Here is a 57,671-nt window from a genome sequence, read left to right as displayed (position 1 = left end):
CTTGGTCACCGAGTAACTGACGGGATCGATCGTCAATTCCCCGATCCGCAGACGGGAATCTTCCTCATCCGGGTTCTGGTTGGCCTTGTTTTGCTGAAACCTGCGCAAATTGGCCTTGATCCGGGCCAACAGTTCCCGGTTGCTGAACGGTTTGGTCACGTAGTCGTCCGCGCCGATTTCCAACCCCAACACTTTGTCCACTTCAGAATCCTTGGCAGTCAGCATAATGATCGGAAACTGATATTTTTGCCGCACCTGACGGCACACTTCGATCCCGTCTGTTCCGGGCAGCATCAAATCCAGCAACATCAGGTCCGGAGGGGAGGCGAACACCCGCTTCAGTGCGCTGTCCCCGTCGTACACGCATTCAACTTCATATCCTTCTTTGCTCAGATTAAACTGCAGAATGTCGGCGATGGGACGTTCATCTTCCACGACTAAGATCTTCGCACACAAACGCAAACCCTCCCGATCGTCCTTATCCGCTTCATGATTGTTTCAACCACTGATCAAATGATTGCTCAACAGGCCGGCCGAAACATTGCCGCCATGCATCATCAAAAGGGATGCCCTCGGCCAGCATGCGGTGAAAACGGTCGATCTGCTCATGTCCTGCCGTTTGTACCATGTATCGGAAAAACAAAAAGCTTTCCCGGTAAGCCAATGCCTGATTGGGCAGACGGTCAAACGAACGATCCAGATCACGGTAAGAATACGGCCGATGGAAACGCAAATCGTTGTCTTTCGTCCTCCATTCGTAACCGAGTGTCCGGTATTCCACCCATTGGGCGAACGCTTCGGTGTACCATCTGGGGAAATTTCCCTTCGTTAACCGATCCAGGTACAAATGAGCGAACTCATGGTGCAACGGACCCTGGGAGTGGAAAATCCGCCTCCACTGCCACGGGTCTTCCTTGAGAGAAACCGTTTGGTTCATCCAGCAATCGGGATTGAGCAGATAGATGGAACCCGCGTAGTAGACGCCGGATGCGGAGGTCCCCGGTTCCCATCCGAACCGTTTGCGTAACGATGATCTGTCCGGAAACAAATAGATGTGAACCGGCCGTTTGATTTGCCATCCCCAGTTGGTTTGAAATTCACGTGCCGTCTTTTCCGCTTCGTCGGCAATAATGGTCGCCTGATCTGCCAACCGGGGCGGATAGGTCAATATAACAGACGGTTTGCGGATGGTGGCCCACTGGTGAAAACGAAGGTCATCCAACAATTGGTTCCCCTCATACATGACGGGTTGCGCCCATGAGATACCCTGTCTGCTGAAAAATAAGAAAACCGCCACCCATAGAAGGAAACGAATCCATCGTGCGGTTGTTTTCATTTTCGCACATTCCTTTCCTTGAAACAATGGGGGATACGGCAGAGTAACACCCGTTTGATTTCTACCATTTTAACACATTTTTGTTGATAGAAGGTTGGTGGGGAGATGGAAAATTTGGGCGAATTGACGATGTGCCTGGCAAATAGGGGTGAATATATTGGGTGGCAGAGGAGGGCTTGAGATGAGACGAAAAAGACTGATTCGCCATTATCAACAAATTGCGAGCAAACTCCTAAAAACGCGCGTGTTGGAGAAGACGGAATCACTTCGCCCGTTTTTGCCGGAAACACGGTGGTATTCGTCGGATACATTGAAGCTGATGTTAAAACGGTACCCGATCGTCTACATCAAGCCGGACAAGGGTGGGGGCGGCGGCGGAATCCTGCGTGTGCGGAAACTGGAGGATGACAAGTATGAAGTCCGCTTTCGCACACGTGCCAAAATCACTACCTGGAGTCAATTGGATGGATGGTTGCGCTCCTGTTTCATCACCGGAAAACGGTATTTGATCCAACAGGGAATCAATTTGGCGACGATAAATGGTCGGCCGTTCGACTTCCGTCTGCTGTTGCAGCGACCCAACAAGGATTGGAAACTCACCGGGATTGTCGCCAAAGCCGCCGCTCCCGGTCGCATTGTCACCAACCACTGCAAAGGCGGGAAGCCTGTTGTTGCGGCCGAGGCGCTGTTGGTGGCGGCCGATGGTGACCCGAATACCGTAGAGCGGTGGGTGAAAATGTTGGTTTGGCTTGGACTGGGGACGGCTGACGCTCTGCATGCCAAATTTACCGGATTGCGGGAGCTGGGAATCGATGTGGGGTTGGATAAAAACGGCCGGTTTTGGATCTTTGAGGTGAATACGCGACCGCAATTCCAGATGTTCAAAAAAATTGGCAATCGGAGCATGTACCGCAAAATCATGCAGTTTCACCGCAAGATTGTGTGAAGGAAATCGGTGGCGACCAAAAGAATACTCTATACCGCAAAATAGGGGCGATCATGCCTTTTTTTCTTTGCGCGGGAATATTTTATCCCTAAACCAAAAATAAAAGAATGGTCTTTTTTTTCTCTTTTCCCCTTTTTTCGACAAATCCTTCTGTTGCCATATATCAATACGACTGATAAACTCAATGGTAATAGAAGGTTTAATCAGGATGAAAAAAGCGACCGTCGGAAAAACAGTCAGCATGCGTTTATAATTTTCAAGCGGAGGTGCCGGAACCATGGCGATTACGGTAGGAGTTTATATCGGTAAGAAGGATCGGCTCATTCGATATTGGTATGAAATTCTCCCGCGCGGCCAGTTCCCGATCTTGGTGAAGTATTGCATTCAAACTTTCTTGCGTGGTACGTACTTCCCACTGGCGACGGTGTGTGATCGTGAAATGTTGAAGGAGCAAATTTTGGGACGCAAGGATTTGCCGCCGACACAGCGCAATGTCACGTTTACAGAGGAAGACGGGCCGGTCTACGAATGGGTGGATCAGTTGATGAGCGGTTATCGCAGCGAAGAAATTAAGAACATTTTGAAACAAACCATCCTACATACCTTGGTTGAATCAGACGCGTTTCATCCGGCAGCCCATCCTTCTGTACCGTCGACCATGCAGGGAAATCACAGGGAACAAGGGATATATCCAACGGTACGCGGCCATGGCGATATGATTTCAAAAGCGAAAGCGGTATCTACCACTCCCGGACACGTTTCTCCGTATCCGCGTACGTATCCTGCTGTTTCCTCGACGACCGGCGGATATATCCAATCCCTGAAAAAAGATCGGCCGGAAATAGAAGATCCCTACGATTCCTGGGATGAAATTTATCATACGCTGTCCTCGCGCAATCGAAGAGATAGCGAGAAAACCCAGTTGGATCGGGATCGAGCCGAGCAGGAATTTCATCGTTTGGCAAATCGATTGGGCTAGTCATGTGACGACCATCCTTACCCAGCTCCATCGGGATCTGGGTTTTTTGCTTGAAAAATGCGGAAGCAAAGTAAGGCCGCTTTGAGCCTTCAAGCAGGACGCGGTCCGCAGACCAGCCGCTGATTGGTCAGTCTATTTCGAATGGTGCGATGAATGTGGTTGTATATAGCGTGGATGCCCGGCCGGTCAAGTGCGGCCACCTGTTTTTTCATGCCGGGGCGATACCGGGAAAGAGCCAAGCGGAAATCCGGTAACAGATCGATTTGCCGCCCTCTGTTGACATGATGCCCGGTGCCCCGGCCGGTACAGGTTCGCAATGATCCGGATTTGTCCCGGCCGGAACGAGACGGTGCCCCTCCGGACAGTCTCCGTACCACACGGGGATGCCCTTTTTTCCGACCATACAGTGACAGCAGCGGGCTTAAGTTTTGGCTCGCGTACGGCCAGTCGTCGGCAGCCCTGCGATATGCTCCGCAGTGTCGGGGGCAACGGAACAGCATATCCGCATCGTGCGTACGGGTGGTCATGATGACGCTGCGACTTTCTAGCCGTTTTCCCGTCGCTATATTGAAAAACATTGTCTAGAAAGTAATTGCCGGATATACCCTGAACGACAATGATCATCGGGATGTTTGATTCGCCAGCTGCAAAGCCTTTCGTACGCGTCCTTCCGCTTGGCGCAACAGTTGCCGCGCGCGCTCCGGTGTTTGGCCAGTCATCAGCGAGATGATCGCCGTCTTCACTTCCTTGTCACATCGGAGCCATGCATCCTCCGCTTCCTCGGGTGTAACTCCCGTTATATGCCGGATGATCCGACGTGCCCGATCCTCCAGCTTTTGATTGGAAGGCTGAAGGTCCACCATCAGGTTTTGATACACTTTCCCCATTCGCACCATCGTCGCCGTGCTCAACATGTTGAGAATCATTTTTTGTGCCGTGCCGGATTTCAGACGAGTGGAACCGACCAATACTTCCGGACCCACATTGACCTCGATCGGAATGTCCGACAGCTTCCCCAACACGGATCCCGGGTTGCAAGTGACAGCCACCGTACGCGCGCCCACCTGCTTGGCGTACTTCACCGCACCGATCACATACGGAGTCCTGCCGCTTGTGGCCAATCCGACAAGCAAATCCCGCGAGCAAAACCCGCGCTCTTGCAAATCCGTCACCGCCTTCATGGGGTCATCTTCAGCGCCCTCCACCGCATGGCGCAAAGCGCTGTCCCCACCCGCGATGATCCCTTGAAACCACGAAGGGTCCGCACTGAAGGTGGGCGGGCATTCGGATGCGTCCAACACACCCAGCCGGCCGCTGGTGCCCGCACCGATGTAAAAAATGTGTCCTCCTTGTTTCAATGTTTCCACCATCGCTTCCACCGCTTGCGCCACGTGCGGGAGAACCTCCTCCACAGCGAGCGGAACGCGTCGGTCTTCTTCATTCATCACACGTACGATTTCGAGGGCAGACATTTGATCCAAATCCCGAGTGCGTTCGTTGATCTGTTCGGTAATCAGACGGGACAAATCCGATTCCATCATGATTCCTCCCTGTGTGAGAACCCCTTTTCGACGTTCAGCACAGCGATCGTCACGGCGCAAAGAGGGAAACCATTTCCCCGCGAGCAGTCTTTGAGCTTGTGAAACAGGGGCATCGCTGACAGCCGTCAGGTCGTCAATGTCGTTTGGCCTGATGCGGTGGCGGCAGACTGATAATGTTGGTCCATCTCTTCTTTGTAACCGAAGAAATAGGTGATGGCAAACCCCGCTGCGTAGGAGATGATGATCCCGATCAGATAAGTGCCGATTTGACCGTGCTGGATCAACAAGGCTAAAGGCAACCCCGACACTCCGATCGCGACAGAGGCCACGTTCATCACTGCTTGAAACGCCCCGCCGACGGCCGCACCGAGGCAAGCGGTTACAAACGGGCGTCCCAATGGCAGGGTGACCCCAAAAATGAGCGGTTCCCCGATCCCGAGGATCCCCACGGGCAATCCGCCTTTGATGACGTTTTTCAGCGTACGATTTTTGGTTTTCAGATAGATCGCGAAAGCGGCACCCACTTGTCCCGCTCCGGCCATGGCCAGGATCGGCAACAGAGGGTCCAGCCCCGTTTTGGCCAGCAATTCCATATGAATCGGTGTCAACCCTTGATGCAATCCGGTCATCACCAGCGGCAGAAACGTACCAGCCAACACGGCTCCGGCCACGATCCCGCCGTGATGGAGCAAGGAGGTTAATCCCGTTGTGATGCCATCGGAGATCCAGCCTCCCAGCGGTTGCAGGAACCAATACGTGGCTACCCCCGTTATCAGCAGGGCCAGTGTCGGCGTGACGATGATATCGACAGAGGATGGTATCCAACGCCGGATACGCTGTTCCAACACGCTGATGAACCAGGCGGCGAGCAAAGCGCCGATCAACCCGCCGCGACCGGGAACGAGAGGCTCGCCGAACAAGGGGGTGATCTTCTCGATATCCTGCAGAATGATGAGACCGCCCGCGACACCGCCCAAGGCCGGGGTGCCCCCAAATTCACGTGCGGTGTTGATCCCGACGAAGACGGCCAGATACGCGAATATCACTTTGCTGACTGCGTTCAGCATCGTAACCAGCGCACTTTTCTCGTCCAAGTGAAGACTGTGGATCATCACATTGTTCAGTCCCATGATCATCCCGCCGGCGACGATGGCCGGGATCAAAGGGACGAAGATGTTGGCCAGTCGGCGGAGAAAAAGTTTGAATGGCGTACGGTTCCGATCTTGGATGGCAGCTCGGATATCGCGCACCTCCCCCGACGGGATGCCGGTCATTTCGGACAGATGTGCAGCCACTTTGGTCACGGTTCCGGGTCCCAGAATGATCTGCAGTTGGTCAGTCGATGTGACGACCCCCAGCACGCCCTCCAGTGAGCGAATCTCCTCCAGACGTACCGATTCCGATTTTTTTGGCGTGACACGCAAACGGGTCATACAATGGCTGAGCGACGAAACATTGTCGGTACCGCCCAAGTGATCCAAAATGGCCTGGGCCAACGTCCGTTCTCTGGATACCATTTCGTCGATCCCCTTTCGTTGTTTTGCTACATTGTACGGGCCGAGCTACAAAAACATGCACTCAGAAAAATACACCCTCTTTCATTAGATTCATTCAATTATCAATATTTCCTTCATGATCGAAGGCGATATTCGTTCTGACAAAAAGAAGTGTCGATTGTTGATAACTTTTGTCGAATGAGAGAAATCGGGAAGGAAATAAAGGAAATGAAGTGAAACATAAATGTCTAAAAAGAGAAGCTTCTATCTGATCCTGTCAATCTGAATGAAAAAGGACCGGACATGCACCAACCTCGAGGTGGTAGTATGGAATTGCTGCACGTGGCGGCGCAAAGACTGTTCTTTTGGATCGGGGAGCCGACTGCGGAGCCTTTTCAACCGTTTGTTTATGTTACGGGGATTTTGTTGGTCGCAATCGTTCTGATCTCCTTGTTGCTCATCAAGCAGCAGTGGATCGAGCGAATCCCGACCCCTGCTTATATCATGGCGGTGACTGCCTGTTTGGTGGCGCTGGATGCGTTGACGGAAGATTGGAACAACATCTGGTTGTATGTGTTGTGCCAGGGGATTGTTTCCGTACGACTGTCCGGCGAGAAGACGGGATGGACGACCTTATCGTTTCTCCTTTCTTATTTGATCGTCTCAGGTTTGAACGGATGGCGGGCGCAACCGTGGTGGTTGTTGATCTGTCAGGCTCTGACATTCGGTGTGATCGGATGGATGAGTTCGGTGCTGCAAAAAGCCCGTTGGGAAGCCTCGCAGGTCAAACACGAGAACCGGCGATTGCTGGTCAAAGTGGAGGAAGCGAACCGACGTCTGCATGAATACATAGTGGAGCTGGAAGAGACGTCGCGTCGTGATTATTTGACCGGTTTGTACAACTTCAGCGGGTTTCAGGAACAGGTGACCCGCAGTTTGGCCCGGTGTGGAGCGGGGCAGTCTTATCATGTCATCTGTTTGGATTTGGTGGATTTTCAACAGGTGAACATGAAACAGGGCATCGATGCAGGCGATCAGATGCTGGTCATGTTGGCTCGCCAACTGAAGCGAAACCTCCCTCCCTACGCACAGGTGGCCCGCTACGACGGGGATCAGTTCGCGGTTGGGTTGATGGGGGATGAACGAGTGTTGCGTCAAAGCCTGGAGACGATCGAAGAGGTGATCAGTGGATTGCAGGCGGAGCGCACATTGCTCAACTTTTGTCTGGGAACGGCCTCATATCCGCAGGAAGCAACCAATGCCTCGGAGTTGATCCGGATCGCCGAGTATCGTCTTTCCATTGAGCAGCGGCGACTGCGGCATCAGGCGGAGGAGCGCCACCGGCATCTGGAGAAACTGTCTGCACTGGGTCAACTGGCTGCGGGACTGGCGCACGAGATTCGCAACCCGCTGACATCCATCCGTGGGTTTATCCAAATTTCCGCCAGGGAATCCGAGCAGGTAAAAAAATGGGAATCCATCATATTGCCGGAGATTGACCGGATCAATGATTTGCTGAAACAATTTCTCCATTTGAGCGAGTCGCGACCCGCCCGGTTCACGGTGTTCAATCTGGACCAACTGATGGAGGATGTACTCCGCCTGCTTCAACCCAAAACGATGTTGATGGGGCATCAGTTGATTGTGCAACCCCCCGTTACCCCGGTTGTGATCGAGGCGGATGCAGAGCAGTTGAAACAGGTGTTGATCAATCTGATCCAAAACGGGTTGGAGTCTTTGTGTGAAGGTGGAACGGTCACGGTACGGTGGAAGGAAATGCGGGATCGCATCCTCATCCGGGTGGAGGATAACGGCAGTGGCATCAAGCCGGAACACATGTCGCGCATTTTCGATCCGTTCTTTACCACCAAAAAGGACGGTACCGGTATGGGACTGTCCATTTGTCACCGCATCATTTCCGATCACGGCGGGCAAATCCACGTCACCAGCCAGCCGGGCAGAGGGACCACCTTTAACATCCACCTGCCCATTTGTCAAGTTTCCAGAGAGAAACAGAGGACGTCCACCGACAACCAGGACCATTCCGGCACATCCCAACAGGGGACAAGAAGCGACAAAGCTGAACATTTGGAGGAATCCCCGCTTTCCCTCCCGCAGAGACAGCTTGCTTTGCATCCCTCCAAACTCCTGCGATAAAATAAGATCGACAGGGGGCGAAGTGGGATGAAAAAGAATCAGTCCGGGTTCAATATCATTCGAAACGATGCCACCACACACGGCGGATATGTGACGGGTACGCTCAATTTGAGCAATCTCTCTTCCGTGCTGATTGACGGGGATCAAGCCAAAATCGATTTGGGGCTGATCCATGCCAAAAGCGCAGTGGAGCGGGGGATCAAATGGACGACGGATCTCCAACAGGTGCCCAACGGTAAACAGTATTGGGTTGTTTGGGTGGCGGTGGATCGAAATGAAGAGGGCCCGTATTATGCCGGTGTGACCGCGTGCTCCATGGTAATCGACCGGGAAGCGCGGATCGGGTGGAAGATTCTCCCCGAGCACGTCAACCGGATGGATGATGCTCTGAAGCGGCGGATCAAGCTGGACGGGCTGAATGATGTGGAGAAAAAAGCGCTGCGCGATTTGTTGATCAGCCATAATGAAGAGATGTGGAAAAACTCCGGCGACGAACTGAAACAGGCGTTGGCCACCTCAGAAAATTGAACGCTGTGTGAACATTGGGCGGGGCTTATTGCCGCGCCTTTTACACAAGGATACACTAATAAATAAGGTAACGGAACCAAAGTTGCTAGGACGCCGAAACAGCGGGGTAAGCCCCGCTGTTTCGGTTTTTGTTAAGCGTTTTCATCCGTCCCCGTCCTTCCCCTGATATTCCCCACCGCCAATGCGCATCATAGGGGAAAAGGAGGAGGACGAACCCCATGATCCACACCCATGACAACGATCATTTTGCACGTCACGGAGGCGTTCACTTCGCTGTACACGCTTCACCCGAAGATATCAACCGTTTTGTCCGGCAATTGCCGGCCGGGAAACGAGACAGCCTGTTTGAGGTACTCCAGGAACTGAATCGTGCCGGTTTGATCTCGTTGTACAACGACGGCGTGTGGACCGACGGTGAAGGCCGGATCGGCGGAAGCGACGAGTGCTGAGTAAAGGGACGAAGAAGGTAGTGCTTCAATGCCGGTCTGCATCTCCGACAATATCTGGAGTTGCTGGAGGGGAAATTTGGATCCTCTCCGCTCAAAAAGGTTGGACAACAGGTGCGCTTGCTTTCCGGACGGCCCCATCTGTGTCTGCAAAGAAGCAGAGCAAAACGCGAAAACCGGAGGCGCAGGGCGCGGGAGGCCAGGGGCAATGCTGCATTCCCGTGTTTTTCCTCGCTCGATCGGGCTCAGGTCTCGCTCACTTGGAAAATGTTGCATCCTGATCATTGACCAACCCGTCCCGGACGGTACGGAGTCTCAGTCGGGAACCCGGCGCCCGCAGATGGGGCAATATTTGAACCCCCCGCCATGGCATGCAAGCGGGGGGTTTGTGTTCCTTCATTGAAACCACTGCAAAATCCGATCCCAAATGGACGGGGATTCCTGTTCTTTCGTCGGTGTTGAATGGACGGGGCAAGGTTCTTTGGGCTCCGTCCCGGCCAGAAAATACTCCAACACGCGATGCGGACAGGTATCCGTCGCCAACGCGTCCGTATCCGGATCGATGTAGACTCCTTTGACATCTTCCGGGGGGCGGAACAGGACGATCGGCCGGTTTTTCAGCGCCTCATGCATATAGGTGCCCCAGATGTATTGGGACAGTCGTGCATCACGGTGAGGCAGCGGACGTTGCCGGTCATATCCCACCCATACCGTGGTGGACAGCTCGGGGGTGTAACCGGACAGCCATCCGTCCCAATCGGTGCTGCCGGTTTTACCGGCTATCGGACGCGACAACATTTGTTTTACGCGATGGGCGGTGCCGCCGGAATCGAACACGCTCTCCAACAAATGCGTCAGCACAAAGGTCGGTGCGGCCGGAACCGTTTGAGACGGCCGGGGTTGATGCTGATAGATCACCTGACCGTTGGCATCCACAATCTTCAGGATGCCGGTCGGCGGGTTGCGCACACCCCCGTTGGCCAATGTGGCATAAACCTGCCCCATCTCAAACGGGGAGACGGCGTAGGAGCCCAACGCAAGGGAAGGAACGGGTCTGAGCGGACTGCGTACACCCAAGCGTCGGGCGGTTTGCACCAATTGATCCAGACCGATGCGGAAATGGGTGGTGACCGCATAGATGTTGTCTGAACGGGCAATCGCTTCTCGCAACGTGATCGGCCGGTTGGCATAGGAACCGCCGAAATTTTGCGGTGCATACGTTTTGCCCTGGTAGGTGAAGGTGGTCGGACGGCTCTCGATTCGTGTCAGCGGCGTGTATCCGTTTTGAAGTGCCGCCAGATACAGGATTGGCTTGAAAGACGAGCCGGGTTGCCGTTTGGCGAACACACGGTTGTATTGGGATTCACGGTAGCTTTTTCCCCCGACCATCGCCCGGATATACCCCGTTTTTGGCTCGATGGAGATCAATGCCGCCTGAAGCCCTTTTTTGTTGCCCACATATTGTCTGACCGCTTGCTCTGCCGCTTTTTGCATCTTCAGGTTGATTGTCGTGGTGATGGTCAGTCCGCCGTGAAGTACCTGCTCTTCGTCCAGTCCCAACTGCGTGATCGCCGTTTTGACGATGTAATCGCGGAAATACGGTGCCGACGCGGCATTTTCAGTAGGAGGTTTGCCAGCCAGGACGATCGTCTCCCGTTTGGCTTCTTCTGCCTCCGCTCGCTGAACAAATCCTCTTTTGGCCATGGTGTCGAGAATCGCCCGTTGTCGCCGTTTGGCGCGTTCGGGATGTTCAAACGGGGAGTAAAAGGCGGGACCGCGGGGAATCCCCGCCAACATGGCGCATTCTGCCAATGTCAACTGCTCCACCGGTTTGCCGAAATAGATTTTCGCCGCCCGCTGGATGCCGTAAGCTCCGTGGCCGTAATAAATTTTGTTGAGATACATCTCCAGAATCTCATCTTTGGAATAGTGCAGTTCCAGTTGGGCGGTCAAAGCGGCTTCCTTCAGTTTCCGCGACCATGTCCGGTCCTGGGTCAGATACAGATTGCGGGCCAGCTGTTGTGTAATCGTGCTGGCCCCTTGTGCCAGCCGGCGTTCCCTCAAATTGACCCAGGCGGCACGGGCGATCCCTTTGAGCGAGAAACCCCAATGCCGGTAAAACGTTTGATCCTCTGCCGCCAGTGTGGCCGCCACCATTGAGCGCGGGATACGGGACAACTGTATGGGATCCCGGTGTTCCCCGTTATCCAGCTGATCGATCACGCGGCCGTTTTCGTCGACAATTTTGGTTGTCATCGGAATTTCCGGCGGCGGGAGCGGTTTGGATTTGAGGTATAGTATGGTGAACAGCAAAAGTGCCGATCCTGTTATGAGAAGCAGGCCGAACCAGCGAAAGACGCGTAACAGCATTCCCATCCACCGCCACGGTTTTGGTCACGGGACACGGATGGTTCCCGTGCACCTTCTCTTTTTCTTTGAAAAAGGCAGAAGAATTTTCCGTATCAGTATGGGAATCAACCAGAAAGAATATACCTGAAGGTTGGGTTGTGATCGGTGATTCGTCTCTCCTGCAGGAGGATACGGTTTGGTAAGAAAACCCTGACAGGATCGGTGAGAAGCAGTCAGGAAATCGTTGTGCGCTTGCCTCACTTCGATTATTCTTATGATGGACCTTTGTGAGACAGAACGGCATATCATCAGCCAGTACGATTCAGATGGAAGGGGACGACCATGGATAAATTTGAAACCGAACTCTGGTATACCGAAAAACAAACGCCCAATCACGGGATTACCACCCGGATCAACCGGACGTTGCATCACGAAAAAACCGAGTATCAGTCGATCGACGTCATGGAAACGCGTCAGTTCGGCAACATGCTGGTGCTTGACGGCATGGTGATGACGACGGACAAAGATGAGTTTGTCTATCATGAGATGATTACCCATGTCGCCATGAACACCCATCCGGAACCCAAACACGTATTGGTGGTGGGTGGTGGTGACGGCGGTGCGATCCGCGAAATCCTGAAGCACCCGACAGTAGAGACAGCCACGTTGGTGGAGATCGACGGGCGCGTGATCGAGGTATCCAAGCAATTCTTCCCGGAAATCGCGGGATGTCTGGACGATCCGCGTGTGCAGGTTCGCGTGGAGGATGGCATCAAGCACATCCAGGCGCATCATAACGCGTATGACGTCATTTTGGTGGATTCCACCGAACCGATCGGTCCGGCGGTGGGGTTGTTCCAAAAACCGTTTTATCAAGGGATTTACGATGCATTGCGCGAAGACGGCATCATGGTGGCGCAGACGGAATCCCCGTGGTTCAACCGTGATTTGATCCGCCAAGTATTCCGCGACATCTCGGACATTTTCCCGATCACGCGGCTGTATACGGCCAGCATTCCCACTTACCCGAGCGGATTGTGGAGCTTCACCATCGGTTCGAAAAAGTTCGATCCGGTGGAGGTGGATGAAAGCAAACTGCCGCGCCTCGACACCCGTTATTACCGTCCGGAGATGCACAAAGCCCTGTTCCAACTGCCGCAATTTGTCCAAGAATTGATCGAAAAGTGAGTGTGATTCGGTATGCGGTTTGACGAAGCCTACTCGGGCAATGTCTTCATCGGTGCGACACAGGATTGGGACGCTGCACAGGCGGTCATCTATGGTATGCCGATGGATTGGACGGTCAGCTTCCGTCCGGGTTCCCGCTTCGGCCCGGCGCGGGTGCGCGAAGTGTCATTGGTGCTGGAGGAGTACAGCCCGTATCTTCGTCGCGAAATGACGGAAGTGAAATATTACGATGCGGGGGACATTCCGTTGCCATTCGGCAATCCGGAGAAAAGTGTCGCGAAGATCGGCGCGTTTGTGGATAAGGTGCTCTCTCACGGCAAAATCCCGTTCGGGCTGGGAGGGGAACATCTCGTCACCTGGCCGGTGGTGCGGGAGGTATACCGGCATTATCCCGATCTGGCCGTGATCCACTTGGATGCCCATGCGGATTTGCGGACCGATTATGAGGGGGAAGCATTGTCGCATGCCACGCCCCTGCGCAAAATCGCCGAGTTGATCGGGCCGCAAAATGTGTATCAGTTCGGGATTCGATCCGGAACCAAGGAAGAGTTTGAGTATGCGGAGCGATCCGGCATTCACTTTCATCCGTTTGACGTGGTGGAACCGCTCCGAAGCGAACTGCCCGGATTGAAAGGACGGCCGGTGTACGTCACCGTGGACATCGACGTATTGGACCCTGCCTTTGCGCCGGGAACGGGCACGCCGGAGCCGGGCGGGATCACCTCGCGCGAATTGTTGGAAGCCATCCGCTTGATCGCCCGATCGGATGTGCGTGTCGTCGGGGCGGACATTGTCGAGGTGGCGCCCGTCTACGATCCGACGGAGCAGACACCGGTGGCGGCAGCCAAAGTGTTGCGCGAAATGTTGATCGGGTTTGTCAAATAAGCCATGTTTGTCGATCATCCAAGCTTCCTTCCAAACGGAGGAAGCTTTGTTCCATATATGCATTGGACCCGTTTGGCATTTCCCATTTCTAGTGGTAAGATACAAACAATCGGGAAAGGGGCGTAAGCCGTGATCCCTGTTCATTTGCGCATTCGATCCACCATTTTGTCAAAAGGCGAATGGAATGACGAGATTGAGCAAAACGAAGTGGGAGAATTTGAGGATCGAGACGGGCAATGGGTGTTGCGATACTGGGAAAACCGGGGGACCAAGGATGAAGTGCACACTGTGGTAAAAGCGACAGAAAACGAAGTCACCATCATTCGCGAAGGAGCCATCGCTTTTCGTCAAACCTATCGCCCCGGACACGAAACGGGCAGCCTTATCCACACTCCGGCGGGAGAAGGCGAAATGCGGGTGAGGACACTGGATTATCGGCGCGACAGAAGAGACAACGGTGGGGTGATTCTCTTCTCTTTCTGGTTGCATATGGGAGAGGAAGAGATGGGACAATATCAACTCCAGATTGAGTGGACGGAGGGTACGGAGCAACCATGAATGTTTTTCAACGCATGAAAGATACGCTGAAAGAGGAGATTCGTCAAGCAGTGATCGGTGCGGGCCTCGCACAGGCCGAACAGATTCCTGAAGTGATGTTGGAAGTGCCGCGCGACCGGTCACACGGGGATCTGGCAACCAACATCGCGATGCAATTGGCGCGGGTGGCCAAGAAAAACCCGCGCGAGATCGCTGCACAAATCGTCGACCACATCAATCGGGAAAAAGCGCATGTTCGTGACATCCAGGTGGCCGGCCCCGGCTTTATCAACTTTTTCATCAACCGCTCCTATTTGGCACAGGTGCTCGTCGAAATTGACCAAGCCAAGGAAGCTTACGGCCGGACCGACGCGGGGCAGGGACAACGCGTCAACGTGGAGTTTGTCAGCGCCAACCCGACGGGGAGCCTGCACCTGGGACATGCGCGGGGGGCTGCAGTCGGCGATTCCCTGTGCAATATCCTGGATGCTGCCGGGTATGAGGTGACACGGGAATACTACATCAACGACGCCGGCAACCAGATTCGCATGTTGGCATTGTCTTTGGAAGCCCGTTACTTGCAGGCCTTGGGGCAGGAAGCGGAGATTCCCGAAGACGGATACAGGGGACAAGACATTATCGAGATCGCCAAGGAATTGGTGGAGCGGGACGGGGAACGGTACGCCGCGATGGAGCGCGAAGAACGGCTGGCGTTTTTCCGAGAATACGGATTGAAACGGCTGTTGGACCGCATCCGGGAGGATTTGGAGCGTTTCCGCGTCCGGATGGATGTATGGTTCAGTGAAACCTCCCTGTACGAATCCGGAGCAGTGGAGGAAACACTGGCCGAACTGAAGGAAAAAGGGTACACCTATGAAAAAGACGGTGCCCTGTGGCTGAAATCGACCGCATTCGGCGACGACAAGGACCGGGTGCTGATCAAACAGGACGGCTCCTATACCTACCTGACACCGGACATCGCCTATCACCGCAACAAATACGCACGGGCCGACAAAGTGATCAACATCTGGGGGGCCGACCACCACGGCTACATCCCGCGAATGAAAGCGGCGATGGCGGCGCTTGGCCTTGATCCGGAAAAGTTGACCGTCGTGGTTACTCAGATGGTGAAGCTGTACCAGGGCGGCGAGTTGGTCAAAATGTCCAAGCGTACCGGGAAAGCCGTCACCTTGGCAGAACTGATGGATGAAGTCGGCGTGGACGCGGCGCGGTACTTCTTCGGCATGCGCAGTCCCGACACGCATATGGATTTCGACATGGACCTGGCCGTTTCCCGGTCGACGGACAACCCGGTCTACTACGTGCAATACGCGCACGCCCGGATCAACAGTGTGTTCCGCCAAGCCAAGGAACGGGGAATCCCGTTGGAACTGGATCTTGAATCACTGAAACGGTTGCAGGATGACCGGGAATTCGACCTGCTGCAAAAGCTGGCCGACTTCCCGTCGGAAATCGCGATGGCGGCCGAACAACTGGCACCCAACCGCGTGGTGCGCTACCTGTACGAATTGGCCACCCAGTTCCACAGCTACTATAACGCCGAGCGTGTCATCGGCGACGATGCGGAGCTGACGCGGGCACGGCTGGCGCTGTTTGCGGGCGTGGCCCAAGTGATCCGCAACGGTTTGGCTTTGGTGGGTGTGGAAGCACCGGAAAAAATGTAAATATGGATTACAGCGCGGGTGAAACGACTTGTTTCACCCGCATTTTTGTTTCGTAGAGATAAGTTGAAAAAAGAAATATATTTGATGAAGATTTGATTTTGCAAGATAATGATGGTATCGATAATGGCCTGTCCTCCAGCAGGTGCAGTAATGTTTGTTGGAGAGACGGTGTTGTGGGCAGCAGGTGCGTATAAAGCGAATGCCGCCAACTTCAAGAAAGGTGTTGCCAAAGGGGTTAAAAAGGTGAAAGAAATTGGTAAAATTATTGCAAACAGCGTGAAGAAGAATGCTGCTTCTAGTGTAGGTAGATTCGTAAGAGGTTTATTTGGATAAAAACGGGGCTGTTCAGCAGCTCCGTCTCAAAAGGATGATGTTGTATGATCGAAGTGAAAGATTTGCCACAACATATACTAGATGTTATTTATAAATATAGAAAAGATGGTGATAAACTTGATGTGTTCTCCTCCGGATCGGTGGATTGATCATCCTGCCGAGTGTCATCAGGCGGTTCTCCAGCCTGATCCACCATCGGCCAGGCCTGTCCCCAAACGACGTGAGGTTCTTAGCGAAAAAATCGCCAACTTCCGTCAAACGACCAATCACAAGTATGCCAGATATGTCATTGATTTGGCACTAAAGCATCGTTGCGGAACGATCCAGCTGGCATTACTTTTACACTTCATCCGAAACATGTACTTGTGCATTTTTATTTCTTATATGATCCAAATGTTTATTTCCCCAATCATGCATCTCCTCTAAGATAGGCTCCAATGTTCGACCATGGTCCGTTATTGAATATTCAACCTTGGGAGGAACTTGTGGATAAACCACCCGTTTAATAATATCCTCTTCCTCTAAGTCTCTTAATTGTAATGTAAGCATTCTTTTTGTTATTTCTGGTATCAATTTTTGTAATTCACTGAAGCGTTTAGTTCCCCCTCTCAATAAATGCAAGAGGATAATTGCCTTCCATTTTCCAATAATTGTTTCCAATGTAGTCAAAGCTCTACATTGGTCTTCGTAGCCTTCCAAAAGGTGCATTTTTGGGTCTTGACACTATTTATATCCAAGCCAAACGGTGGAACGGATCAGTAGGCCGGCCGGAAATACAAAAATTCACAGGTAGTCTGATCGGTCAGGGGGCTCACAAAGGAGTGTTTATCACTACTTCCACTTTTACCGATGGAGCAAAGGAATACGTCAACCGAATCGACCGAAAGATTGTGCTGATCGACGGGGAACAATTGGCTGAGTATATTATGGATTATGATATTGGGGTCAACGAATATGCCAGGTATATCATCAAGCGAATCGATACGGATTATTTTACGGAGGATTAAATGACTTCCACCATTTTAAACATGTAGGGTGGATGAAACCACGGCATTCTTTCCGCTTTTTGACGTTGTAAGGACAACGTATGGCTTCCCGGAATTTAGTCAATGAGTGGGTGAAACGCGGTTGTTTTCGCCCACTCATTTTTTAGATCGGGGAACCTATTCATGAATCAAGAGGATGAACGCAATACGGAATGCTTCCCCTTTACCCATTTTTCGTCATATCCTGGCCCAAGCCTTGATAAGGGATCGGGGCCATTGTTGATCATTTGCTCCAACTTCTTTTGTAGTCCTTCCAAAGTTATCCCTCTTTATGGATGAGCGTGCAAGAATCGAATGGAATGGAAGGCCGATGTAGGAACACGAATTTTGCCCCAATTTGCTTTTGTTTTCGACCGGATTCGCCGAATGAAACGGAAGGAAAAGTCAGGTTATAAACAGAAAGAAAAGTGAGGAAATGAAAAAAGAAGAAATTGGATTACACCAGGGAGGAATGAGATGAGGAAGCCCTTGTGCATGGCTGCGATATTGACCGCATTGAGTTTGATATTGAGTGCTTGTGACAGCCTTCTGCCCCAGGTTTCCTCGCAGAACCGGATTCGTTCGGAAAAGCAGGTGTTGAATTTGACCGTCAGCGAAGAGCCTGCGACATTGGACAGTGCCGTCGCGGTCGACCCGAATTCCGTCAACTTGCTCAACAATGTGATGGAGGGATTGATGCGGCTGGGTAAAGACAGTAAACCGGAACCCGCCATCGCCCAGCAGGTGGAAGTGAGTGCGGACAAGCGCGTGTACACATTTCATCTCAGGGAAGCACGTTGGAGTGACGGAGAGCCGGTTCGGGCCGATGATTTCGCCTACGCATGGAAACGGGTACTCCATCCCCAAATCCGCTCGCGGTCGGCGTATCTGTTTTTTCCCATCCAAGGGGCGCAAGATTACCATCGCGGCCGGATCGGTTGGAAGCAGGTGGGGATTCGGGTGGTCGATGAGCAAACGCTTCGTGTTACGCTGACCCGTCCGATCCCGTATTTTTTGGAGCTGACAACGACGTCGGCTTATTTGCCGCAACGGGCGGACATCGTGAAGCGATTGGGAAAAAGTTACGGAAAAAACACGGCGGAGATGGTATATGACGGTCCGTTCCGCATTTCCGGCTGGGAGCAGGGGAAAAGCATCATACTCACTCGGAACGAGCAATACTGGGACAAGGGGGAGGTGTTTTTGGAAACGGTCAGGACCGCCGTTGTACGCGATACGGCCGAAGGAATTCAACTTTATCATACATATCAAACCGATACGGCCCGGGTGGATCAAGTCTATGCCGATCTGTACAAGAAAAGTCCCGATTGGAAGGAGCAACCCACCGCCAGCGTACAATTCCTCCAGTTCAACCTGCAAAAGCCACTGTTTCGCAATCCCTACATTCGAAAAGCTTTCAGCTATGCGATCGACCGGGAGGCATTGACTGATCACCTGTTGAATGACGGTTCAATGCCGGCCGGCTCCGTCATCCCTCCCTCCATCTTTCCCTTCAACGAACGATCCGGAGAAATAGCCGAAAAACGGCCGGAAATCCACCGATTCGATCCCCGGCAAGCTCAAGCGTGGTTGAAAAAAGGGATGGATGATCTGCATCTTGAGCGTTTTCCCGAGGAAGTGGTGATGACGGTTCCGGACACAGACAAACAAGTGGCGTTGTTTTTGCAAAATCAGTTCCGCCGCAACCTGGGGGTGGAAGTCAAAATCGATCCCAAGCCGCTTCGCCGTTATCCCCAACAGTTGGATCGCGGAGAATTTGACATTGCGATCAATGAATGGCGTTCAGGATATCGCGACCCGGGAGGCGTGCTGGTGGCATTTTCTTCGGAAGGACCGTGCAACCCCGGTAAATGGTCCGCTCCCGAATATGATCGGTGGTTGAAACAGGCTGCAAGCACCGCGGATGAAGAGAAGCGGATCGGTTTCTACTTGCAGGCGGAAAAAAAATTATTGGAAGATGCCCCCATCAGTCCGCTCGATTTTCAGTCTGAAGCCTTCATTCAGCGAAAATGGGTGAAAAATGTGGTTCGCCACCCGTTTGGCGCGGATTTGACGTTGAAGGAAGCTTTTATTGAAGGGAAAAGTGAGAACAAATAAGTGGTCAGTGCGGATTTTTTGAGCTTTGCTAGGGGGTGTCCGGTGATTCGATCAGGCATGTTTCCCCATGCGAGCGATGACCTGAGCCTGATGAGCACCGATATCGGAAAGCGCGGATGGATTCACGGGCCATTTCCGTTGAGCAGCGTGGCCCGCTCCCTGCGCTCCCCGGTTCCAGGTGGCCCGATCTGCTATTCGAGAGAGCGCAGGTGAAGCGAGCAGAATCGTCGATCATCAAATGCGTTCCGGGGCGCGCCCGGTGATGAGCCGTTCCGAATGAAAGATCGCCGTTTTTCACGGACAATGGCTTGTGATGGAAGTAAAAAGGGGGAACCGGCCAGACCAAGGAAAACGGATGAACCGGGTCACACCCTGGCAAAACAGGGGAAACGGACCAGATCAGGCGGGTTCAAAGAATTCGATCCATTCTCCGTCCGGTCCATAAAAGAAGAAATATTTACTGCCGTTGGGCAACGTGACAATCTCATTATCAATGAAGGAAATGTTCAACTGTTTCAGTCTGTCCCATTCCTTTTGGATATCGCCTACCGTAAACGCGAGATGGTGGACTTTTCCCTCCCGCGGCAGTTGGTCATTGTAGCCTTGAATCAGCTCCACCTGGGTTTCCTTCGCTTCCGGGAAACCCAGGAAAGCCAGTTTCAAGGATTCGTTCGTATGGGTTAATGTCGAAATGAGTTCCAGTCCGATCACTTCACGGTAAAATGCGATGGATCTCTCCAGGTCCTTCACCATGACTCCCACATGTTCGATTTTGCGCACCGCCATAAATACCACCCCTTTTTTATGTGTCGTGTCAGGTGGCCGTTTCTTCCCGCTGTTGGCTGGAAAAGGCGCACCCGAGTGTGGTGAATCGGGCAGACACGTCCCCGTTGTCTGTCATCATCACCAGTTATCCGTTACTTCTTCGGCGTTGTTTTTCACGTCATCCGGCACCTGGATTTTTTCGGGATGTTTGCCTTTCCAGGTGGCCTCAAACCGGTGAACGAAATTGATTTTGGCCTTGACCCCGTTGTCCGCTTCCAAAGGCAATACGGCCTGCAATTCGTATGTCATTTCCTTGGGGACGAACGTGTTTTTGTCGATGGTGATTTTTTGGGTCAGACTTTTCAGCTGTTGTTCTTTCGCGTCTTCGCCGATTTCTTCCTTCCATTTGTCGATATACGGCTTCAAGTCGCTCAGATACGTATTTTGTGCGGTCATATCGGCATTTTCATCCAATTTCAGCTCTATGACGTAGGCTTGATCCGTTTCAGTCATTTGGATCGTTTTGCTTTTTTTCCATACAGCCAATTGCCCGGATAAATCATCCAGTTTGTGAAATGGAAATGCGGGATGAGGCAATACTGCCCGAAACGGGTTGTTGGAAATATCCGCTGTTTGCCAATCATCCCCGTCATCACTGCCATAGACGCGTTGTCCGTCATCATACCATTTGGCGGACTTTTCGTCTTTTTCTTCGTTAAATCCTTCAATGCTTTTGGAGTAAAGGGTTCCTTCCGCGTAAAAAGCCCGGGGATTATTGCTCATGTCGGTGTTGCCCTGAAATTTGAATGTGCTGGAAGCTTGACCATATTCCTCATGTACGGCTTTCGGCAATTTCATATGCATATTGAAGTAGGTGGAGATTTGGTACCGGGCGCCGTTTTGGTTCAAATGCTGTTCCGCTTTGGACAGCACTTCTTCCATCGTCAGTTTTTTCGGTTGCTGTTTCACAGCGGCGACTTGGGTCAGATTGTTGACGATGGAACCGCATCCCGTAAGCAGAACCACAACCAGTGTGAGCGACAGGAGTGTACGCCACTTGGCTTTCATCCGTTTTCTCCTTTCCATGGATAAGTGCTACTTTTCTATGATACTATCTTTCTTTCAACTCTTACCAGTGAAAATGAAATGAAAAGTCATTCTTGAAGGCTGGATCTGCCGATCAGACAGTAACGGGATGAACAAATATATTAAAATATAGGTAACAATCCATCAATAATCAATGGTTTACCCATATCGGAAGGAGAAGAGGAGCGACGAGATGCTGTCTACTGAAGTGAAAAGGGAATTGCAGGCAGTGGTGGGGCCGGACGATGTACGGGATGATACCGAGACCCGTCTGGCGTATTCCTATGACGCCACACCGATGTACCAAGCGATGCCGGATGGGGTGGTATTTCCAGAGAGTACCGAAGAAGTGCAGGCCATCATGAAAATCGCCTCCCGCTACCGCATCCCCATTGTCGGTCGCGGCTCGGGCAGTAATCTGAGTGCGGGAACCGTGCCGGTGGAAGGCGGACTGGTCATGGTGATGACCAAAATGAACCGACTCATCGAAATCGATCAGGAGAATCTGACCGCCACATTCCAACCCGGGTTGATCACCAAACAATTGCATGAAGCGGTGGAACGGATCGGGCTGTTTTACCCGCCTGATCCCGGCAGTATGCACGTGTCCACGCTTGGCGGCAATATCGCGGAATGCGCCGGTGGCTTGCGCGGGCTCAAATACGGTACGACCAAGGATTACGTGATCGGTCTGGAGGCGGTGTTGCCGTCGGGAGACATTTTGCGAACCGGGGGAAAGTTGACCAAGGATGTGGCCGGTTACGATCTGACCAAATTGTTGGTGGGTTCCGAAGGCACATTGGCGATCATCACCGAGGCCACAGTGAAATTGTTGCCTCTGCCCGAAGACCGACGCGTGATGGTGGCCCATTTCAGCGATTTGTACGCAGCCGCGCGGACGGTATCGCAAATCATCGCCGAACGTATCATACCGTGTACGCTGGAATTTTTGGACCAAGGGACCATTCGCGTTATCGAAGATTACGCCAAGATCGGGCTTCCGGCTGATATGGCCGCCATCCTGCTGATCGAACAGGACGGTCCCACATCGGTTGTGGAACGGGATATTGAGCGGATCGCGGAGATTTGCCGCCAAGCCAAAGCGGCCCATGTACAGGTAGCGCAGTCGCGGGAAGAAGAGGCGCAGTTGATGTCAGCGCGAAGGAGTGCCTTGTCCGCGCTCGCCCGGTTACGGCCAACCACCATCCTGGAGGACGCTACCGTTCCGCGGGCCGCAATCGCGCCGATGGTGGAACAGATCAACCGGATCAAGGAAAAGTACGGACTGCAAATCTGCACGTTCGGTCATGCAGGTGACGGCAACCTCCATCCCACTTGTATGACTGATGCACGGGACCGGGAAGAAATCGAACGGGTGGAAAAAGCGTTTGAGGAGATTTTTGATGCGGCGATCCGCCTGGGCGGGACGATCACCGGTGAACACGGGGTGGGACTGGCCAAGGCGCCGTTCTTGGAGTGGAAAGTGGGGAAATCCGGGATTGAGGTGATGAAAGGGATCAAAAAGGCATTTGACCCCGACGGACTGCTGAATCCGGGGAAAATGTTTGCCAAAGAGACGCGGAGAAGGGTGGTGATTATGTGAAACCGGTGAAGGAGAAACCGACTGATCAGGTTGCGTGGGAACAAGTGGCCGAATATTTGCGCAAAACATTGGATCAGGACGAGCTAACCCATTGCATGCGCTGCGGATTTTGTCTGCCGGCTTGTCCGACATATCGGGAAACGGGATTGGAACAAGCTTCTCCGCGCGGCCGGATTGCTTTGATGAAGGCGGTGGCGGACGGGATCATCGAACCGGATACGGCATTTGCCGATCAGATGAATTTGTGTCTGGGTTGCCGGGCTTGTGAGACCGCGTGCCCCGCGGGAGTGCAGTACGGGCGCGTTTTGGAACAGGCACGGGCCGGCATCGCTCTTCGCGAGCCGTCATCGCGAATCGTCCGGGGATTGCGAAAGCTGTTTTTCGAGCACCTCTTTCCTCATCAACACCGGCTGCGTATGCTTGGTTGGGGGTTGGCTCTCTACCGGCGTTCGGGTTTGCGGTGGTTGGTACGGCGAAGCGGGCTGATGCGTCTGTTTCCGGAGCACCTTCGGGAGATGGAGGCCGTGATGCCGTCCGCATCGTTCAAAGGGGTACGTGAGCGGTTGGGGGGAATCCTCCGGCCTGAGGGGGCACCGAGGGGGAGAGTCGGGCTGTTTCGTGGCTGCATCATGGATGTGCTCTTTACGGAAACCAACTGCAATACGGCCCGGTTGCTGGTCAAGGCGGGTTACGAAGTGGTCATTCCTGATAAACAGCGGTGTTGCGGCGCATTGCATGCCCATGCCGGAGAAGAGGAAGCGGCCAAACGACTGGCCCGCGACAACATTGTGGCCTTCCGGGATGCGAAGGTGGACTGGATTGTCTCCAACGCAGGCGGCTGCGGGGCGATGCTGGTGGAATACGTCCATCATTTCCAAGGAGACGTGCTGATGGAGGAGGATGCCCGATGGTTCTCCGAACGGGTGCGTGACATCAGCCAACTTGTCGCGGATGGGATCGACGATCTTCCGTTGAAGCGGTTGGAACATCGGGTGACCTATCAGGATTCCTGCCACTTGCGAAACGGCATGCGTGTCACCGAACCGCGAGATATATTGCGCCGGATGCCGGGGATGACATATGTGGAATTGTTCGAATCGGACCGCTGTTGCGGGTCAGCCGGCATTTACAATCTGACCCATCCGGAGATGTCAAAACAAATCTTGGATGAAAAAATGATCCATGTCAAAAACACGCAGGCAGACATCCTTGTCACCTCCAATCCGGGTTGTCTCCTGCAAATGAAATGGGGAATCCGTCGGGCGGGTCTGGAACACCGCATGCGTGCCGTCCATCTGGCGGACCTGCTGATGGAGGCGGTGGAATGAAAAGAGAAACAAACAAGCGTGAGATATACAAAACGGGAAAACCCATGGTCTTTCCGCCTTTTCCACTTTTTCTTTGTTCAAAACCATCCTTTGCCCATCTGCACCATCGCCACCGTCACCAAACCGGCAACGATCAGCGACAGGCTGGAGACGGTGCCCACTTGCTCATCCAGTTCAAACGCCTTGGAAGTGCCGATGCCGTGTGCGGCCGTACCGATCATCACGCCTTGGGCGATCGGGGTTCGAATATGCAGCAGGCGGATGAGAAATGGGGCACTGACATAGCCGAAGACGCCGGTGACGATGACGAAAGCCGCAGTGAGAGCGGGTATGCCTCCCACGATTTTGGCTGCTTCCATGGCGATGGGAGTGGTGACGGACCGGGGGATCAGGCTTAGGGTGATCAGCCGGTCGGTCCCGACGGCGGCGGACAGACACAGGGTGGAAATGATGGCGACGAACGATCCGGCCCCCACACTGGTGATGATCACCCGTCCATGCTTTTTTAAAATCGGGAGATAGCGGTACATGGGAACGGCGAAAGCAACGGTGGCCGGTTGTAACAGATCGGTCAGCCATTTTGCTCCCTGATGGTATTGTGAGTAGGGGATTCTCCATCCTTTCAGCCATGCGATCAAGATGATCGGAGTCACCACCACCGGTGACAGCCAGATGATCGGCAGGCGGCGATGCACCCATTTGCAAACGGCATAAAGAGTAACAGTGCCCAGCAGGCCGGCCGCCGTTGTCCATCCGGTCACGATTCCGTCACCTCCCGGCTTCCCCGGTTTAGCCGGTCGGCCATTAAGCCGGTGCAAGCCATTGCCAACACAGTGCCGATCGCAATCGTGAGCCAGACGGGCCATCCGTGGATGCTCATCACCTGCGGATATTGCATGATTCCGACTGCGGAAGGGATAAAGAAAAGAAGCAGTTCCGCCAAAAGCCAACGCGCGCCCTCCTCCACCCACGACACTTTGATCCACCCCAAACAAAGCGCCGTAAACAGGAATCCCAACCCGGCCAAATTCCCGGGGACCGGCAGTCCGGACAAGTGGACGAATCCTTCCCCCATCAGAAAAAATGCGTGAATCAACAACACTTGCCCCACGATACGGAGTACTTTCACCTTGTTGACCTCCTCGTCTGCAAACAAAAATGAAAAAGCCGACTCCCGGATCGGCGGCGGAATCGGCTCGTGGTTTCCGTGGCAGGCGAATAGGCAAATCGGTATGCTTCCATCGAGCGTGGTAGAATATTGACGGACATACAAACAGGTAGGAACTTACGAAAAAAACAACTGATCATCTGATGTATGAAGCGGATATGACATCAGATCGCTTCAGGCTTACGGAGGACGGATGCTGTTTTGTTCCATACCGGCATCGTATACGCTACCAATTCATCGGCGAAAATCAATCCGAAACGGTCTGTGACGTATACCCGACGATTTTCGTAGCGGTAGGTGTCTTTCACGGACAGTTTGATGTTTTTACCTGCGGTCACAAGGGAGAGTTCATCTCCGGGTTGAAGCCAATCCATCGGTTGGCCGGTTTTGGCTCCTCCCATCACATATTTCCCACGATAGCTTGCCATGACGATTCCCTCCTTTATGGAAAATTCGATCTCATTTCGCTTGGGTGACAATAACATTACGGTAATATTACACTCTCATTATAATAGATTTTCTTTCGTTGAAAAGGAAAATGATTTGTACAATTTTTGAACAATTCCAGCTAGGAGACAGACCGTTTGTGATTCAAGGTTTTGATCTTTTCTGTTGATTTCTACCCTTATTCGGTTGAGGGGTGACGTCGTTACCTGCTTGCGGCGGGTAGCGTAAGGAAGGATGTGCGGTCATACTCATGGAATGAAATGGTGAGAAGGAGTCTGATGTGCGGGTTGCATTCCTTCTACCGTCATTTGGCGGGGTAAGGAGGTTGAGATATGACGGTAACGAGCAACGACCGCGTTCGTGCTGTAAGTTGTCTTTCACATCGTGACATCACGAAAAAGCGACCCGCGGGCCGCCAACCTGGTGGATCACTGTTGTGTCACGCATCGATTGAATGAAGCTGGACCGATCCCAGGGTTCCTTCTTGCCGCCATTATTATATATACCTTTTTGCAAAAAAATCAAACCGATTTGTACGTGAAAAACAAACGACGGGAAAGGTCGTTTGTTTGATGTTTTATCGGGGCAGGAGGAGGAACATGATGTAAAGTGTCATTCACCCGCTCACTCCCGCAACCCCCAATTATTCTGAATGATTGATATTGGTGATGAATTCAGTTTATGGTATAATCAGAACTGGTTATTAAAGGTTATTTAATAAGATTCATTTCAATCTGTGTGTGCAATCTGGATTCAGGATATATCTGATCATGCAAGTAGTGGACAGGTGGAATATAAGAAGTTGATTAAATGATTTTTGAAAAGGGGGTGTTTCACGAAGTTGAGAGGAGACCATCATTTGGTCAAAAAAGTTTCTCGATTATATCCGCAAAAACGGACCGGTCTCGATCACGCAAATCGCAGAGCGAACTCAGTTGACGTTCCCTGCTGTCTCCAATATCGTGAAGGAACTACAAAAATCTTCGATTCTTTCCGTTCTTGGTGCAGGGAAATCCAGCGGCGGACGGAAACCGTTGTTGTACAAGCTGAATGCGGAAGCGTTCTATGTGATCGGTGTGGATTTGTCGGTGGACGATATCAGAGTGGCGTTGTTTAACTTTGAGACGCAAATTGTCGCTCAGGCGCGGAAAAATGTGCCGGAAAGCGGAGAACCGGAAGACTATGTACAATCCGTGGCGGATTTGATTCAATCACTGATCAAACAAGCAGGGATCGTGGAAGACAAAATTCTCGGAGTGGGGGTATCCGCACCGGGTCCCATCAATGAGGAAACGGGTGAAATGATTCACCCTCCCAATCTTCCGAGGTGGAGCGTGTTTCCTTTTCGACGACGGTTGGAAGAGGAACTCCGTACCCCCGTCAAACTGGAAAAGGACGCGAACGTGTCGGCGTTGGGGGAAAAGTGGTTCGGTGCGGGACAAGATGCCAATCATTTGATCTACATCATGGTGGGCGAAGGAATCGGGGGCGGCATCGTCATCGGGGGACGGCTGCACAGGGAGAATCGATTCGGTGCGGGCGAGATTGGTCATGGCACCATTGATCTGGACGGGCCCCGTTGTTATTGCGGCAACTATGGTTGCCTGGAAGCGATGGCATCCGGGCTGGCTATGGTGCGCCGGATTGGTGAAGAACTGCGCCGGGAGGTCCTTTTATCATCATGCACCGAGAAGACTCCCGCTTCTATGAGCGGTGAGATGAATCGGTGTGTCGGACGCGAGAGGGATAGCCCCCTCTCGCGTCCGACACTTCCAGTCCTTTTCGAACAAGTTCCAACATTGCTGTTGTTCGATTGGCTATCTCGATTTGAAAGCGCTTCAAAAAGGAGATCCTTTGACGCGACGTGTGGTGGAGGAAGCTTCAGCATTTTGGGCATAGGGATCGTCGGAATCGTGAACGCCTTTCAACCGCAAAAAGTGATCATCGGTGGAAAAATTCCCCGAGCGTATCCCAAAATGGTGGAGATCGCCGCTGATATTGCCAAACGGCGTGTCCTATCGGTTTGCCGGGACCAGGTGAGAATTGTGCCGTCTTTCCTCGGCGGGAAGTCGGCGGTGACAGGCGCGGCAGCATTGGTGCTGGAAGAGATTTTTACGTACCATTTCACAGGAGGAGGGAGCTTTTGTGAAGCGCGTAGGAATCATCGTGACGGCATTGATGTTGCTGTTGCAGGTTGGGTGCACTTCCGGTGGGAAGGACAATGGGAAAGTGGAACTGACGTACTGGCCGGCCGCGAACCCGGTGGAAGTGGCATTCGCCAAGGAAGTGGTGAAAGAGTGGAATGCGAAACACCCCAACATTCAAGTCAAAATGCAACCGCTTCCGGCCAGCCGGTCTGCGGAAGAAGTGTTGTTGACTTCGATTGCGGGAGGAACGACACCGGATGTGTGCTCCAACATCAATCCGGGTGCCATCGGGCAATTTGTGGAAGCCGGAGGGTTGCTGCCGATCGACAGCATTGACGGTGCGATGGAAGAGATTTTGAAGCGGACTCCCAAAGAAACCGTGGAAGCGTTCAAATCCAAGGACGGGCATTTGTATCAAGTTCCATGGAAAGGCAACCCGATCATGATCCTGTACAATAAACAACATTTTCGGGAAGTCGGTCTGAATCCCGACCAACCCGGTTTGGACACTTACTCCAAGTTCCTCGCGGCCGCCCGCAAGTTGACGCGCGATACGAACGGAGACGGCAAACCTGACATTTGGGCGATCGCTCCCAATGTGGAACAAACCTGGTGGCAGCGGTTCTTTGACTTTTACCCCTGGTATGTGGCCGCGACGGAAGGGAAAACGCTCTTAAAAGGCGGAAAGGCGGATTTCAACAACCCGAAAGGATTGCAAGTGATGCAGTTCTTCCGCACGCTTTTCCGGCAAAAAATCGCGCCGCAATCCACGTTCAAAGAGAATTTGTTTGCTCAGGGAAAAGTATCCATGGTGATTACCGGACCGTGGGCGCTGGCCGATATCAAAAAGCAGGCGCCGAAGATGGAAGTGGGGGTTATGTCCATTCCTGTTCCCGACAACATGACGGGGAAATTGCGCATCACTTACGGAGACCCGAAGAATATTGCCATTTTCCGCTCGACTCGGTATCCGAAAGAGGCTTGGGAGTTCACCAAATTTTTGATCAGTAAACAGAATGACGTCAAGTTTTTGAAAATGACACAGCAAATACCGTTCCGAAAGGATTTGGCCGAAGATTCTTCCGTTCAACAGTATCTGGACCAAAATCCCGTTCTCGGCGCGTTTGTCCGACAAGCCCCGTATACGCGGGCCATCGACGATTCGGACAAAATCACGGATGTGTTTGACGCATTGTCGTTGGAATACCAGCAAGCGGCTGTCATGGGGAAAAAAGATCCACGTAAGGCATTGTCCGATGCGGAGAAAAAGGTGAATCAAATCCTGCAACGATCCCGATAACCTTGCATTCCGGGGCAAAGGGGAATCTCCTCCTTTGCCCCGATGAAAGGGAGGGGAAAACGTGAAAGGAAAGAGGGCCGGATACTGGTTGGTTCTCCCGTATGTGGTCTTTTTGCTCGTGTTTATGGCTTATCCTGTCCTTTTTTCTGTATGGCTGACCTTTCATGATTGGAATCTGGTGTCTCCGGAGATTCCCTTCGTCGGGTTGGAGAACTATGAGCGACTGTTGAACGATGACCTGTTTTTCAAATCGTTGTGGAACACGTTGCGCTTCATCCTCATCAATATTCCGCTGCAGATCGGGTTGGCGTTGATCTTGGCGGTTGCGCTGAATCAACCGTTGAAAGGACGAGGTTTCTTCCGGGGTGCCTATTTCCTGCCGGTCGTCACCTCCGGGGTGGTCATTTCGTTTTTGTGGGCGTGGATGTTATCCACGGATGACGGTTTGATCAACGGGTTGCTGCAAAAAGCGGGTTTGCACCCGGTTCCCTGGCTCACCAGTGAAGCATGGGCGATGCCATCGCTGGCCTGGGTGGCCGCATGGAAAAACCTCGGATATTACGTGGTCATCTTTTTGGCCGGATTGCAGAGCATTCCCAAACAATTGTACGAAGCGGCGCGGATCGACGGCGCCACGTCGTTGCAATGCTTTTTCCGGATCACGATTCCCATGTTGAACCCGGCCATGCTGTTGGTGGTGATCTTGTCGACCATCAACGGATTCCAATTGTTCACCGAACCGTACATTATGACAGGTGGGGGTCCGGCCAACAGTTCATTGTCCGTCGTGATGTACATATACAAAAACGCTTTTCAAAGTCTGGATATGGGGTACGCGGCCACGATCGGATTGGTGCTGGCGCTCATCATCCTGGGCGTGTCGATGATTCAAAAGCGTTTGTTGGAAAAGGACGTAACCTATTGAAGATACCATGCGTCAACGTGGCATGCATAATCGGAAGGGGGAGGCGATATGGGCGGAAAAATCGGCAATATGATCAAAAAAGGGTGCTTGTACATCGTGTTGGTGGCCGGAGCGGTGATGTTTGTATTCCCGTTTTATTGGATGTTGTTGGCGTCATTGAAAACTCCGGAAGAAGTGTTCCGTCTCGATTTGATCCCTTCGCGCATCACCTTGGACAGTTACCGCTACATGTTCGAACGGATTCCGGTCTGGAAAGGGTTGCTCAACAGCTTCGTGTTTGCAGGGAGCGTAACGCTGATCACGTTGATTTTCACCTCGATGGCGGGCTATGCCTTGGCACGTCTGAAGTTTCGGGGAAGAAACGTGCTGTTTTCCATCATGTTGTTGACGATGATGATTCCGTTTCAACTGCTCATGATCCCGCTGTACATTATGGTGGTGAAACTGCAATGGATGAATTCGTTTGCCGGTCTGATCCTGCCCGTTTCCATGAATGCATTGGGGGTTTTTATCTTTCGTCAATTTTTCCTCACCGTCCCTCAGGAGTTGATTGATGCTGCCCGGATCGACGGGGCGGGTGAATGGCGTATTCTGTTCCGGATCATGATGCCCATTTCCAAACCGGCCGTGGTCACCGTCGCCATTCTCACATTTATGGGACCTTGGAACGACTTGCTCTGGCCGCTCTTGGTCATGCGTGATCAGGAATTGATGCCGCTGGCGCAGATGGCCACTTTGTTCGGTCTGGAAGGGCAGGGAGGACAATGGGGCAGTATCATGGCAGTGAACACCATGTTGGCTTTGCCCGTGATCGTGTTGTATCTCTTTTTTCAACGCTACTTCATTGAAAGTGTCGGAAGTTCCGGCATGAGGGGATAAAGGTTGACACTCCGCATGGATAAAGCACCACAGGTCACTTGGACGCCGTGGCCTTCAGGCGGTTCATCTGTAAAGGAGGTGATGAAATGACCATGAAAGGTTTATATGTGGGGATTGATTTGGGTGGCACCAAAATTGCCGGGGCATTGGTCGATCGAGACGGTTCCATTTTGCGCCGCATTCGCTTGGAGACACGGGTGGAACAAGGCCCGCAAGCGGTGATCGACAGATTGGTTGAGTCGATTGACCAACTGATGGACGGTGTGCGCTCCACCGTGAAAGGAGTCGGGGTGGCTTCGCCCGGTCCGCTGGATTCCCGTTCGGGTGTGGTGTTTTCTCCTCCCAATCTTCCGGGATGGGTGAATGTTCCGCTGCGTCAGGCGCTGGAGGATCGTTTGGGCATACCCGTCAAGCTGGAGAATGACGCCAACGCCGCGGCTTGGGGAGAGTATCGGTTCGGTGCCGGCCAAAGGAAGGGTACGATGATTTACTTGACTGTGAGCACGGGTGTGGGTAGCGGTTTGGTATTGGACGGCCGGTTGTTTCGCGGCGAAAATACGTTTGCCGGAGAGATTGGCCATACCATCGTCGATCCGGAAGGCCCGCCTTGCGGTTGCGGCAGACAAGGGTGTCTGGAGGCGCTGGCGTCGGGTACGGCCATTGCGAAACTGGGTCAAACGGCGGATCCGTCGTCGTCGATTCATTCACTGGCTGCGGAAGATGGCGGGGTGGTCCGGGCGGAACACGTGTTTCAGGCGTATCGAATGGGGGATGCCCATGCCGAAAACATCATTCGTCAAACCGTGCGTTACTTGGCAATCGGGCTGTCCAACCTGATCCATATTTTCAATCCAGGGAAAATCGTGGTGGGCGGCGGTGTCAGTCGTGCCGGCGATGTGCTGTTTCCCTTGTTGCAAGAGCAGTTGGACCGTTATTTGATGGCGCCGTTCCGAGAAACGTGCGAAGTGGTGCCGGCCGCATTGGGAGAGGATGCCGGCGTATTGGGCGCTGCGGCACTTTGGACGGATTGTGGGCAGCAAGTCGTCGCAGGAGAGCCGGCCTAAACAACAAACGACGGCATTCATTTCGAATGCCGTCCGGAACCACTGATAACCGATTGTGCCTGGCACGCGATCACTCGATTATTTCAATTGATCTCGCGCCTCCTGTTCTTTTTTATGGATGTCGTCCAAGGTTTTTTCTTGATTGTTTTTTATCGCAGCTTCGATACGCTTATCCCTTGCTACAATGTATTTTTTGATCAATTCAAACCGTTGCGAAACCATCGAATGTAACGCATTGTAATTTTCAATTTTCCCGGCATCCAACAAGAGCGATTCCAATGACGATAAATGATCGAGTTCCCTGGAGTTCATATCATGTAAAGCGAAGATGATCTCATGCAGTTGGTCCCACTTGTGAAACGATTGATCCATGACATCCGACCAGCTTTTATTTCCCCACTCGATCCACTCATCACGTAACCGTGATTTTTCCCTCTCAAAATAGGATTTCAAATCCTCTTGATTATTCACCGTCTGATAGGAACCTCCACCCGCTTCGGCGACTGCTTTCAACGCTTTCTGTCCTGCATCATCCACATCAAAACCAATGATGTTAACCACTGCCTTGATGTTGGAGTGATGCAGGTTTTTCGCTTCCTGGACAGGGTTCCCTCCACAGGTTTCCACCCCGTCACTTACGACATAGATGATGTTTTGGGCGCCTTCTCCCTGCTGTTTGGCCAGATCATTTTGTGCCGACCTGATCGAAGCCGCCAACGGTGTCCACCCGACGGGTTTCAAATTGGCAATGGATTGTTGGAAGCGGGTGGCATCATAGGGTTGGAGCGGGTAAAGGATTTCACTGCTGCTGCAAGAGATGGACTTGTCTTTTTCGCTGTTTGTTCCTTTATTTCCGTAAACGCGAACTGCGACATTGGCCCCTTCCGGCAAATTGGCCGCAAATTGTTGAACTGCTTGCTTGGCCAGCTCCATTTTGGTTTGTCCCTGAACCTTGCCAGCCATGCTCCCGCTGCTGTCGATCAGGATCTCCACATTCATCTTGGTGAGCGGTTTTCCGTTGGGCGTCTTCATGCTGCCCGGTTGTTTGATATTGGATTTTATCGTCGGATCCAGGTTGTCCAGCTTTTTCACCTGTGAAGCGTAATCTTCCGCCACCAAAGAAACAATGCGGCTGTATGCCTCCTGGGCTGACATGTTGTTTGGCCATGATTGGATGATCTTTTTCAGTTGGTTCTCATCAAAATGGTCCCCGGAAAATTTCCCCGGCTTTTGCTTAAGTGCCCTGGATATCTGTGGCTTTTGCGAGATGATTGTCCGTAGCAACAGCAGGGGATTTGGATTCTTTGGCTTGTGTGTGATCTTTATGTACGGATGGTTTGTGAACAGCCGCTTACCAAGAGCGAAGTGCAGACCACTCCCATCAATAATCTTTTCAAGGGGTATTTCATCAACGCTGCCTCCCGGCGTTTACACAGGAATTTTATCTTGCTCTTCTTTTTTGAATGACCGCACAATGATTCGTACAGCAAAGAACAGAAGCACAAACCAACCAATTTCAAGCCCGTACCCTCCCACAAAAATCAGGAAAGGGACAATCGCCGGGGTGGACGGATCATCGGTGGAAAATACCGCGATCAACGCCGGACCCGTTGTCGTTACAAATAGGAATGAAGAAGTTTCGTAAAGTAGTGCAAAAAGTAACCCGACCACGGAAACGATTACAAATATCCAAGAAGCCACGAGTTTGAAGGTTTTCACTTATTCCCCCTCCATAGATACCCGCTCCGATCTGAAACTGCAATCCCTGGGAGCCTGACATCACCCAACCATCCTACATTGAAGTGACTTGCTCCGCACGGCTAAAGCCGTGGGCTTCTCGTTTCATCTGGCGTGGCAACCCACATCCATCCACGAAGGCTTCGTCCAAGCCTAGAAAAGGTTTAGTTCTAGTTGTCCGTATCTCGGTTCAGGAATGTATCCAATTGCTTGATGTAGGATATTTCTTGCGGCATTGACATCTCTGTCTGCCACAAATCCGCATGAGCAACGATGGATACGTTCTTTTAATGTCTTCTTTACGGTCTGACCACATTCGGAGCATGCCTGTGACGTGTTGTGAGGATCGACTGTGATCACCTGCTTACCGGCCCACTCTGCCTTGTAAGTCGTGAGTTGCACGAGCATCCTCCAACCAGCATCGGCAATGCTCTTAGCCAGATTGTGATTCTTCAACATACCCTGAAAGTTCAAGTCCTCGAAAGCGATTAGATCGTAGTTGTCCGCCAGATAGCGGCTTATCTTGTGCGCGGTGTCCCTTCTCTGGTTTGCTATGTACTCGTGAACCTTCGCCAACATCGCAACCGCTTTACGCCTACGATTCGACCCTTTTTTCCTCCGGGAAACCATACGCTGAAGAAATTTTAACCGTCTTTCCGCTTTCCGAAGGTACTTGGGATGATCGAAGAATTCGCCATCAGACGTGATAGCCAGATGTTTCACACCGAGATCGACGCCTACTTGTCGACCAGTTCGGGATGACTTCGGCTCTACCTCACATGAAATACAAGCGTAATACTTCCCGTTCTTCCGTTTAATGGTGCAAGTCTTGATCTTTCCTTCAATCTGGCGGTGTAGTTTGATTCTCACATCGCCGATTTTGGATAGCTTGAGAAACTTCCCTTCGATCTTGAACCCGAGTTGAGGATAGGTGAAGCTGTCATATCGGTTTTTACCTTGAAAGCGAGGGTATCCCGGTCTTTCCCCGCGTTGTACACGTAGGAAAAACGCTTGAAATGCTTTGTCTAACCGTTTGGCTACGTCTTGAAGCACCTGAGAATGGATCTCTTTAAACTCCGGGATCTCCTTCTTGATTTCCGGAAGCTCTACTGCTTGTTTGTTATAGTTCAACGTAATACCGCGTCTTTTGTAGGCGAACTTTCGTTGCTCAAGCATAGAGTTGTAGAGCCAGCGGCACATGCCCAGCGTCCATTCAATTTTCTCGATTTGCTCTTTTGTTGGTTTCAGCCTGAATTTGTAGGTTCTCATCATCGTAATCACCTCCTTCAATATCGCTAACGACATTATATCATTCTTGATTATGTCGTCAACGACATGTTATGATGAGGAAGAGGTGATGAATGATGGCAAGAATCAAAGAAGGTCGTGCTGAATTACACACAACCGTTGATGCGAATTTATTGAAGCAGATCAAGCTACTGGCAGTAGAAAAAGATATGAAGTATGGGCACTTGATCGAAGAAGGAATGAAAATGGTACTTGAGAAATACGGAAAATTGTCGGACTTGCGAGAGGGCTGATGCCTTCCCGCGTCCGACGCTCGCTTTCATCCCAACCCTAAAGGGCTGGGTTTTCCCGCTCGCTCTTTATAATAGATGGAGAGAAGGGCGAGACCCAAGGTGATGACGACAATCATCACCTTTCTCTCACCCGATTGCCGACCAAACCAACTCCGTATTGCCGTATTCATCACATCTCCGCTCCCCTTTACGCGGTGACGAGTAACCGAAAGTTCAACTCATTGTAGTTTGCCTAGTTTTGATTCATTTTCTCTTCCACCTGCTGCCGCCCTCGTTTCGCTCTGTCCTCCATTCGTTTTTTGTAGGCTTCAATTTCATTAGACAGACGTATCTCTTCCTTTAAACGGTAATCATCCAGCTTCTGGTACCTATCCAAGATCAGATTTCCAACTTCAACATAGGTGTCTGAGTCGATAATCCCTTTTTGATACAGGTAAGACACGGCATCATTGAGATAGTCCCTTTCTTTGTTCTCGGTGTCCCAGAACAGCGAATGTTTAACATCTCCTGAAGGAATTCCGACGATACTTTCAGCCTCGTTGTGCTTGTCGATCCCGTTAAAGAGCATGTCCCATGACACCTTGCCTTCGTAGATTTCCCACTCCTGCCGGAGCTCCTCGTACCGCCGTTCCAGTTCCGCTTTCAGATCCTCCTTGGTACGGACGGTTCGGTAGGTTCCGCCACCTGCTTCCGCCACTTTTTGCAGGGCTTGCTGTCCCGCGTCATCCACGTCGAATCCGATGATGTTGACCACTGCTTGGATGTCGGATTGATACAACGACTGGGCGGCCTTCACCGGATCGCCGCCGCAGGTTTCCACGCCGTCGCTGACGACATAGACGATATTTTGCGTGTCTTTCCCCGCTTCTTTTTCCAGATCCCTTTGAGCGGCTTGGATCGAGGCGGCCAAAGGCGTCCATCCGCCCGGCTTGAAGCTGTCTAATGCTTGGTTGAATCTGCCTGCATCATATTCCGACAGCGGGTAGGCCAGTTCACTGCTCTTGCAGGAGAGAGCCTTGTCCTTCGGACTGTTGGTCCCCTTGTGCCCGTATACCCGAAGGGAGACCCGCGCCCCTTTCGGCAGGGAGGAGACGAAATCGCGAATGGCCTGTTTGGCCAGTTCCATCCGCTGTGCCCCGTCCGTCTTTTCCGCCATGCTTCCGCTGGAGTCCAGCAGGATTTCCACATTCAGGTTCTGCACCTTGACATCCTTGTTGATGTCCGAAGCGGGCATTTTGGCATCCGTGGGTACCGCCGGGTTGAACTCCTCCACCTTTTTCAGGATAGGCTTGTAATCCTCCGCCAGGTAATAGATCAAGCGGTTATATACCTCACGGGCGGAGAGACCCTTCGGAAACTTGTCCAGTTCCGCCTGTACCTTCGCCTTGTCGTATTTGTTGCCCGCGTATTTCCCCGGCCCCTCTCTCAGCATCCCCTCCACGGTTGTCGCTGCTTTAAAATCTTCCGGCCGGATGGGTTTCTTTTTCTCCATCGTGTTCTGAGTGTTGGCTTGATGTGAGTCTGTCTGACCGCTGACCGACGAACCGCATGCGGCGGTAAAGAGAGATAAGCAGCATACGATAAAGACCGAAAGTACTTTTCTTTTAACCATTTGTGACAACGAGACACTCCTTTCCATCGCGAAAATAAAAACTTTCTACTTATTTTCATTATAATTAAAAAGTATGTAGTTACAACAAGTTTTGGTTTCTGATGGGATTCTCGATATTGAAAAGGAGAACCAGGATATCTAACAATCGCCGATTACGTCGTAAAAAAACAGCCCATCAAGGGCTGTTCAGGGAGTTTTCGTTCCTTCATCCAGTTGCCGTGACACACGCTCATTAAACCGATCCCAATTGTGTTGTATATCCCACCAAACTTTTTGTTCCATTCGATCATTCCAATTCTTTAACAGCTCGTAACGATTATTAATCAACTGGCCGAGTTCACCGGAACAGCCCAAAATGTCATCCGGATGAATAACTTGACATGCATCAATCATCCTGTTGAATTCATTGGAAACTTTATTGAAAGTAGCCACCGAAGTATTCACTACTTCCGTTTGTTTCTTCATCGCAATTTCGGATGATTTATCGTAGTTCTTATTCGCCCAGAATAAATAGTCCAAAAGCCCAACCTTTTTCTCGTTTTCAAAATACGTATCGAAATCTTGCGCGGTTTTAACTGTCGCATATTTGCCGCTACCCGCTTCGGCTACCGCTTTCAATGCCCGTTGTCCTGCATCATCTACATCAAAACCGATAATGTTGACCACTGCCTGGATGTTGGATGCGTGTAATGCTTGAGCAGCGGCCACCGGATCTCCCCCACAAGTTTCCACACCGTCGCTTACTACATAGACGATGTTTTTCGCCCCTGTTTCACTTTGCAAATCTGTTTGTGCTTGTTGAATCGCTCGTGCCAACGGTGTCCATCCCATCGGTTTGACCGGAGTGATCGCTTGATTGAACGAGGCCGAATCATACGGTTGCAACGGATAGATGATATCACTGCTCTGGCATGAAACGGCTTTGTCAGCAGGTTTGTTGCTTCCTTTGTTGCCGTATACCCGAAGTGAGACATTCACTTCTTTGGGCAAAGAGGACAAAAACTTGTTGATCGCTTCTTTGGCCATCTCCATTTTGGTTTTGCCTTCAATTTTGGCGTTCATGCTACCGCTGGCATCTAGTAGAATCTCTACGTTGACTTTCTGCTTGTTAGCTTGGGATGATGATCCTGTTTCGGTTGAACCGCCTTTTGCATCTGGTGGAGCCGTCATTTGTCCGATAGAGGTATCAAAGTTCTCATAGTATCTTTTTGCGTCCGTGTAGTCTTCTGCCAAAAGCTCAACCATTTTATTGTACTGGACTCTTGCGGGAGCATTTTTCACCTTTAGCATTTCCTGTTCGACTTTCTTTTTGTCGTATTTGTTGCCTGCGTAGATCCCCGGCCCTTCTGCCAGCAATTTGTCAATGTTTTGTTGGGTGGGTTCAACTGCTTGAAATGGCCCCTTTTTGACCGGGTGTGAATTTTTTTGATGTGAGTTGTCTGTCTGACCGATGACCGACGAACCGCATGCGGTGGTAAAGAAAGATAAGTAGCATATGATAAAGACCGAAAGTACCCTTCTCTTCATATTTTTTGTAGTCAATAAAAACCCCCTTTTTATCGGGTGATTCGTCGATTTACCGGAAATAAGCATCTTTAGGAATATAATGCCTGACAATTTCTTTTGGCATCAAAAAGCCCATCATCCAAACGGATGAAACTTACCTTCCCGCTTCCGTCTGCTACAGCCGGAATGACACCGTCACCCCGATTTAAATACTGTGTAGCCCTAAAATATACCAACCATCCTGTTTCCGATCTCACCGATCAATCGAAAGGCGAAGTAATCACTCTCCAAATTCCTCTGAGGACCCAAGCAATTCCCTGGAAAATCCATTTGATCAACTTCAATAAGTTCAACCAGTCCTTGATCGCCTTGACAGCATCAAGAGGCATGAAGATAAAATCCAATATCCTTTCCCATAATGGCTCTTTTTCTTCTTCCTCTTCTTTTTTCTTTTTATGCTGCGTATCTTGTTGATCCGAAACGGTTGGTGACACCGGCCTTCACCCTCCTTTTTCGTGGGGAAATAGGTATTTTCAGTATACTTCAATCCATGCCGTTTCAACAAGGTTTAATCGGTTTCTTATAGATTTTCAAAAAGGGATGCCGGGGTATTGGTGTGGTCATGGGAGACATCACAAAAAATCAAACATCACGCATGTAGCAACATATGGAGCAAAATTTTTGGATGGATGAGAATACTGGACTTGTCTTCCCCTCAATCAAGAAAACCAGATGAAAAAGGTACACTGGACGACAATTTTTCGGCAGTTTAAAATGAAAATGACGAATTTTCGGCATATTCACCTGTTTGGAAGGCGGTGTTGAACATGGCGCATGGGGCGATGTCGGAAAAAATGATGCATGAGGTGTTGCGCTGTATTGACGAAGGGATTCATGTGGTGGGACTGGACGGGATCACGCTGTATTACAACCCCGTGGCCGCCCGGTTGGACGGAATGGATGTGGAGGAAGTGATCGGGATGCACGTATTGGATGCATTCCCTTCGTTGACGCGAAAAACGAGTACCCTTTTGAAAGTGATCGATACCGGCGAACCGATCTACAACCAGCAGCAAACCTACCACAACCGCTACGGGAAGCGGATCGTGACGATCAACACGACATTGCCGTTGCGCGTCAACGGGCACTTGGTCGGCGCAGTCGAGGTGTCGAAAGACATCACGCGCATCAAGGAACTGTCCGAAACCGTCATCGAACTGCAAACGCAAATCCGCGAACCGGGCCGGCGTCGGGTGTCAAAAATACGTCAGCGGTACCGGTTTGAGCAGATTTTGACGCAAAACGAGCGAATGATGCGGGAAATCGCACGGGCGAAAAAAGCGGCGGCGACGGATTCTCCCGTTTTGGTCGTGGGTGAGACCGGTACCGGAAAAGAGCTGATGGTCCAGTCCATCCATCACGCGTCCCCAAGGGGAAAACAGTCCCTGATCGCACAAAACTGTGCGGCAATTCCATCCGCTTTGTTGGAAGGGATTTTGTTCGGTACGGTGAAGGGAGCGTTTACGGGCGCGGAGGATCGTCCGGGATTGTTTGAGCTGGCCGACGGCGGCACGATGTTTTTGGATGAGATTCAGGCGATGCCGTTGGATTTGCAGGCCAAGTTGCTGCGGGTGCTGGAAGAAGGCGTCGTGCGGCGAGTGGGAGATACCCGCGTACGTCCGGTGGATGTGCGGATATTGGCGGCCACCAATGAAGACCCGTTGGAAAGTGTCAAAGAAGGGCGTTTGCGCAAGGATCTGTATTATCGGCTTCACGTGGTGCGCATCACCCTGCCGCCACTGCGCGAACGGCGGGAGGACCTCCCGTTGTTGACCGCCCATTTCATTCGCAAGTACAACGATCGCTTGGGTACCGATGTGATCAGAGTCGCACCGGAGGTGGAACGGCTCTTTGCCCGATATGATTGGCCGGGAAACGTACGGGAGTTGGAGCACACGATCGAAGGCGCGATCAACATGGTGGAGGGAAAGGTGATCGGCTTGGAGCACCTTCCGCCATACATGCTGGAGGGGGCGGATGACGGCCCGTTCGTTGACGATGTGCAGTGGGAGTCGGGGCAGTCTTTGCGCGATGTGCTGAACCAGGTGGAAGAACGGTTGATTCGCCGGGCGATGGCGGATTGTCGGGGGAATATGGTGCAAGCGGCCAAAAGGCTGGGGATTCCGCGACAGACGTTGCAGTACAGGATAAAAAAACTGGGAATTGAACGGCCATAGCAAAGAAAGGTCATATTCAATGCGCTTACCATGATCCGCGCCCTGCGCCATGGACGATCCGGACGTGCTTCGGCGAAAATCGTTCCGAATCCGAACCTTCGAAAAACATACGGTGAACGATTTAATAAACACCTAAACCACAATGCAATCCCTTATATATCGTACTCTGGTAAATATCCCGGACAGATGAAAAATGTGGTAGAATCAAAGAGTACGCGGAGGCCAGGGGCGGGGCCGTTGTCACTTCCGGCGAAAGGAGGTGACAGCGTGTCCGCACTGGGGACTATCGCACAAGTGGTAGTGATCGTGGGAGCGATTCTGGGGGCGGTGAAAACCTCCCTGGAAATCTACGATAGACTGGCCAGCAGAAAACGCCGTAAGAAACGTCGAAAACCCCACGCCCCTAGCAAGTGGATTCGGAGGTCCCGCCAGGCGGCATTGGGGTTTTCCCTTCCCGCTTAGGACGGCGGCCCCGTCCCGTCGATGAAGTGTACGCACAATGGCTCCGGGTGTCCCCTCACCTGGAGCCATTTGTAGTTTATGCTTTCCTCACCGTCATCATAACATACCCAGAGAAAGGAAACAACCAGACGATCCTCCTGCTGTTGAATAGGAACCAATATACACCCTCACAGCCTATCGTGGTCTTTAAAAAAGAAAACCCTCTCTCGAGGGCCATTGAAATCTGAGTCTGCTGATAAAGTGGCCTGTGATGTGTTTGGTCATATTATCATGGGTTACGGTTTCCATGGCGACAGACCTAATCCTCACAGTGCGGAGACGGAAAGTGCAGGAGGAAGATCACCCGGAGAACGGGAATTTGGAGCCGGAGCCCGCGAACTTTGCGCCAACCTGAGATGCCAAAAAATCGGCATCTCTTTTTTTCTGTTGCCCGAAAATAAAGGGTCACTCGTATTGGAACAAATATTGCAACTATTCAGGGTGAGGGATCGGCAAGGAAGGAGGAACCCATTTGACGCACGCATCTGTTCCGAAAGGACACCCTCTGGGATTGCACCGGGTGCTGGAGCCTTCGGGCGTGTTGCCCCAGCCGGCATGGCGGTTGGATGCCCGTCCGGTATGTTGTGACAATGAGCTGTTGATCGACGTACTCCGGTTGAATATCGATTCCGCTTCTTTTTCTCAGTTGAAGGAGGAGGCGGGCGGTGATCCGAAAGCGGTGAAGCGTCGCATTGCGGAGATTGTCCGGGAGCGGGGCAAGATGCACAACCCGGTTACCGGTTCCGGAGGGATGCTGATCGGACGTGTAGCTGAAGTCGGACCCCGTTTTCCCGATCCACATTTGCAGGTGGGAGACAAAATCGCAACACTGGTGTCGTTGACGCTGACGCCTTTGTATTTGGAATCGATTGAAAACGTGGACATGAAAACAGGGCAGGTGGAGGTGAAGGGGAAAGCCGTCCTGTTTGCCAGCGGGCCGTTTGCCCGTCTGCCGGAAGACCTCCCGGAACGGGTGGCGCTGGCTGCGCTGGATGTTTGCGGAGCGCCGGCGCAAACCGTACGTCTCGTGAAACCGGGGCAAACCGTGGTCGTGATGGGGGCAGGAGGGAAATCCGGGATATTGTGTCTGTATCAGGCGAAAAAGCGAGCAGGCCCCAAGGGAAGGGTGATCGCGCTGGAGAATGGCCAACAGGCTTGCGCTGACATCGCCGCGTTGGGATTGACCGATGACCTGATTCGAGTGGACGCCACCGATCCTGTCGCTGTTCTGACGGAAGTGGAACGGGTGACGGATGGGGATCTGGCCGATGTCACCATCAACTGCGTCAATGTACCCGGTACCGAGCTGTCCGCCATTCTGGCGACGAAGGATGGGGGGACGGTTTGCTTTTTCAGCATGGCCGTGCGGTTTACCGCAGCAGCGTTGGGGGCTGAAGGGGTCGGCAAGGATGTACAAATGATGATCGGTAACGGATACGTTCGGGGACATGCGGCACTGACTCTGGACATCTTGCGGGAATGTGAGGGGTTGCGGAAGTTGTTCGTTTCCCGTTATGCGGGTTCGGCACAACGGGTGTGATTCGCACTGTCGACTGACGTCAGATTTTCATATCAAGAAAGGGGTCATCCGACATGCGCGACTGGCGTGAAGTGGAATTGTGGAAAGACGTGACGGAAGAGCAGTGGAACGACTGGTTGTGGCAATTGACCCACACGATCCGCACATTGGAGGATTTGCAAAAGGTGGTCAATCTGACTGAGGAAGAGATCGAAGGGGTGAAGATTTCCAATCAGACGATCCCGCTCAACATCACTCCCTATTATGCCTTGTTAATGGACCCCGATGATCCGAAAGACCCGATCCGTCTGCAGTCGGTACCAGTGTCCAGTGAACTGATGCGAACGCCGTACGACATGGAGGACCCGCTTCTGGAGGATACGGATTCTCCCGTTCCGGGTCTGACACACCGGTATCCGGACCGTGTCCTGTTTCTGATCACCAACCAATGCTCGATGTACTGCCGGTATTGTACACGCCGGCGTTTCTCGGGACAGATTGGCATGGGTGTGCCGAAGAAGCAGATGGACGCCTGCCTCGATTATATCCGCAATACGCCGACGGTGCGGGATGTGTTGCTGTCCGGCGGGGACGGCCTTTTGGTCAACGACCGCATATTGGAATATCTGCTCTCCAACCTGCGTGAAATCCCGCATGTGGAAATCATCCGGATCGGTACGCGGGCGCCGGTCGTGTTTCCCCAACGGATTACGGAAAATTTGTGCAAGATCCTGAAAAAGTATCATCCCGTCTGGCTCAACACGCATTTCAACCACCCGAAGGAAATCACGCCGGAAGCCAAACGGGCCTGTGAAATGCTGGCCGATGCAGGTGTGCCGCTCGGCAACCAGTCGGTCATCTTGGCCGGAATCAACGACTGTCCGCATGTGATGAAAAAACTGATGCATGAGCTGGTCAAGATCCGCGTACGACCGTACTATCTCTACCAATGCGATCTTTCCGAAGGGATCGGCCATTTCCGGGCGCCCGTTTCCAAGGGATTGGAGATCATCGAGTTTCTCCGTGGCCATACATCGGGGTACGCCGTGCCGACGTTTGTGGTGGATGCACCGGGCGGAGGCGGAAAAATTCCGCTCAGCCCCAACTACATCATTTCGCAAAGCCCGACCAAAACCGTGTTGCGCAACTTTGAGGGGGTGATCACGTCCTATCCGGAACCGGCCCACTACAAACCGCACAACCCGGAAGAGTGCCCGGAGTGTCAAGCCGCCAAAGGGGAAAATGTCGGCGTGGCCGCATTGATGAGCGACGAACGCATCAACCTCGAGCCAAAACAATTGCCGCGTGAAGAACGCCGTGTCGGGGAAGTCAATCCGGGTGAGGCACGCAAACCTGAGCGGAAGAAAACCGCAGACACCGTCAAGGATAAGGAGTTGACCCAAACGTAACGATCATGCTGTTGAATCGTTTGCAGAGAGAGGGAATCACTTCCCTGGCCATTGTCGGGTTGGCAAAAAACGTCGGCAAGACCACGGTGTTGAACGCACTGATCGCCGAATCCCGGTCATGCGGTGTGCCCGTCGGTCTCCTCAGCATCGGGGTGGACGGAGAAGAGCGGGACGCTTGGAGCGGCAGACCCAAGCCGCCCATCCGCGTTCCCGGTGGTACATGGGTGGCGACGGCGGGCGCCTGTTTGGACCTGCGCGGCGGCGATTGGGAGGTGATTGCATCCACTCCCATCCATTCCCTGCTCGGTGACATTTATCTTGCTCGATCCACACGTTCGACACATGTCAAACTGGCCGGGATACCGTCGGCGGAAGAAGTGCGGACCATTTTGCGCCGTTTTCAGCATCACGGGGTGCCGCTCACGTTGGTGGACGGTGCCTATGACCGCAAGGCGTCCGCCAGTCCGCTCCTCACGCAAGGGGCCGTGTTGGTGGTCGGAGCCAGCATGGGGCGTACCTTGCAAGATGTGGTGAAAAAGGCGGAGGAAACCGTCAGGATCTTCACGCTCCCCGTGGCGGAAAACGGTCTGGAGCGAAATGCGGTCGAGACGGCTCTGCGGGAAAGGTTCCTGGTGGGGGTGAGCGGTGGAGAGTTGCGTTCGCTTCCTGTTTCCAGTTTGTTGGTGGACCGACGGGTGTGGCAGGCGCATTTGACAAGGGAGGAATGGACGGCCCTGGCACTGCCCGGCGCCCTGACTGATCGTTTGTTATGGCAGATGATGGAGACCGGACGGCCGTTCACGTTGTTGCTGTCCGATCCGACCCGTTGTTTTGCCACATTGCCGACGGTCAGACGATGGTATCGGATGGGCGGGGAGATCCGGTATCTGCATGCGGTCCGATTGGCGGCCGTCGCGGTGAATCCCGTTTCGCCGGAGGGGTTTTCGTTTGATCCCGTCGAGATGAAACAACGGGTGCAGGAAGTGGTCAGAGGGATTCCCGTGATGGATGTGGTGCGGGATGCGATATCGACCGAAGCGTGAGGGCGTACCCCGAATTCATTGCCGGGAAAGAAGGGAGGTGCGGTCATGTGGATGGATGAGACCACCGGGCAGGCACTGTCGTGGCCGGAAATCTGGACCCGGTTTCAACCGATTACGCCGTTCGGTCAGCGGGCCAAGCGATCGTTGGCACCGTTTGTTCCCGGACAGGAAGCGGCATGGCAGGAGTCCCTAGAGGAACTGGAGCGTTTGATGAATACGGCTCGCCAGCCCGACTGGCGGGAATCGGTGGAAGCGTGTTTGCGGCATATGCCCGATGTGGAACCGATCCTCCATCGGTTGGAATGTGGGGAGGTGCCGGGTCTCTCCGAATGGTTTCACCTCAAGCAATGGTTGTGGTATATGCATCGGTGGGCGCAATGCTTGACCCGACAGGCATTGCATGAGTGGATTTCGTCCGATGCCGTTTGCCGGATCGAAACGTGTTTGCACAAACTCAATCCGCGTCCAAAACTGGAACCCACCTTTTGGTTGGATGACGCGTTTGATCCGGAGTTGGCCGATTTGCGCCGTCGCCGGGAGGCATGTGAGCGGAACATTCGCGACAACCGGGAGGCATTGGCCAGGGAGATCGAACGGTTGACAAGCGTTCGCCGTAATCGTGAGGGTGAGTGGGTGGTGGATCGTCGTTCTCCCGAAGCGGCCAAGTTGGAGGCGATGGATGCATTGACCCGCGTGCGGGAAACGCCGTTTGATGTCGTATACCGAGCCAAGCCCACACTTCAAGAACAGGAATGGATGGCGGAGCGGGAGCGGATCGGGGAGCGGATCAGAGAAGTGGAGTCGGCAGTTCTGGCGCGGTTGGCTGCTTCGTTTCGTCCGGACGTGCCTGTCATGCTGGAGTGGCTGGCATCCGTCACACGGTTTGACCTGCAGTGGGCCAGGATGTGGCTGTCCGAGCGGTGGAACGGTTGCAGGCCACGTTTATCGGATGGTCCCATCCGGTTAAAAGGGGCGGTTCACCCTGTTGTGGCGGAGCGTCTGGCCGAACAAGGACACACATTTACTCCGGTGGATCTGGAGGTGGAGCGTGGGGTCACCGTCATTATCGGACCCAACATGGGTGGGAAAACAGTGGCGATGAAAACACTGGGTGTCGCCGTGGCTCTGGCCCATTACGGTTTCTTCGTCCCGGCCCAAAACTGCGAGCTTCCGCTCGTTCCTTTCCTCGCCGGCATCATCGGTGATACTCAGGATGCGGAAGGCGGATTGAGCACCTTCGGCGGGGAGATGGCGCGTTTGGGGAAACTGCTGCAACGATGCCCCGGAGGGTTGCTCCTTTTGGACGAAGTGGGCAGGGGCACCAATCCCCCGGAAGGAGCAGCATTGTCTGCGGCGGTAACCGCTCATTTGTCCCGCGGGGAGCACTGGGCGGTCCATGTGACGCATCACCACGAGGTGTTGGAAGTGGCGGGCATCCGCGGATATCGGACGGCGGGGTGGAAACGGCCGCCTGACGCATCCGCGTTCCATCGGCCGGAAAATTGGCGGGACTGGATTGACTACCGATTGATACCGCTCAAGCCGGGTGATGAGATCCCGAGACAGGCGACGTCGGTGGCACGGTTGATGGGGCTGCCGGAACTTGTTGTGCGGGACGCGGAACGGAGATTGGCTGCTCAAAGAAACAATCGACACGGGTGAAGGGCAAATGAGGAGGGGGATCATGGAGGCCAAATTGCGACTGGACCCCGATCAGATCAATCGTGCACGGCAGGCGGCGGCGGACATTGCGGCAAAAGTGGACCGTTTTGTGGCATCGCGTACGACGGTGGCGGTAGAGCGGACAGTGTTGCGGTTGATGGGCATCGACGGCGTGGATGCTGAGGGGGTTCCTTTGCCCAATGTGGTGGTGGACCATCTGAAGGATCGGGGGCAGTTGAAACGGGGGGCGGCCATGTGGGTGATCAACGCCATGCTCGCGCTCGGCCTGAACCCGCAGGAGATCGCCGAACAAGTAGCGGCCGGTACGCTGGACCTCACCCGGATTCCCCTGCGGGACCGGACGGAAATCCGGCGGAAAGGGACGGAGTTGGCTCGCGTCGGCTTGGACAAAATTGAAGCCAACCGGAAACAGCGCGATGAACTGATCGCCCGTTTGGGGGAGGGACCGAGGCCGTACCTGTATCTGATCGTCGCCACGGGTGATATCTACGAGGATGTGGTACAGGGCAAGGCGGCGGCACGTCAGGGAGCGGACATCATCGCCGTGATTCGCAGTACCGGCCAAAGCCTGATCGACTATGTTCCTTACGGTGCGACCCGTGAGGGTTACGGCGGTACCTACGCCACGCAGGAAAACTTCCGTATCATGCGGTGGGCGCTGGATGAGGTCGGAGAGGAAGTGGGCCGCTACATCCGCCTGTGCAACTACTGCTCCGGATTGTGCATGCCGGAGATCGCCGCGATGGGGGCGCTGGAGCGGCTGGACGTCATGTTGAACGATGCCTTGTACGGGATTCTCTTCCGCGATATCAACATGCAGCGCACCCTGATCGACCAGTCTTTCTCCCGGATGATCAACGCCTACGCCGGTATCATGATCAATACCGGGGAGGACAACTATCTGACCACGGCGGACGCGGTGGAAGCCGCTCACACTGTGTTGGCTTCCCAGTTTATCAACGAACAACTGGCGCTTCTCTCCGGTCTTCGGCCGCAGCAAATGGGATTGGGGCACGCCTTTGAGATAAACCCCGACATCGAAGACGGACTCTTGATGGAGATCGCCCAGGCCCAGATGGCCCGGCAGATATTCCCCGATGCCCCGCTCAAATACATGCCGCCGACCAAACACATGACCGGCAACATTTTCAAAGGCCACATCCAAGATGCCATGTTCAACCTGGTCAGCATCTTGACGGGACAGGGCGTGCAACTTTTGGGCATGATGACGGAAGCGATGCATACGCCGCATATTCACGACCGCAAACTGGCGATCGAAAACGCCCAATACATTTTCAACAACGCGCGGCATCTGGGAGAGGAAATCCTGTTCCGACCGGGTGGGCGGATTGAGCGGCGCGCACAGGAGGTCTTGGGCAAAGCAGTCGCCATGCTGGAGGAAGTACGCCGGATCGGGCTGTTTACCGCCATTGAACGCGGGATGTTCGCCGATGTGAGACGACCGCTCCATGGCGGACGGGGACTGTCCGGTGTGTTGGAAAAGGGAGAGGACTACTTCAATCCGTTTGAAACTGAACTCAGACAGCGACTGGGTCTTCCGAACAGGGGAGGAGAGAGCGATGGCGATCGACTTCACGAGGGTGAAGCCCTACGGGGACACGCTGAATGACGGGGTCGTCCAACTCAGTTTTTCCCTTCCCGTTCCCTACGGGGATGAGGCGCGCGAGGCGGCCCGACAACTGGTGGTCAAGATGGGGATGGAGGAACCGCAAGTCTATCACATGGCCGATCTCGGTGAGGGATACACCTTTTTCATCGTCTACGGCAAATGTATACACTCCGTTGATTACCAAAACATCCGGGTTCCCAAGGTGGAGTCCGGGAAGATGGACTTCTACGAGATCAACCGCTTCATCCGGGAGCGCATCGGGCGAAAAGTAGTGGTGATCGGTGCCTGTACCGGCACGGACGCCCACACGGTTGGCATCGACGCCATCATGAATATGAAGGGCTACAATGGGGAGTATGGTTTGGAGCGCTATCCCGAAATCGACGCGTATAACCTGGGTTCCCAGGTGCCCAACGAGGAGATGGTGGCCAAAGCGATCGAGCTGAACGCTGATGCGCTGCTCGTTTCCCAGGTGGTGACGCAAAAAGGAGTCCACATCACCAACTTGACCGAATTGGTGGAACTGGTGGAGGCAGAAGGGTTGCGCGACCGGTTGATCCTCATCTGCGGCGGGCCGCGCATCCATCATGAGTTGGCACTCGAATTGGGTTACGACGCAGGATTCGGGCCGGGTACGCTCGCTCCTGATGTGGCGTCGTTCATCGTGCATGAGATCGTCCGCCGGGAGGAAAGAAAGAAGGCGGGACATTGACCGGATACCAGGACGGGAAAGACGAGCTGAATTTTGTCCTCTTTTCATCCGATTTCATCGCGAATTCGATATCATACTGGTCTCTGACAGTGAGGGACCAGTTTCATTTCTGTATAAAGCAAGAAAACGACTGCTCAATGCTTGGAGGGAAACTGCTGACAGCGGTTGAATCAGACGCGAGTCCGCTTGGAAGGCGAACGCGACTCAATCCCTAATTGGTCGAAGAAAAGGAAGAGCATCCCGGATTTCCGTTCGAGACCTTCGACGGAGAGGAGAAATTCTTGCAGCTGATCTCCGTTCTGTCAGTAGACTATCTTTGAATTCATCCTCGAAAACAGGAGAAACGTTCCGACTGACGAAAGCAGTCATGAAGTTAAAAGATCTACGATTGAAAAAGGCGCCGGAAACCGGCACCTTTAAGTAGGAGTCATAACGGGTTTTAAGAAATAAGGCGATACACTCCATACACAGCGAACCCCAAGATGAGCAGCCCAACCGGAGCAAATCTCCACAATTGCGTGATCGTCATCTGGGTGGCGAAGTTCTGTTCACTTAAAGCCCGGTTGTCTATGTGCACAAACAAGGACTATAACCGAGCTACCCAGTCATAGTCCTTGTTGAATATGACGGCCAAGTCCCTCGGGAGCCGATCCCGGTTTGGAACGGCTCTACGAGCCAAGAGCAGATTTCTACGCCGTTATTTTGGAGATTGAATTTGTAACAGCTCATTAAATACGCTTATTATCTCACTAATATCAATCCGATCATCAATGTAATGCTGCATGTTATAACCATTAAATAAAGCCATTGCTGCAGTCGCTAACGTTCTTGCATCAAGTGGACTACCAATTAACCCTTCTTTTTTCACTAACTCAAAGTACTGGGTAAGATCGTTTCGCCATTCTTCCATCTGTTTACTTAACTCTTGTTGCACTTGGGGTAAGTAATGACAAGTCATGGCAGAATGCAATAGTACGGCAGAAAAACCTTGAGAATGCGTTTTATGTATCATATCAGCGGAGAATTTAATGAAATCATCAATAAGGCTTCGATCTTTTCTGTCCAAGATGCTTTTTAGATCCTCAAAGTAAAAGTTAATTCCGTCCTGAAGGATCTTCATCAAGAAGTCTTCCTTTGTAGAGAAATGAGCGTAGAAAGCTCCTTTAGACAATTCTGCTTTTTTTACAATCTGATCAATACTTGTGTTGCTATATCCATATTGGGCGAAGAGAGCAATTCCTGAATCCATTAGCTTTTTAACAGTGCGCTCAGACATTTCGTTTTTTTTCATTGATGATAAATCCCTCCCACTACACAATAAACTAGTTGATTTAACACAAAGAATAATATAATATATAAATACCGACTAGTCGGACTTTTAAAGTGAATAGGAGTGAAAAAATGAAATCTTTTTTTCCCTTATTGCTTGTTTTCTTATTTATTGTAGGATGTACTGGTTCTAACGATTTGGTAGGTAAATGGGTTTTTCAGAAATCAACCGATGAATATGCTAAATGTGTAGACTCATTAGAGGTGCTTGACGATTCAACGATGTTATTTCAGCGAAATGGTAAAACTTATAATGCAGAATATCGAATTTTGGATGATAACAGATTTTTCTGGAAGACAAACTTTGAGGATCAAGGCACACTTTCCTATGAGATAGATGGGGATACATTAATTATGCAAGAGTTCTCTGAAGAACCTGAAACAGGAGTAAAATGTTATTATCAACAACAATAACAATAGGTGAAGGTGTCGAAATAATTCTAAAATGCACAACGAGATAAACAGCATACACTAACGCTAAGCCAAAGCACAACTGGGTTTTGGGAACACACGGGCATGTTGATGAGCACGGATTACTGTACGGTCCACTCGATTTCACCGATCGCATCAGATTTCGTTTGTACACGTCCAGCAATCGTTCTTAAGTACCATCACGCCAGCTTCCACAGGATTCTGTCTTCACTAACCACATAGATAGAACACAAACACCCTGAAAAAACAAAAAATCCTCCTTTTTGTTGCGTTTCTACTCACAACTGCTTTCAAAAAGGAAGTCTATCATATGAACTGGTCGTCGATCCCAACGCTTTAAACCGCACTGGAGATCGACAGAAGCCAATGTGGTCAGTCCATGCGGGTTTCGGGCAAGGAGTTTCCTGCCTGCCGTAGCAGCCATACCTTATCGAGTGGTTTCTCCGATGAGAACCCGTTTCGACTTTCAGACGCTGAATCGCCCCTGTTTATGTTCCGATTATTATTTTAATCAAGTTGATTCTTCTTTGCCAATGGTTTGTTTGATGATCTGATCAATATACTTCGTGGCTAAGTTCCGAGCCGCATTGCAGTCCGCCAGGGTTTCATATCCGCAAACCCTACAACAAAATTCAGATGGCTCGGCCGATTTTCGTTTGAGATATGACCACCACAATCAGAGCATCGTTGGTTGGTGTACTTTGGTTTGACTTTAACGACCTGGATGGCCAACCTCGTTTACTGAAGCGAGAATCCCACGTCGACCAAAGGGAGAACCTCTGGTGCTTCAGTCGTTGGGGCAAGTCACACTAAGAAAAACCCTTTACTTACTTTCGGGAAGGGCGGTCTCAAGAGTCTGAATGCCATTAAACCGGGGTAAACCCCGGCTTTTTTTTTTACAGATCGAAACGGGCCGACCATTCTTTTACGCTTACCCGGTCAAGGGGATAATAAAAAATTTCAAATCACAAGCCAAACAGTTTACAATCAGGTATCAGGTATCAATATACTATCATATAATCGAAAGTTGAAAATGTTCTGATTATAAATGAGGAGGTTAGGTTCCTATGTCTGTAAGCGTCATTGGAGAGCTGCTTCCCCATCGGGCGCGGTTGTCACCGGATGTGGAAGCGGTGGTGTCGCCGACAAAACGGATGACGTACCGGGAATACAATGGGATCGTGAACAAGTTGGCCCATTACCTGCTCCAATTGCAAGTGCAAAAAGGGGATCGGGTTGCACTTATTTGCAAAAACAGTCATTATTTTCCGATTATCTATATGGCTGCGGCGAAAATCGGCGCCGTAACGGTACCGATCAACTGGCGGCTCAAAACGGATGGCATTCGTTACATATTGGAAGACTGCACCCCCAAAGTTCTGTTTTACGACGGAGAATTTGATCAGGTTGCGCCTTTGTTGGGAACGCTTCCTTTCCTTCAGCAGGAAATTCGCATGGATATAGAAGAAGACGATTCCTTTTTGGAGGAGTTGGTGAAAGGATATCCCGATGAAGAGCCGCAGGTGGATGTGATCGGGGAAGATCCCGCCGTGATCATCTATACCTCCGCCCGAAAAACAGCATGGGGAAAGTGATGAAGTACGTGCTTCGTCAACATGCCAACCAACAACAGCAGGCACATTGAGAAGGCCCCCATATGGGGGCCGGTAAACGATGAGAAAAAGGGGTATCCCCGGCTTGGAAAATGAAGTGTTGGAACACTGGCGGGCGCATGAATCCGCGGTATTTAACCTTGCATCTCAAACGTGGCTCCAAGTATACAAATTGCTCATTTTCGGTGATTTTGATAAGTTTCGCTACTTCATAAAGCGCCTTTCGCTTCGCCGGACCTACGCCAAACGCCAAGCTTGGTCCATTTCGCTTCGGCAGAAGGCATTACCCAAGAATCCACGGCTTTAGCCGTGTGGAGTGTCAATTTCTAAGTATCCCATATTACAAAAGGCTTGACCATTGTCATCCATTCATTTTTCGACTCCTCATTTTCTGCGGCAATAAAAATTTGGCAGGTCTCTTCAAAAAGAAAGAGACGGCAATCCTTATACCTGAATCGGTATCGATGAACGGTGGAAGCGAGACGGGTGGTTGGTTTCTCTACACACCGGTTTCGTAATAAGCGAAGAAACGCTTGTTCAGACTCGTAGCGTCCAGTTTGAAAAGAGGGACTATCCATGATTGACAGATCCCATGCGCAGGCCAAGATAAAGTCACTTAGCTTGTCGCACGCAAGGATTTGTGCTTCATCAAAAAGTGATTCGACGATCACGGGTGGATCTTCCGCTCCATTTAACAATATCCACCATGACCAACATCCCTGGCATTCAATAAAAAAGTAGATTCCTTCACTGGCTTGCATGTTTGAGGGAATATTCAGGAATCTCAATCCCAATTCATGTTCCCAATATTCCCGCGTTTCCAGTTCTAAACGTTGAAGAGGAACCAATTTGTCCGCGTTTCGACTTCCAAACCATTCTTCAACTCCCTCTACTGCGTAAAGCTCCCTTAAAGACGGAGGAAATCTTCTGTTCATCTCTCTTTCTTTTTCCGCGATTAATTTTAAACGTTCAAGTGAGTATACAGGTTGGATTCCCATCAGATTGAATGCCTCAGTATGAAACAATGGCTGTTTCATTTCTCCCCCTTGATTTTCAGACTCCGGTTTAACAATCTCTCCAACCACCTGGCCAACAGCTTGGGTCAGGAACAACTTGGGTCATCTATTTATTAGGTGAATGGCGCCGAATTTGAGCTTCGCTGCCTTTACTCCATCTAATCATATATTATGAAAAACTGTCCAGGTAACAAGAGGATTTTTATCATGCCGGAAGTGATATCGCCACAGAAGATGTTGCAAATGAAAAAGAATGTATTTGCGCGTCACCGCGTTTCCCACCTTGCGACTGACCGACACACCCACGCGCACCGGTTCGTCGTTGCCGCGGTCGTATACATACAGGACAAACTGTCGGTTGGCCACCGACATTCCCGCGCGAAACACGCGCCGGAAATCATTTCGCCGTTTCAAGCGGTATCGTTTCTGCAACGTAAGGTTGACTGTTCACCAAGACCGTCGTGAAAGGTGTCTTTTGTGTCGCTTGCGCCATCCATATCAACCCAAAGTCAGAGTGAATATGGCCTGAAAAAGTGACGCAAAAGCCTTACGTGGTACGGTAGTCACCCCATTGTGAAAATGTAAGTAATCTTTGCACAAAAAAAGGAGAATTCATTTGATTGGTCAAAGGGTAAAAATCAGTATACCATTGCGCTTAGTGGAGGGATACCATGAGAAGATTATTTCTGTGTATGGAACGGGAACTTGTTATATGGGATGGTAAAAAGGTACAATACCATTTTCAAGGAATGCAGCCAACTTCTATCGCTTCAGATCCGTTTCATCCTGGTCGCTTATATTGCGGAACGTTTGGACGCGGGTTATGGTTAAGTGATGATGATGGTGATTCATGGAGACCGACAGGGGATATAGGGAATTATTTCGAGCCATTTAGAGGGGAAGGCATTCATCATGCTGCCATAACAGCGGTGGCGGTAAGTCCAACGCAAAAAAGCGGTGACTATGGTGTTGTCTACGCAGGAACCGAACCCAGCGCCTTGTTTTATTCAACCGATGGGGGAAAAACATGGAATGAATACAAGGAGATTCGTTTGTTGCCGTCCACGCCGACTTGGGCGTTTCCACCCCGTCCGCATACGAGTCACATTCGCTGGATTACACCGGATCCCAACCAAAAAAATCGCATGTTTGTATCGATTGAAGCAGGAGCGGTCATTCGTACACTCGATAACGGAGAAACGTGGGAAGACAAGAAATTTGGCGGTCCTTTAGATGCCCATACCTTGCTCATGCACCCCCGTGCAGCTGACCGTTTGTATGCCGCATGCGGGGATGGGGTTCGTACACCCGGCCGCGGATATATGGAGAGCAGGGACGGCGGAAACACATGGACGGCTGCAGGAGAGGGGCTGGAGCATCATTATTTATATGGAATGGCGGTTGATGCCCGAGATCCTGATGTGGTTCTCGTTTCAGCTTCTCCTGGACCATTTGAAGCTCATCACAGTCATCGTCCCATCTCGTACATTTACCGCAAAGAAGGGGATTCTCCCTGGGAGAGAGTTTCCGACGGATTGCCTCCGGCAGAGGGAACCATCATTTCGATGTTGGATGCAACCCAACAGGAGCCACATGAATTTTACGCACTGAATAATAAGGGGGTTTATCGGTCGGTCGATCGGGGGAAGACTTGGAGCCGAGTGGAGATTCCTTGGAAAGAAGAGTACTTGAGGCAACATCCGCATGCGATTTTGGTATTGGAGTAGATCAAACAGGGAGAGGGAACAGATCCTTCTCCTTTTTTTGATTTCGATCGTTTACGCAACTCCCCTTGCCGGATCGTTCAAATGAACCATGACTTTCTTTTCTCTCATTCCTCTCCAATCTTTCAGGTCCTGAAATTGTCGAGGTCTTTGAAAGGTGAAAGGTAGTAATAGACGGAGAAAATGTAAGAATAGTAGATTATTCCCGGTGCTTCCCCTGTATTGTTTCTTCTTTCAACAGTTTTTTGCCTTATACGAATTTTGATTATATTTCAAATACAGAAATAAAATAAAACTAGAATTCCGTCTACTTCTAAGAGAGGATATGTTTTCTACCACATCACTCGTCATTCTTTATTTGCATGCAGCAGATCATTGGGGTTTTGCCGCAAACTCCTGTTTATCTCTTGAAGACTGTTAACCCTCACAGTGTCATCTCAAATCTGATACTTTGGCATGACCGTATCTTCCCTGTCATCATTAGTGGATCCAAAATCCTTACTTTCCATGATGTCAGGAGGGATGTCTATGTTTAAACGCATTAACAAGCTGCAGATTGAGTTGCCCGTTCCGGACCATCCTGATCCGAACGCTGCCGCAGCAGTGCAGGAATTGTTAGGGGGACGGTTCGGAGAAATGTCCACGCTGAATAACTACTTGTTTCAATCCTTCAACTTCAGGCAAAAGAAAAAGTTAAAACCTTTTTATGATTTGATTGCAAGTATTACGGCGGAGGAAGTCGGCCATGTGGAGCTGGTTTCCAATACGATCAACCTGTTGCTGACCGGGTCCACTGTCCCTGGTGATCCGGATAGTACGCCCCTGCGTAACGCAGTTGATAAACGTAACACTTATCACTTTATTGCCAATGCCCAAACGGCACTTCCAGGGGATTCGATGGGAAAGGCTTGGAGTGGAGATTATGTATTCAACAGCGGCAACCTCCTGCTGGATTTGCTGCACAATTTCTTTCTTGAGTGTGGTGCTCGTACACACAAAATGCGAGTATATGAGATGACGGACCATCCGGTGGTGCGAGAGATGATCGGTTATCTGCTTGTTCGGGGAGGCGTGCATATTACCGCTTATGCCAAAGCCATTGACATTGTCACTGGCGTGGATGTAACCAAGATGCTGCCTATCCCCAATTTGGATAACCGGAAGTTTGAAACGGCACGAAAGTTTGAAGAACAAGGGGTCCATCTTCGTTTATATACCTTCAGTGATCAGGATTACAAAGATATTGCGATGATCTGGAAGGGCAAACACCCCCTCGATGGAAAACCATTGGAAGTGATTGAAGGTACACCGGAAGGGGGACCGATTCCTGATCTGGAAGAAGTACCCGAAGAATTTGCTCCCGGTATTTCCAAAGAAGACTTTATGGAAATCGCCAAACGGTTACAGCAATCGGCCGGCTTGTGACATGGATGCTTGTACCTGTGCTTCCCCACTGATGATGAGTGGGGCTTTTTTTTGTAACATTGTGCATCAAGATTACTTTTTCAGCTGGGGATTATTGTACGGATACGAAGATCGGTGAGGACAAAGAATGATTTCAGCTGGGCCGGAGATCAGGTGCAGGGTGAAGTCAAGAGGAGCCAAACGGCAATTGGGCGCCGTTGTGCCATTCTTCACATCCCCATTCCAATACTCCGGATACTTGGCATCATGGCCCATCACGTCGGTCTCCGTTCGAACGCACTTCGATTTGAATTGAGACTTCCATTCACCCCTCTTTGCGATAGCCGTTTTTTTGACTCCTGCGTTGAATGAAAAAAACCCGGACACCGGTTGATCGCCGCTGGCAGTCTCCCGGTGTCCGGGACGTTGAAACGCGACCATTTCCGTTTGAATGCCGAACGTCACTTGTTGACCATGTGAATCGCGTGACCCAACACGCCCTCCGCCGCTTCCATGAGCGCTTCGGGCAGGGTCGGGTGGGCATGGATGGTCAGGCTGAGATTCTCCGCACTGGCTCCCATCTCGATGGCCAGCACCGCTTCGGCAATCAGGCTGGATGCTTCCGGACCCACAATCTGCACACCCAGGAGCTGTTTGGACTCCTTGTCGGCAATGACCTGGATGAATCCAGCCTGATTGCCGAAGCGGTGCTGGCCATCGAGATGGGAGCCAGTGCGGAGAATCTCAGCCTGACCATCCATG

General features: G+C 51.9%; 55 protein-coding genes and 1 pseudogene (1 of these 56 running past the window's edge). 32 read left to right on the top strand and 24 right to left on the bottom strand.

Annotated elements, in window-relative coordinates; translation table 11 throughout:
• A protein-coding gene (gene yycF / locus JQC72_RS01190) for a response regulator YycF (RefSeq protein ID WP_205492299.1) crosses the window boundary here: on the bottom strand, positions 1-456 show its 5' portion. Its footprint begins 258 nt before the window's first position; only the first 456 of its 714 coding nucleotides appear in the window; its start codon is at positions 454-456; its stop codon lies beyond the left edge, outside the window.
• Between the two features lie 31 nt (positions 457-487).
• Positions 488-1,336, bottom strand: coding sequence for a peptidase MA family metallohydrolase (locus JQC72_RS01185; protein ID WP_205492298.1), 849 nt, complete (start codon positions 1,334-1,336; stop codon positions 488-490).
• A gap of 181 nt (positions 1,337-1,517) precedes the next feature.
• Here JQC72_RS01185 and JQC72_RS01180 point away from each other — a divergent pair, with 181 nt between their 5' ends.
• Positions 1,518-2,282 (top strand): YheC/YheD family protein, encoded by a 765-nt coding sequence (locus tag JQC72_RS01180; RefSeq protein WP_205492297.1) that lies wholly within the window; start codon positions 1,518-1,520, stop codon positions 2,280-2,282.
• A 277-nt stretch (positions 2,283-2,559) separates the two neighbouring features.
• Positions 2,560-3,261 (top strand): hypothetical protein, encoded by a 702-nt coding sequence (locus tag JQC72_RS01175; protein ID WP_205492296.1) that lies wholly within the window; start codon positions 2,560-2,562, stop codon positions 3,259-3,261.
• Between the two features lie 89 nt (positions 3,262-3,350).
• Here JQC72_RS01175 and JQC72_RS01170 read toward each other — a convergent pair whose 3' ends face one another.
• The 3 genes from JQC72_RS01170 to JQC72_RS01160 form a co-directional block, all read right to left on the bottom strand.
• Entirely contained in the window at positions 3,351-3,788 is a 438-nt protein-coding gene (locus tag JQC72_RS01170) for a hypothetical protein (protein ID WP_205492295.1), read from the bottom strand.
• 93 nt (positions 3,789-3,881) lie between these two features.
• Positions 3,882-4,799 (bottom strand): N-acetylmuramic acid 6-phosphate etherase, encoded by a 918-nt coding sequence (gene murQ / locus JQC72_RS01165; protein WP_205492294.1) that lies wholly within the window; start codon positions 4,797-4,799, stop codon positions 3,882-3,884.
• Between the two features lie 128 nt (positions 4,800-4,927).
• On the bottom strand, positions 4,928-6,319 hold the full coding sequence (locus JQC72_RS01160) for a PTS transporter subunit EIIC (RefSeq protein ID WP_205492293.1): 1,392 nt from the start codon (positions 6,317-6,319) through the stop codon (positions 4,928-4,930).
• A 306-nt stretch (positions 6,320-6,625) separates the two neighbouring features.
• Here JQC72_RS01160 and JQC72_RS01155 point away from each other — a divergent pair, with 306 nt between their 5' ends.
• The 3 genes from JQC72_RS01155 to JQC72_RS01145 all read left to right on the top strand — a co-directional run bounded on the left by JQC72_RS01155 (position 6,626) and on the right by JQC72_RS01145 (position 9,432).
• Positions 6,626-8,455 carry a sensor histidine kinase gene (locus JQC72_RS01155; protein WP_205492292.1) on the top strand — a complete coding sequence of 610 codons (1,830 nt, stop codon included), beginning with the start codon at positions 6,626-6,628 and terminating at the stop codon, positions 8,453-8,455.
• Positions 8,456-8,482: 27 nt separating this feature from the next.
• Entirely contained in the window at positions 8,483-8,983 is a 501-nt protein-coding gene (locus JQC72_RS01150; RefSeq protein ID WP_205492291.1) for a YwhD family protein, read from the top strand.
• 218 nt (positions 8,984-9,201) lie between these two features.
• A complete protein-coding gene (locus JQC72_RS01145) occupies positions 9,202-9,432 on the top strand; it encodes a hypothetical protein (RefSeq protein WP_205492290.1) in 231 nt (76 codons plus the stop codon).
• 393 nt (positions 9,433-9,825) lie between these two features.
• Here the strand turns inward: JQC72_RS01145 and JQC72_RS01140 are convergent, their stop codons facing one another.
• Positions 9,826-11,799, bottom strand: coding sequence for a transglycosylase domain-containing protein (locus tag JQC72_RS01140; RefSeq protein WP_205492289.1), 1,974 nt, complete (start codon positions 11,797-11,799; stop codon positions 9,826-9,828).
• Between the two features lie 321 nt (positions 11,800-12,120).
• On the opposite strand from JQC72_RS01140, the gene speE reads away from it, so the two are divergent.
• The 5 genes from speE to JQC72_RS01115 all read left to right on the top strand — a co-directional run bounded on the left by speE (position 12,121) and on the right by JQC72_RS01115 (position 16,406).
• On the top strand, positions 12,121-12,966 hold the full coding sequence (speE, locus tag JQC72_RS01135; protein WP_205492288.1) for a polyamine aminopropyltransferase: 846 nt from the start codon (positions 12,121-12,123) through the stop codon (positions 12,964-12,966).
• 12 nt (positions 12,967-12,978) lie between these two features.
• The gene (speB, locus tag JQC72_RS01130) at positions 12,979-13,851 is read left to right on the top strand and encodes an agmatinase (protein ID WP_205492287.1); all 873 of its coding nucleotides are present in this window, start codon (positions 12,979-12,981) and stop codon (positions 13,849-13,851) included.
• Between the two features lie 129 nt (positions 13,852-13,980).
• Positions 13,981-14,409, top strand: a complete 429-nt coding sequence (locus tag JQC72_RS01125) for a YwiB family protein (RefSeq protein WP_205492286.1) — start codon at positions 13,981-13,983, stop codon at positions 14,407-14,409.
• A complete protein-coding gene (argS, locus tag JQC72_RS01120) occupies positions 14,406-16,073 on the top strand; it encodes an arginine--tRNA ligase (protein WP_205492285.1) in 1,668 nt (555 codons plus the stop codon). Before JQC72_RS01125 ends, argS begins: the two co-directional genes overlap by 4 nt.
• Positions 16,074-16,223: 150 nt before the next feature.
• Positions 16,224-16,406, top strand: coding sequence for a hypothetical protein (locus JQC72_RS01115; RefSeq protein WP_205492284.1), 183 nt, complete (start codon positions 16,224-16,226; stop codon positions 16,404-16,406).
• Positions 16,407-16,745: 339 nt separating this feature from the next.
• Here JQC72_RS01115 and JQC72_RS01110 read toward each other — a convergent pair whose 3' ends face one another.
• Positions 16,746-17,114, bottom strand: coding sequence for a winged helix-turn-helix transcriptional regulator (locus JQC72_RS01110; RefSeq protein WP_205492283.1), 369 nt, complete (start codon positions 17,112-17,114; stop codon positions 16,746-16,748).
• Between the two features lie 2 nt (positions 17,115-17,116).
• Between JQC72_RS01110 and JQC72_RS01105 the strand changes: the two genes are divergently transcribed.
• On the top strand, positions 17,117-17,413 hold the full coding sequence (locus JQC72_RS01105; RefSeq protein WP_335342370.1) for a restriction endonuclease: 297 nt from the start codon (positions 17,117-17,119) through the stop codon (positions 17,411-17,413).
• Positions 17,414-17,908: 495 nt separating this feature from the next.
• Entirely contained in the window at positions 17,909-19,549 is a 1,641-nt protein-coding gene (locus JQC72_RS01100; RefSeq protein WP_205492282.1) for a peptide ABC transporter substrate-binding protein, read from the top strand.
• A gap of 399 nt (positions 19,550-19,948) precedes the next feature.
• On the opposite strand, the gene JQC72_RS01095 is transcribed toward JQC72_RS01100, so the two are convergent.
• The gene (locus tag JQC72_RS01095) at positions 19,949-20,335 is read right to left on the bottom strand and encodes a VOC family protein (protein WP_205492281.1); all 387 of its coding nucleotides are present in this window, start codon (positions 20,333-20,335) and stop codon (positions 19,949-19,951) included.
• Between the two features lie 117 nt (positions 20,336-20,452).
• Positions 20,453-21,382, bottom strand: a complete 930-nt coding sequence (locus JQC72_RS01090; RefSeq protein WP_205492280.1) for a DUF6612 family protein — start codon at positions 21,380-21,382, stop codon at positions 20,453-20,455.
• Positions 21,383-21,593: 211 nt separating this feature from the next.
• On the opposite strand from JQC72_RS01090, the gene JQC72_RS01085 reads away from it, so the two are divergent.
• Both JQC72_RS01085 and JQC72_RS01080 read left to right on the top strand, forming a co-directional pair.
• On the top strand, positions 21,594-23,003 hold the full coding sequence (locus tag JQC72_RS01085; RefSeq protein WP_205492279.1) for an FAD-linked oxidase C-terminal domain-containing protein: 1,410 nt from the start codon (positions 21,594-21,596) through the stop codon (positions 23,001-23,003).
• Positions 23,000-24,331, top strand: a complete 1,332-nt coding sequence (locus JQC72_RS01080) for a (Fe-S)-binding protein (RefSeq protein WP_335342369.1) — start codon at positions 23,000-23,002, stop codon at positions 24,329-24,331. The genes JQC72_RS01085 and JQC72_RS01080 overlap by 4 nt, the downstream gene beginning before the upstream one ends.
• 77 nt (positions 24,332-24,408) lie before the next feature.
• Here the strand turns inward: JQC72_RS01080 and JQC72_RS01075 are convergent, their stop codons facing one another.
• The 3 genes from JQC72_RS01075 to JQC72_RS01065 form a co-directional block, all read right to left on the bottom strand.
• Positions 24,409-25,092 (bottom strand): LrgB family protein, encoded by a 684-nt coding sequence (locus tag JQC72_RS01075; RefSeq protein ID WP_335342368.1) that lies wholly within the window; start codon positions 25,090-25,092, stop codon positions 24,409-24,411.
• A complete protein-coding gene (locus JQC72_RS01070; RefSeq protein ID WP_205492277.1) occupies positions 25,089-25,460 on the bottom strand; it encodes a CidA/LrgA family protein in 372 nt (123 codons plus the stop codon). Before JQC72_RS01070 ends, JQC72_RS01075 begins: the two co-directional genes overlap by 4 nt.
• A gap of 203 nt (positions 25,461-25,663) precedes the next feature.
• Positions 25,664-25,927, bottom strand: coding sequence for a hypothetical protein (locus JQC72_RS01065; protein ID WP_205492276.1), 264 nt, complete (start codon positions 25,925-25,927; stop codon positions 25,664-25,666).
• Between the two features lie 981 nt (positions 25,928-26,908).
• Between JQC72_RS01065 and JQC72_RS01060 the strand changes: the two are divergent.
• From JQC72_RS01060 to JQC72_RS01040, 5 genes and pseudogenes are all read left to right on the top strand, one after another.
• A pseudogene (locus JQC72_RS01060) lies at positions 26,909-28,039 on the top strand (ROK family protein); the annotation flags it as partial.
• Positions 28,040-28,124: 85 nt separating this feature from the next.
• The gene (locus JQC72_RS01055; RefSeq protein WP_335342373.1) at positions 28,125-29,393 is read left to right on the top strand and encodes an ABC transporter substrate-binding protein; all 1,269 of its coding nucleotides are present in this window, start codon (positions 28,125-28,127) and stop codon (positions 29,391-29,393) included.
• A gap of 61 nt (positions 29,394-29,454) precedes the next feature.
• Positions 29,455-30,318, top strand: a complete 864-nt coding sequence (locus JQC72_RS01050; protein WP_205492274.1) for a carbohydrate ABC transporter permease — start codon at positions 29,455-29,457, stop codon at positions 30,316-30,318.
• Positions 30,319-30,366: 48 nt separating this feature from the next.
• Positions 30,367-31,197, top strand: a complete 831-nt coding sequence (locus tag JQC72_RS01045; RefSeq protein WP_205492273.1) for a carbohydrate ABC transporter permease — start codon at positions 30,367-30,369, stop codon at positions 31,195-31,197.
• An 86-nt stretch (positions 31,198-31,283) separates the two neighbouring features.
• On the top strand, positions 31,284-32,261 hold the full coding sequence (locus JQC72_RS01040) for an ROK family protein (protein WP_205492272.1): 978 nt from the start codon (positions 31,284-31,286) through the stop codon (positions 32,259-32,261).
• A gap of 78 nt (positions 32,262-32,339) precedes the next feature.
• Here JQC72_RS01040 and JQC72_RS01035 read toward each other — a convergent pair whose 3' ends face one another.
• From JQC72_RS01035 to JQC72_RS01025, 3 genes are all read right to left on the bottom strand, one after another.
• Positions 32,340-33,416: a vWA domain-containing protein gene (locus JQC72_RS01035; protein WP_205492271.1), complete on the bottom strand. Its 1,077-nt coding sequence runs from the start codon at positions 33,414-33,416 to the stop codon at positions 32,340-32,342.
• 273 nt (positions 33,417-33,689) lie between these two features.
• A complete protein-coding gene (locus JQC72_RS01030) occupies positions 33,690-33,980 on the bottom strand; it encodes a hypothetical protein (protein WP_205492270.1) in 291 nt (96 codons plus the stop codon).
• Between the two features lie 171 nt (positions 33,981-34,151).
• Complete coding sequence (locus JQC72_RS01025; RefSeq protein ID WP_205492269.1) at positions 34,152-35,270, bottom strand: RNA-guided endonuclease InsQ/TnpB family protein; 1,119 nt, start codon at positions 35,268-35,270, stop codon at positions 34,152-34,154.
• A 92-nt stretch (positions 35,271-35,362) separates the two neighbouring features.
• Between JQC72_RS01025 and JQC72_RS01020 the strand changes: the two genes are divergently transcribed.
• Entirely contained in the window at positions 35,363-35,539 is a 177-nt protein-coding gene (locus JQC72_RS01020; RefSeq protein ID WP_205492268.1) for a hypothetical protein, read from the top strand.
• 26 nt (positions 35,540-35,565) lie between these two features.
• Here JQC72_RS01020 and JQC72_RS01015 read toward each other — a convergent pair whose 3' ends face one another.
• The 4 genes from JQC72_RS01015 to JQC72_RS01000 form a co-directional block, all read right to left on the bottom strand.
• Positions 35,566-35,709, bottom strand: coding sequence for a hypothetical protein (locus tag JQC72_RS01015; RefSeq protein WP_205492267.1), 144 nt, complete (start codon positions 35,707-35,709; stop codon positions 35,566-35,568).
• Between the two features lie 62 nt (positions 35,710-35,771).
• Positions 35,772-37,151: a vWA domain-containing protein gene (locus JQC72_RS01010; protein ID WP_302104404.1), complete on the bottom strand. Its 1,380-nt coding sequence runs from the start codon at positions 37,149-37,151 to the stop codon at positions 35,772-35,774.
• 186 nt (positions 37,152-37,337) lie between these two features.
• Positions 37,338-38,693, bottom strand: a complete 1,356-nt coding sequence (locus JQC72_RS01005; protein WP_205492265.1) for a VWA domain-containing protein — start codon at positions 38,691-38,693, stop codon at positions 37,338-37,340.
• Between the two features lie 224 nt (positions 38,694-38,917).
• Positions 38,918-39,151 carry a hypothetical protein gene (locus JQC72_RS01000; RefSeq protein ID WP_205492264.1) on the bottom strand — a complete coding sequence of 78 codons (234 nt, stop codon included), beginning with the start codon at positions 39,149-39,151 and terminating at the stop codon, positions 38,918-38,920.
• Positions 39,152-39,484: 333 nt separating this feature from the next.
• On the opposite strand from JQC72_RS01000, the gene JQC72_RS00995 reads away from it, so the two are divergent.
• The 8 genes from JQC72_RS00995 (at position 39,485) to kamE (ending at position 49,391) form a co-directional block, all read left to right on the top strand.
• Positions 39,485-40,894: a sigma-54 interaction domain-containing protein gene (locus JQC72_RS00995; protein ID WP_205492263.1), complete on the top strand. Its 1,410-nt coding sequence runs from the start codon at positions 39,485-39,487 to the stop codon at positions 40,892-40,894.
• Between the two features lie 267 nt (positions 40,895-41,161).
• Positions 41,162-41,356, top strand: a complete 195-nt coding sequence (locus tag JQC72_RS00990; RefSeq protein WP_205492262.1) for a hypothetical protein — start codon at positions 41,162-41,164, stop codon at positions 41,354-41,356.
• 511 nt (positions 41,357-41,867) lie between these two features.
• Entirely contained in the window at positions 41,868-42,935 is a 1,068-nt protein-coding gene (gene kdd, locus JQC72_RS00985; protein WP_302104387.1) for an L-erythro-3,5-diaminohexanoate dehydrogenase, read from the top strand.
• 53 nt (positions 42,936-42,988) lie between these two features.
• A complete protein-coding gene (gene kamA, locus JQC72_RS00980) occupies positions 42,989-44,323 on the top strand; it encodes a lysine 2,3-aminomutase (RefSeq protein WP_205492261.1) in 1,335 nt (444 codons plus the stop codon).
• Between the two features lie 5 nt (positions 44,324-44,328).
• On the top strand, positions 44,329-45,366 hold the full coding sequence (gene kamB / locus JQC72_RS00975) for a lysine 5,6-aminomutase reactivase subunit KamB (protein WP_205492260.1): 1,038 nt from the start codon (positions 44,329-44,331) through the stop codon (positions 45,364-45,366).
• Between the two features lie 45 nt (positions 45,367-45,411).
• Positions 45,412-47,028, top strand: a complete 1,617-nt coding sequence (gene kamC / locus JQC72_RS00970) for a lysine 5,6-aminomutase reactivase ATPase KamC (protein WP_205492259.1) — start codon at positions 45,412-45,414, stop codon at positions 47,026-47,028.
• Between the two features lie 22 nt (positions 47,029-47,050).
• Positions 47,051-48,679 (top strand): lysine 5,6-aminomutase subunit alpha, encoded by a 1,629-nt coding sequence (gene kamD / locus JQC72_RS00965; protein ID WP_205492258.1) that lies wholly within the window; start codon positions 47,051-47,053, stop codon positions 48,677-48,679.
• Positions 48,630-49,391, top strand: coding sequence for a lysine 5,6-aminomutase subunit beta (gene kamE, locus JQC72_RS00960; protein WP_205492257.1), 762 nt, complete (start codon positions 48,630-48,632; stop codon positions 49,389-49,391). The genes kamD and kamE overlap by 50 nt, the downstream gene beginning before the upstream one ends.
• Before the next feature lie 697 nt (positions 49,392-50,088).
• Here the strand turns inward: kamE and JQC72_RS00955 are convergent.
• Complete coding sequence (locus tag JQC72_RS00955) at positions 50,089-50,682, bottom strand: TetR/AcrR family transcriptional regulator (protein ID WP_205492256.1); 594 nt, start codon at positions 50,680-50,682, stop codon at positions 50,089-50,091.
• Between the two features lie 110 nt (positions 50,683-50,792).
• Here JQC72_RS00955 and JQC72_RS00950 point away from each other — a divergent pair, with 110 nt between their 5' ends.
• On the top strand, positions 50,793-51,134 hold the full coding sequence (locus tag JQC72_RS00950; protein ID WP_205492255.1) for a hypothetical protein: 342 nt from the start codon (positions 50,793-50,795) through the stop codon (positions 51,132-51,134).
• A gap of 588 nt (positions 51,135-51,722) precedes the next feature.
• Here JQC72_RS00950 and JQC72_RS16765 read toward each other — a convergent pair.
• Positions 51,723-51,884, bottom strand: a complete 162-nt coding sequence (locus JQC72_RS16765; protein WP_419179825.1) for a zinc ribbon domain-containing protein — start codon at positions 51,882-51,884, stop codon at positions 51,723-51,725.
• Between the two features lie 335 nt (positions 51,885-52,219).
• Between JQC72_RS16765 and JQC72_RS00945 the strand changes: the two genes are divergently transcribed.
• Complete coding sequence (locus tag JQC72_RS00945) at positions 52,220-52,747, top strand: AMP-binding protein (protein WP_205492254.1); 528 nt, start codon at positions 52,220-52,222, stop codon at positions 52,745-52,747.
• Between the two features lie 344 nt (positions 52,748-53,091).
• Here the strand turns inward: JQC72_RS00945 and JQC72_RS00940 are convergent, their stop codons facing one another.
• Both JQC72_RS00940 and rnpA read right to left on the bottom strand, forming a co-directional pair.
• Complete coding sequence (locus tag JQC72_RS00940) at positions 53,092-53,877, bottom strand: SMI1/KNR4 family protein (protein ID WP_205492253.1); 786 nt, start codon at positions 53,875-53,877, stop codon at positions 53,092-53,094.
• A 66-nt stretch (positions 53,878-53,943) separates the two neighbouring features.
• A complete protein-coding gene (gene rnpA / locus JQC72_RS00935) occupies positions 53,944-54,213 on the bottom strand; it encodes a ribonuclease P protein component (RefSeq protein ID WP_205492252.1) in 270 nt (89 codons plus the stop codon).
• A gap of 239 nt (positions 54,214-54,452) precedes the next feature.
• On the opposite strand from rnpA, the gene JQC72_RS00930 reads away from it, so the two are divergent.
• Positions 54,453-55,508, top strand: a complete 1,056-nt coding sequence (locus JQC72_RS00930; protein WP_205492251.1) for a WD40/YVTN/BNR-like repeat-containing protein — start codon at positions 54,453-54,455, stop codon at positions 55,506-55,508.
• A gap of 525 nt (positions 55,509-56,033) precedes the next feature.
• Complete coding sequence (locus tag JQC72_RS00925; RefSeq protein WP_205492369.1) at positions 56,034-56,930, top strand: manganese catalase family protein; 897 nt, start codon at positions 56,034-56,036, stop codon at positions 56,928-56,930.
• A 440-nt stretch (positions 56,931-57,370) separates the two neighbouring features.
• On the opposite strand, the gene JQC72_RS00920 is transcribed toward JQC72_RS00925, so the two are convergent.
• Positions 57,371-57,671, bottom strand: a 301-nt coding sequence (locus JQC72_RS00920) for an oxidoreductase dimerization domain-containing protein (protein ID WP_503629798.1), incomplete at its 5' end; no start/stop codon positions are given.

The organism is Polycladomyces zharkentensis, from assembly GCF_016938855.1.
In the GTDB taxonomy this organism is placed as follows: Bacteria; Bacillota; Bacilli; order Thermoactinomycetales; family JIR-001; genus Polycladomyces; species Polycladomyces zharkentensis.
Note: the sequence above shows the minus strand (reverse complement) of the source record. Positions and strands in the feature narration are given on the sequence as shown.

Excerpts from the sequence above, each read along its gene's own strand:
- JQC72_RS01185 (WP_205492298.1), bottom strand. The coding sequence starts at position 1,336 with ATGAAAACAACCGCACGATGGATTCGTTTCCTTCTATGGGTGGCGGTT.
- JQC72_RS01180 (WP_205492297.1), top strand. The coding sequence starts at position 1,518 with ATGAGACGAAAAAGACTGATTCGCCATTATCAACAAATTGCGAGCAAA.
- JQC72_RS01175 (WP_205492296.1), top strand. The coding sequence starts at position 2,560 with ATGGCGATTACGGTAGGAGTTTATATCGGTAAGAAGGATCGGCTCATT.
- JQC72_RS01170 (WP_205492295.1), bottom strand. The coding sequence starts at position 3,788 with ATGACCACCCGTACGCACGATGCGGATATGCTGTTCCGTTGCCCCCGA.
- murQ (WP_205492294.1), bottom strand. The coding sequence starts at position 4,799 with ATGGAATCGGATTTGTCCCGTCTGATTACCGAACAGATCAACGAACGC.
- JQC72_RS01160 (WP_205492293.1), bottom strand. The coding sequence starts at position 6,319 with ATGGTATCCAGAGAACGGACGTTGGCCCAGGCCATTTTGGATCACTTG.
- JQC72_RS01155 (WP_205492292.1), top strand. The coding sequence starts at position 6,626 with ATGGAATTGCTGCACGTGGCGGCGCAAAGACTGTTCTTTTGGATCGGG.
- JQC72_RS01150 (WP_205492291.1), top strand. The coding sequence starts at position 8,483 with ATGAAAAAGAATCAGTCCGGGTTCAATATCATTCGAAACGATGCCACC.
- JQC72_RS01145 (WP_205492290.1), top strand. The coding sequence starts at position 9,202 with ATGATCCACACCCATGACAACGATCATTTTGCACGTCACGGAGGCGTT.
- JQC72_RS01140 (WP_205492289.1), bottom strand. The coding sequence starts at position 11,799 with ATGCTGTTACGCGTCTTTCGCTGGTTCGGCCTGCTTCTCATAACAGGA.
- speE (WP_205492288.1), top strand. The coding sequence starts at position 12,121 with ATGGATAAATTTGAAACCGAACTCTGGTATACCGAAAAACAAACGCCC.
- speB (WP_205492287.1), top strand. The coding sequence starts at position 12,979 with ATGCGGTTTGACGAAGCCTACTCGGGCAATGTCTTCATCGGTGCGACA.
- argS (WP_205492285.1), top strand. The coding sequence starts at position 14,406 with ATGAATGTTTTTCAACGCATGAAAGATACGCTGAAAGAGGAGATTCGT.
- JQC72_RS01115 (WP_205492284.1), top strand. The coding sequence starts at position 16,224 with ATGTTTGTTGGAGAGACGGTGTTGTGGGCAGCAGGTGCGTATAAAGCG.
- JQC72_RS01110 (WP_205492283.1), bottom strand. The coding sequence starts at position 17,114 with ATGCACCTTTTGGAAGGCTACGAAGACCAATGTAGAGCTTTGACTACA.
- JQC72_RS01100 (WP_205492282.1), top strand. The coding sequence starts at position 17,909 with ATGAGGAAGCCCTTGTGCATGGCTGCGATATTGACCGCATTGAGTTTG.
- JQC72_RS01095 (WP_205492281.1), bottom strand. The coding sequence starts at position 20,335 with ATGGCGGTGCGCAAAATCGAACATGTGGGAGTCATGGTGAAGGACCTG.
- JQC72_RS01090 (WP_205492280.1), bottom strand. The coding sequence starts at position 21,382 with ATGAAAGCCAAGTGGCGTACACTCCTGTCGCTCACACTGGTTGTGGTT.
- JQC72_RS01085 (WP_205492279.1), top strand. The coding sequence starts at position 21,594 with ATGCTGTCTACTGAAGTGAAAAGGGAATTGCAGGCAGTGGTGGGGCCG.
- JQC72_RS01065 (WP_205492276.1), bottom strand. The coding sequence starts at position 25,927 with ATGGCAAGCTATCGTGGGAAATATGTGATGGGAGGAGCCAAAACCGGC.
- JQC72_RS01055 (WP_335342373.1), top strand. The coding sequence starts at position 28,125 with ATGTTGCTGTTGCAGGTTGGGTGCACTTCCGGTGGGAAGGACAATGGG.
- JQC72_RS01045 (WP_205492273.1), top strand. The coding sequence starts at position 30,367 with ATGGGCGGAAAAATCGGCAATATGATCAAAAAAGGGTGCTTGTACATC.
- JQC72_RS01040 (WP_205492272.1), top strand. The coding sequence starts at position 31,284 with ATGACCATGAAAGGTTTATATGTGGGGATTGATTTGGGTGGCACCAAA.
- JQC72_RS01035 (WP_205492271.1), bottom strand. The coding sequence starts at position 33,416 with ATGTCAGCCCAGGAGGCATACAGCCGCATTGTTTCTTTGGTGGCGGAA.
- JQC72_RS01025 (WP_205492269.1), bottom strand. The coding sequence starts at position 35,270 with ATGATGAGAACCTACAAATTCAGGCTGAAACCAACAAAAGAGCAAATC.
- JQC72_RS01020 (WP_205492268.1), top strand. The coding sequence starts at position 35,363 with ATGGCAAGAATCAAAGAAGGTCGTGCTGAATTACACACAACCGTTGAT.
- JQC72_RS01015 (WP_205492267.1), bottom strand. The coding sequence starts at position 35,709 with ATGAATACGGCAATACGGAGTTGGTTTGGTCGGCAATCGGGTGAGAGA.
- JQC72_RS01010 (WP_302104404.1), bottom strand. The coding sequence starts at position 37,151 with ATGGTTAAAAGAAAAGTACTTTCGGTCTTTATCGTATGCTGCTTATCT.
- JQC72_RS00995 (WP_205492263.1), top strand. The coding sequence starts at position 39,485 with ATGGCGCATGGGGCGATGTCGGAAAAAATGATGCATGAGGTGTTGCGC.
- kamA (WP_205492261.1), top strand. The coding sequence starts at position 42,989 with ATGCGCGACTGGCGTGAAGTGGAATTGTGGAAAGACGTGACGGAAGAG.
- kamB (WP_205492260.1), top strand. The coding sequence starts at position 44,329 with ATGCTGTTGAATCGTTTGCAGAGAGAGGGAATCACTTCCCTGGCCATT.
- kamC (WP_205492259.1), top strand. The coding sequence starts at position 45,412 with ATGTGGATGGATGAGACCACCGGGCAGGCACTGTCGTGGCCGGAAATC.
- kamD (WP_205492258.1), top strand. The coding sequence starts at position 47,051 with ATGGAGGCCAAATTGCGACTGGACCCCGATCAGATCAATCGTGCACGG.
- kamE (WP_205492257.1), top strand. The coding sequence starts at position 48,630 with ATGGCGATCGACTTCACGAGGGTGAAGCCCTACGGGGACACGCTGAAT.
- JQC72_RS00955 (WP_205492256.1), bottom strand. The coding sequence starts at position 50,682 with ATGAAAAAAAACGAAATGTCTGAGCGCACTGTTAAAAAGCTAATGGAT.
- JQC72_RS00950 (WP_205492255.1), top strand. The coding sequence starts at position 50,793 with ATGAAATCTTTTTTTCCCTTATTGCTTGTTTTCTTATTTATTGTAGGA.
- JQC72_RS00945 (WP_205492254.1), top strand. The coding sequence starts at position 52,220 with ATGTCTGTAAGCGTCATTGGAGAGCTGCTTCCCCATCGGGCGCGGTTG.
- JQC72_RS00930 (WP_205492251.1), top strand. The coding sequence starts at position 54,453 with ATGAGAAGATTATTTCTGTGTATGGAACGGGAACTTGTTATATGGGAT.
- JQC72_RS00925 (WP_205492369.1), top strand. The coding sequence starts at position 56,034 with ATGTTTAAACGCATTAACAAGCTGCAGATTGAGTTGCCCGTTCCGGAC.